Genomic DNA, 56,630 nt, shown 5'->3' with positions numbered 1-56,630 from the left:
AACGGGCACGGCGCCCAGAAGTCGCCCTTCGCCTGGTTCGACTTGCGCATGTCCCACACGACCTTGCGCCCGACCACCTGCGAGATCGAGACGCGATTGCGCAATTCGTCAAGGAAACCGGGTGGGAGACTCATGCCCTCTAATATGGCCCCTGCACGGCCGCTGTCGAGAGGGCGACGCTGCGAATCGCGGTCAAGCGCCCGTGGGCAGCCCCGCGCCGGCTCAGTCGCGAGAACGTTAAGAAATCCCGTAGCCCACCGGCGCCCCGCAAAAGAAACATGGCGGATTGGCGCGAGATCGGAAACCGCCTCCCGTGATCCGGCGCATTCCCCGGCGCCCCTGGACAATCGGGCAGCTTTGCCCGCCGAGTGCCCCAATTCCGCCCCGAAGCGCGCGCATACCCTGCCCTCGGAGCAGAGTCGTCGCCCCCGGCCGCCGCGCCGGGAGAAGCGTGGAGAGAGCAGCATGGTGAGTATCCGGCACAAGAGCAGAACCGCCCGTCGGCTTGCCCATTTCCTGAGCGACGAGGACGGCGCCCTGATCCCGCTGGCGCTGCAGATCTTTCTGGTGATGATGATCTGCACCGGCATCTCGATCGACTTCGTGCGCCAGGAGGAACGCCGCACGAAGATCCAGAACACGCTCGACCGCGCCGCGCTTGCCGCCGCCTCGCTGTCGCAGGAGCTTGACCCGACCCTGGTCGTCGAGGATTACCTGAAGAAGGCCGGGCTCGACTATCTCGACGCGACACCCCACGTCGAGGAAGGCACCCTTGGCGAATGGCGCCGGGTGACGGTGACCGCCACCGACAACATGCACACCATCTTCGGCTCGCTCATCAACATCAACTCGTTGCAGGCGACCGGCGCCAGCACCGCGCAGGAAGAAATCGGCAACGTCGAGATCTCGCTCGTGCTCGATATCTCGGGCTCGATGAATCAGAACATCTATTACCCGACGAACAGCAGCTATGACGGCCGCTACCCGACCCGGATGGACAAGTTGCGCCCGGCCGCCCTGACTTTCGTGGACAAGATGTTCAAAACGGTGCAACCGGCAAGCGCGCCGGCCGGGCGGCTCTCGATCTCGATCGTGCCCTACAACCAGCAGGTCACCCTCGGCCCGCGGACCTCGACCGGGTTCAACCTCTCGACCGATCACACGCAGAACACCTGCGCCGACATCGAGACCCTGCCCGACGGCGACTTCGCCATCTCCACGACCCGTGCGCTGCAGCGCACGATGTTCGGCGACAGCTTCGACTATTGGGGGCAGCCCGCGCTTGGCCAGGGCACCTGGTCGCTGGCAACCCGGACCAATATCGCGAACTGCCCGAACGCGAGCGCGGCCGCGGTTCTGGCCTTCGCCAACAACCAAACGACGATCAATACGGCGATCAACGCCCTCACCCCGGGCGGCGACACCGCAATCGACGTCGGTGCCCGCTGGGGTCTGGCCCTGCTCGACCCGGCTGCGCGTACCGCGCTCGATAAGCTGATCCTCGCGGGCTACGCGAGTTCCGACCTCTCGGGCCGCCCGTTCAACTACAGTGATGGCACGGAATCAGTCAGCGACAGCGCGATGAAGGTGCTGGTGCTGATGACCGACGGGCAGAATACCCGTTCCTATTCGACCAAGGCTGCCTATCGCACCGGCGATTCCGGTTTCGTGTCGACCTATAGCGCCACCGCCTTTGCAGATTCGAGCACGAACAGCACCTGGTGGAACAACCTCTATTACTACGTCCCGGGGCGCAGCCAGCCTTACTACAAGCTGTCGAACGGCTATTGGTACAGCTCGCCCGGCACGAACCGCTATCCGATCAGCTGGGAGACGGTGTGGAGCAAGGGCTACACCCTGCAATATGTGATCAACACCTTCCTCTACAATTCGCTGCGGGCCGCCAACGGCTCTGCCAACAAGACCAGCATTTACAACGACATGGCGGTGCAGTCGGAATTCAGCCAGAAGGACACGGCGCTGCTGAAGCTGTGCGACGTCGCCAAGGACAGCGCACACGGCATCTATGTCTTCACTGTCGCGGTGAACGCCCCGACCGAAGGCAAGACGATCCTGTCGCAATGCGCGACCTCGGCGGGCTATGCCTATGACGTCAACGCCGAGGATCTGACCGACGCCTTCACCTCGATCGCCTCGGCGATCAACGCGCTGCGGCTGACGAACTGAGGGGGCGACAGATGCGCAGGACACACCACCCCGGCCCCCACCTGATGCACCGGCTGCGGCACGAGGATGGCGCCGTCACCATCCCGACACTCTTCTGGCTGCCGCTGTTCTTCATGATCATGCTGGCCGGGGTCGAGATGATGGTAACGAACCTGCGCCAGATCCTGCTCGAACGCGCCGTCGACGTGGCAACCCGCGAGCTGCGGCTTGGCAACCTGGTCAACCTGACACATGACCAGCTGAAGCAGAAGATCTGCGCGGCCATCCGCTATGTGCCCGACTGCACCGAGAACCTCGCGGTCGAGATTTTCCCGGTCGACACCACGACCTGGCAATTCGCCAATACCAACGGCACGATGTGCACCGACTCGAGCAGCACCACGGAGCTGAACCCGACACTCGATTATGGCACATCGAACCAGCTGATGGTGGTGCGCGCCTGTCTGAAGCTGAAGGCGATGTCCGATATGGACCCGCTTGGCGCCGCGCTGGTGAAGGACGCAAGCGGCCGTTTCGCCCTCGTCGCCATGACCGCCTATGTCAACGAGCCGAGGAATTGATGATGCCGCTGCGTTTCCTGCACCGCTTCCTCAGGCAGAACCGTGGCTCGGTGGCGATCGAGGGGTTGTTCGGCGCCGTGCTGCTGCTCGGCTGGTTCATGGTCGCCTATCAGTTCTACGACGCCTTCCGCATGCGCGCCGTGGTGTCCCGCACCACCTATACCGTGGCCGACCTGATCTCGCGCGTGCGCGACCCGATCGGGCCGGCCTATGTCGACGGGGTCAAGAAGATCTTCGATGCCGCCACCCGTTCGAGCGGCGACGGGCAAAGCTGGATCCGGGTCACGCTGATCTCCTGCGAGGCGACCGAAACGGACACGCGCGTTTGCGACGGCACCAACAAGCGGGTCAAGCTGCGCGCGTCGGACAGCACGCCCAGCTCGCCCGCCTCCCATGCCACCGGCGGTCACGAGGCCTATACCCAGTCGATGCTCGATGCCGTGGCCGGGGCGATCCCGATGATGGCGGCAGGGGATTCCGCGACGATCGTCGAGGCCTCCTATCTGTACTGGCCGATCTTCGACATCGGCGAAAAGGGCCTGACCCTCGACGGGCAGAACTCCACCACGATCGGGCTGAATGCGCGGCTGCGCTTCAGCGAGTTCGTCGTCACCCGCCCGCGCGGGCCGCGCACGATGTGGCGCGACACCAATTGACCCCCCCCGCAAGCGAAACGCCGGAGCCGCGGGCCCGGCATTCGACCTTGGGAATCTTACGCAGGACACGCTCAGCGAACCGGGTTGCGGTAGATCATGCGCCGCACCGAGCCGGTCTTCGAACGCATCAGGATCGTCTCCGTCTCGATGTAGGTCGGTTCGCGCTTCACGCCCCGCACGATCGAGCCATTGGTGACGCCGGTCGCAGCAAAGATCACGTCCGACTTCACCAGCTCGTCGCGGGTGTAGATCTTGTCGAGATCGGTGATCCCGGCCTTGGCCGCGCGGCCGCGCTCGTCGTCGTTGCGGAACAGGAGTTTGCCCCACATCTGCCCGCCCATGCATTTCAGCGCCGAAGCCGCCAGAACGCCTTCCGGCGCGCCGCCCGAGCCCATGTAGATGTCGATGCCGGTGAAATCGGGCTCGGCGCAATGGATCACCCCGGCAACGTCCCCGTCGGTGATCAGCCGGATCGCGGCGCCGGTCTCGCGCACTTCGCGGATCAGCTCGACGTGGCGGTCACGCTCGAGGATGCAACAGGTGATATCCTCGGGCCGCCCACCCCGTGCCTTGGCCAGCGCCAGCACCCGCTCGGTCGGCGTCATCTCGAGCGAGACGATGTCGGCCGGATAGCCCGGGCCGATCGCCAGCTTCTCCATATAGACGTCGGGGGCGTGCAGCAGCGTGCCGCGCGGTGCCATCGCCACGACGGTCAGCGCATTCGGCATATCCTTCGCGGTGAGCGTGGTGCCTTCGAGCGGGTCAAGCGCGATATCGACCGCCGGACCGGTGCCGGAGCCCACTTCCTCGCCGATATAGAGCATCGGCGCCTCGTCGCGCTCGCCCTCGCCGATCACCACGACGCCCCGGATGTCGAGGCTGTTGAGCTGCTCGCGCATGGCGTTCACCGCGGCCTGGTCGGCGGCCTTCTCGTCACCGCGGCCGATCAGCCGGGCAGAGGCATGCGCCGCCGCCTCGGAGACGCGGGCAAGGCCCAGCGAGAGCATGCGGTCGTTGAAATCGATGGGGGGAGTCATGGTCTGTCCTGTCTCGAACGCGAAGGGCCAGCAACAGCTAAGCCCGGGCGCATGAGGCTGACAACCCTGAGAACGCTAACGGCCGGCACGTGGGCGGCACCGCGCCGCCCCCTGCCCCGCCGCGGCCGCGCTCAGACCTCTTCGATCCGCATTGCCACCGCCTCGCCTGCGACGACACCGGTCGCCGGGAAGCCGCCGATGGCGCGGTCGATCGCGTCGCGCGTGGTCTTGTGGGTGACGATCAGCACCGGCGCCGTGGTATCGGCATGACCATACTGACGCATCCGCGAGATCGAGATCCCGGCCTCGCCCAGCACCGTCGCCACCTTGGCAAGCGCGCCGGGCTTGTCCATCAGCTCGAGTCGCAGATAGTAGGCGGCCGGCGCCGAGGCCACCGCCGGCACCGGATCGGCGAGTGTCGCCGCAGGCTGGCCGAAGGTCGGCATCCGCAGCCCGCGCGCGAGATCGACCACGTCGCCCATCACCGCCGAGGCCGTCGGCCCCTCGCCCGCACCCGCACCGCGCAGCACGATCTGGCCGATCGAATCGCCTTCCAGCAACACCATGTTGGTGCCGCCCTGCAGCTGCCCGAAGGGCGAGGACGAGGGCACGAGGCAGGGCATCATGCGCTGCTCGAGCCCGCGGCCGGTGATCTGCGCCACGCCCAGCAGCTTGATCTTGTAGCCCATGTCGTCGGCGCGGCGGATGTCGTCGATCGAGATCTTGCCGATGCCCTCGAGCTGCACCGCGTCGAAGCTGACCTTGGTGCCGAAGGCGATGGCGGCGAGGATGGCAAGCTTGTGCCCCGCGTCGATGCCCCCGACATCGAGGGTCGGGTCGGCCTCGAGATAGCCAAGCGCGCGCGCCTCCTCGAACACCGTCTCATAGGGCAGGCCGGCGCTTTCCATCCGGGTCAGGATATAGTTGCAGGTGCCGTTCATCACCCCCATCACGCGGCGGATCGCGTTGCCGGCAAGCCCTTCGGTCAGTGCCTTAATCACCGGGATGCCGCCCGCCACCGCCGCCTCGAAGCGGATCACCCGGCCAAGCGCCTCGGCGCTTTCGGCCAGCGCCTGGCCGTGATGGGCCAGCAGCGCCTTGTTCGCCGTCACCACGTCCTTGCCGGCTTTCAGCGCCGCTTCCATCGCGTTCTTCGCCGCGCCCTCGTGCCCGCCCATCAGCTCGACGAAGACGTCGACGTCGTCGCGCTGCGCCAGCACCACCGGGTCGGTCTCCCAGGCATAGCCCGACAGATCCGCATCACGGTTCTTCGTGCGGTCGCGCGCCGAGACGGCGGTGATCACCACCGGGCGGCCCGAGCGCACGGCCAGCAGATCGGCATGGCGCTGCACGATCTTCACCACGCCGATGCCGACGGTGCCGAGCCCGGCGATGCCGAGGCGGAGCGGGGAAACGTCGGGGGCGGACATGGGAACCTCTTGCGCTGGAATGGTCAGAGCCCTGTTAGCCTGTCGGGCGCGACCTTGCAACGCGTCGAAACCGGCTCAGGGCTGCTCGGCACGGATCGCCGCGGCGCGCGCGCGCAGCGCATCCGCCCGCGCCTCGAGCGCCGGCGCCGGATCGGGCGTCAGCGGGTCATCGGAAAGCAGCGTCTCCATCGGTACCAGCGCGGGATAGTCCGCATCGGAGGCGCCGCAACCGGCAAGCGCAAGAAGACCGAGGGCAAGGGCAAGGCGGGTCATGGCGGCTCCTGTCAACGGCCCGACCATAAGCCCGCCCGCCGGCGCTGACCAGAGCCGCCATGCCGCCCGTGACAGCCGGGGTTTGATACTGAACAAATGTTCAGATAACCTGTGCCGATGGCACGCAAGACAGGCTCCCATTCCGAGATCACCGGCCCGCGCATCCGCGCCGAGGCGCAGCGGCTCTTCGCGCGCCACGGCTTTGCCGCGGTCTCGATGCGGCAGATCGCGGCGGCCGTGGGTGTGCAGGCAGGGGCGCTCTACCTCTACACCCCCGACAAGGAGGCGCTGCTTTTCGACCTGCTGAAGAGCCACATGGAAGAGCTGCTCTCCGCCTGGGCCGAGGTCGCGCCGAGGACCGAGCCACTCGCCGCACTGGAAACCTTCGTGCGCTTTCACATTCGCTTCAACCTGACCCGGGCCGAGGCGGTTTTCCTGAGCTACATGGAGCTGCGCAACCTGAGCCCCGGGAATTTCGCGGTGATCGAGGGGCTGCGCCGCGCCTACGAGACCGAGCTGGAAAAGATCCTGATCGCCGGCCGCGCGGCGGGGGTCTTCGCCCTGCCCGACACCAAGCTTGCCACGCTCGCGATCATCGCCATGCTGACCGGGGTGAACACCTGGTATCGCGAGGGCGGGCGGCTCAGCCTCGACACCGTCGAGGCAACCTACTGGGACATGGTGCGCAAGGCCGTCGGCGCCTGAGCCAATGCTGGCAGGCCGCGCGCCGATCGGCTATGGGAAGGGCATGAGTGCATTCCTCGATGTCGAAGCGTCGCTGACCGGGCGGCGCTGGATCGGCCCCACGGACGAGGCAGACCGCCTTGCCGAGGCGATGGCGCGCGAGACGCGCCTGCCCCTGCCGCTTGCCCGCGTGCTCGTCGCCCGCGGCGTTGCGCCAGAGGAGGCCGCGGGCTTTCTCGAACCCACCCTGCGCGAGCTGCTGCCCGACCCGCGCAGCCTGCGCGACATGGAAAAGGCCGCCGCCCGCTTCCTGCGCGCGCTCGACGGGCGCGAGCGCATCGCCGTCTTTGCCGATTACGACGTCGACGGCGGGTCCTCGGCGGCGCTTCTGCTGACCTGGCTGCGCGCCATCGGCCGCGAGGCGACGCTTTATATCCCCGACCGCATCGACGAGGGCTATGGCCCGAACGTGCCGGCGATGCAGGCGCTCGCCAAGGACCACCCGCTGATCGTCTGCGTGGACTGCGGCACGCTCAGCCACGAGCCGGTGGCCGCGGCGAAACCCGCCGATGTGGTGATCCTCGACCACCACCTCGGCGCCGAGACCCTGCCCGAGGCGCTGGCCGTGGTGAACCCGAACCGGCTCGACGAGGACGGATCGCTCGGCCATCTCTGCGCCGCCTCGGTGGTCTTCCTGATGCTGGTCGAGGCGAACCGGCAGCTGCGCGAGAAGGGCGTGAAGGGCCCAGACCTGATGGGGCTTCTCGACCTCGTGGCGCTGGCGACGGTGGCCGATGTCGCGCCGCTGATCGGGGTGAACCGGGCGCTGGTGCGGCAGGGGCTGAAGGTGATGGCACGGCGCGAGCGGCCGGGGCTGGTCGCGCTCTCCGACGTCGCGCGGCTCGACCAGGCGCCCTCGGCCTATCATCTGGGCTTCGTGCTTGGCCCGCGGGTGAATGCGGGCGGGCGGATCGGCGCGGCCGACCTTGGCGCGCGGCTCCTGTCGACCGCCGATCGCAACGAGGCCGAGGCGCTCGCCGCCCGGCTCGACAAGCTGAATTCCGAGCGGCGCGAGATCGAGAACCGGGTGCGCGACGCCGCCCTTGCCCAGGCCGAGGAGCGCGGGCTCGACGCGCCACTCGTCTGGGCGGCGGGCGAGGGCTGGCATCCGGGCGTGGTCGGCATCGTCGCGGCCCGACTGAAGGAGGCGACGAACCGCCCCGCGGTGGTGATCGGGCTCGAGAATGGCATCGGCAAGGGCTCGGCGCGTTCGGTCGCCGGCGTCGATCTTGGCGCCTCGGTGCAGCGCGTCGCGGCCGAGGGGCTGCTGCTGAAGGGCGGCGGCCACCGGATGGCCGCGGGCCTCACCGTCGCGGCCGAGGCGCTGGAACCCGCCATGGCGCGGCTGAGCGAGCTGCTGGCGCGGCAGGGGGCCGGGGCCGGCGGGCCGCGCGATCTGCGCCTCGACGGGCTCCTGATGCCTGGCGCCGCCACCGCCCAGCTGATCGAGGATCTCGAACGCGCCGGCCCCTTTGGCCAGGGCGCCCCCGCCCCGCGTTTCGCCTTCCCCGACATGGAGGTGACCGGCCCGCGCCGGATCGGCGAAAGCCACCTGCGCTTCTCGCTCGGCGACGGGCTCGGCTCGCGGATCGAGGCGGTGGCCTTCGGCGCCTTCGACGGCCCGCTCGGCCCGGCGCTGAGCGCGGGCGGCGCGGGGCGCTTTCACCTGGCGGGCAAGCTCGAGATCAACACCTGGGGCGGGCGGCGCAAGGTGCAGCTGCGCCTCGACGATGCCGCGCGCGCCTGAGTCCTGCGGCAAACCCTTGAGCACAGGCGTTTTTTCAAGAAAATCGCGCGGCCGTGAAGAAAGTTGCGACAATCTGAAAAAACCCTCTTGCGAGTCACCCGAAGCTCGCCTAAACACCGCTCCACGCCGCGCAGCAACGCGCTGAAGCGGAAACGGTGGCCCGTTCGTCTATCGGTTAGGACGTCAGGTTTTCAACCTGAAAAGAGGGGTTCGACTCCCCTACGGGCTGCCACTTCATCCAGAAAATCGTTTTGGATCAATCGGCTAACGCCGATTCGATGATTGGCCCCCAAGCCAGCCCACAAGTCGCTTCTGGCGCGCTCCCCTCTCATCCTACCCTCATCCGTGAACCGTTCTGTTGGTCACCTTGACATTTTCCCTCATATTGTGTAGTTTTATGTTACGAAATGAAGGAAGCCTTTCACGATGTACGAACGCATGACCATCACGATGAACGACGTCGCTGGCGCGCTGGGCGTCAGCGAAGCGGGCGTGCGCAAGTGGTTCAACCGAATGCCGATGTGCAGCGTCACCATCCGGCGCGTACCGCACTTCCGGGCCGATGAGGCGATTGTTCGGCTCCGGGGCGCGCGTAAGCGTGGTTGCGACAGCGACGAGGCATTCGCGATCCTCAAGATCGACGCCAAGCGGCGGAATGCGGAGCCTTCTTTGCCCCTTGGGGCCGACTGTGAACGCCGCGCAGCCGAGCTGCGGGCCTGCCTGACCGAGCTTGAGCTTTCCCGGTACCTCGCGGTGCGCGGTGCACTGCACGCGGGGCTGATCGGTGCGCTCTGGGCCGAAGCATTCAAAGCCGACGTTGGCGTGCTGCTCGACCTCGCTCTGATCCATCCGAGCGTCATGCTTTACGTCTTCGGCGGCGACCATTCCGAACTGCCGCAATCCGCCGACGCGTGGCGGCATTGGGGCCACGCCTTCGCCGTCCCCCAGCTCGCCACCCTCCGCCACCTCCAGAAAGCCGCCTAAAATGTCCGAATCCATCAAGACCATCGTCGGAGTACTCGGCCCGTCCAGCGTAGCCGCCCTCGTCGAAGCCACGAACAAGATCGCCGTCGTCGCCGCCCACGAACTCGGGCTGAACGACCTCACGCCCGATGAAATTGTGCAGATCGAGTCGGTGAAGCTCCACGTGCTGGCAGACCGTGAGGTCGACCTGAGTGTGGCCGTGAACGAGCTGCGCGCCATCCCCTCGGTCGCGGCGCGGCTCAAGGCCCGCGAGGACGCCCAGCGTGTTGCTCGCGGGCATGAGGATGCAATTCAGTGCCTCCGGCCCAGCGAACGCATGACCTATGCGCGCCAGCACGGCCTGACCGGTTCGCAGGCGGACAAGCTGGTTGCGGCTGATCACGTCAAGGTCCTGTCGACGCTCGAAGGCAAGGCAAAGCTCGACTACGCGCGGAAGCACGGGCTGGCCTGATGCACACTATCGACGCTCTCCGTAAGCTGGCCCTCAGCTCGCATCACGCCTGCCGGGTCCTCGCCCGCGAGAATGACGTCGCTGCCGCGTTGGGCGACGGCGACAAGCTCGTCCGTGCCCTGCGCGCCGCGCGCCTGACCAGCACCGAGGTCCGTGATCTGATCGCGCCGCTCACGACGCCGGATTGCGACCCGACGCCGGTATCGGAGAACGACGTCCAGACGGTACTTTTCCGGGCGGAGTACGGCTGATGGCCCCGCGTGGTGTGGCAGACGGGTACCGGGGCGAAACGCCCCTCCCGAATGAGAAGCACGAAAAGTTCTGTCAGATGATGGCAACCGGCGCTGTGACCCAGTCGCGGGCGATTCAGGCAGCCTACGGCGCGCGCAAATCTGCGGCGCAGATGGCAAATAACCTGCTCCGCCAGCCGCACGTCAAGGCCCGGATCGACTACCTGAAACGGGAGCGGGCCAGTCGGTGGGATGATTTCGAAGACGATGTCTTCGACGGCTTCGAAGAGCTTCTGAATGGCGTGTTGGACAATGTGGCTGAACTTGTCCGCGCCTGTGATGGAAACGGCCTTGCTCGTGAGGCTGCGCAGGCCCGCGATGTGCTGACGACCATCAGCAGCCGCGTGTTGGCCCAACTGCACTCCCTGCGGGCGGCGGACAAGCAGCAGGTCGTCAGAACGGACAACCTGATCCAGACCCTTGAATCGTTGAATGTGGTGACGCCGCGATGAGCAAGAACGTCCTCGAAAGCCGCCCGGCGTTGAAACACCTGATGGCGACGGCGGCACAGTCGTCGCGCGCCTTGAAGCGCCTGATGGCCGAGGCAAGGGCATCTGGCGATCCGGCAAGCGTGCTGCGCACGGCCATTTCTGAAGCCTCGGTGGTGTCGAAGTCTGCCGTGCGACTGGCAATCGAAATTGGCCGCATCCACGAAGAGGCCCCGTCCGAACTGGCGCGGCGCGGCCCTCCTGCCCACGCACCTGCCGACATCCTGCCGAAGATCGAGGCAATCCTCGAATACCCCGCGCGTGTCGTGGACGACGTGATCTGGAACGATCTGGTGGCCCTGTTCGATGCTGCCGCAGCCGATCTGGCGGACCCCCGCGAGGCCTTTGCCGCCGCCGACAGCATCTATCTGCTGGGAGGTCGGCACCCCGTCACCCGGCTGGAGCGGTTGGAACTGCTCGCGCTCGCCACGCCACTGACCCCCGCCGAAGCCGCCGACCTCCGCAATCTCAAGAACTCCGCATGACTATCGAAAAAACCCCGACGCCTGACCAGCTCAACGAACTGCTCTCCAGCCCCGCCGCCTGCACCATCTTCGCGCATCGCGCGCTGATCTCCGCGAAGAAGGGTGACCGCCCGCCGATGGATGTGCTGCTCGGCTGGCTCCGCCGGGCCTCCAAGGTCGATGAGGCGATCCGCGCCGTCGAAGGACTTCGGATGCGTGAGGTCGCGCAGCTTATCGAGGACGAGGTCCGCCTGAATGAGCAGGCAGCGGCTCGGGGCGCGCGTGAGCGCGCTGCACGCGAAGAGGCGGCTGCGCGGCTGCTTGAGGCCGCAGGTGGCGTTCTGCCCGATCTGCGCGAACGCTTCGCCTGACACGTGCTCTGAACACACGAACACGCGGTCGATCTGGGGGCGACTGCGTTGGACCGGCCCGCTTCCGGGTCTTCGGCGGGTCGGTCCACCAGACCCTAGACCACAACCAGCAGTACCCACCATGACTCGTATCGAAGCAGTCCGCCACCTCATCATCAAATACCCCGCCGCGAGCCACTGGATGGCAGTCAGATTTCCCGAGGACCGCGTCCTCAAGGACCGGCTCAACGATATGAACAGCATGTACCGCGCGCTGGTCGAAGGTGCCCGGCTCCGCGCCAGCCGCATCGCCGCCGAGATCGACACCCTCAAGACTCGCGCGGGCTTCAAGTCCGCCACCGACGAGCACGTGAAACTTGTCCGGTCCGCCTGACACAACTTAAAGGAGAAAAAGCCATGTCTGGCTACGTATACAAGGGTGCCGGTCACCCGCGCGGGATGTTCAACAGCCCCGAGATCGAGGCCAAGGCCAACAAGGCCAAGGAGCTGTTTGACGCCGGAATCCCGGTGGTCTCGACCAACGACGGGTTGGACTTCGTCGCGACGAAATCCCGCCCCCGCCCCACCCCTGAAGAACCCGTCGACGATACCCCGCCCGAAGAACCCACCATCGCCTGACCTTCCACCTCCAACCCAACCAGAACAGAGCAGAACTATGACGCTTGACCCTCACACCACCGCCACCATGACGGCGGTCACCGAACAGCAGATCATCAAGGAGCTGACCGCCCTCGTCGGTGACGCCCTCCGCGAAATTCAGAGTCCTACGCGCCGGATCACGGTCAACGTCGATCAGGCCGAGCTGATCGAACTCATCGGGGCGAAGTACGCCCACATCGTTGCCCGCGCGGTTGGGTTCCAGCTTCGCGGCGGTGTATGGACCAAGACTGCACCCTTCCCCGAAGCGGAAGAGGAACTCGATCTCGACCTTCTGGCTGGTGATTTCCGCGCCGCTTTCAAGGCCATCGACCCGCTTGGCCTCCTGCATCCCTTCGTCGCCGGGCGCGTGGGGACGTACTGATGGCCCGCGCTGCGCACCTTATCGAACTGAACAAGCGGACCAAGGAGGCAGCGCTCCAGAAAAAGGAGCGCGACATGGCTCGCCGCCGTGGGGCCGCGATCCGTGAGCTGTACTGGTCCGCCGAAGAAATTGCCGCCGAAGAGGAACTCCTTCGGGCCGAGATCGACCGCCGCATCACGGCTGGTGAGGTGACCGTCTGCCCGCCCTTTGGCCTGAAGGGTGATCGGTCCGATCTGAAATCCGCATCCGATGTAGCCCACGTCATGAAGAACTGGGTCATCACGAACGAAACCGACGCGGCAGCGTAAGCCTTAAAGTCGGCTTGAAGCCGAAAAACTGTTGTTTTTCAATATCTTCTAGACAGAATGCCTGACATCGGCTAGAACAGAAAAACCCCCGACCCGTGGCTAGCGGATCGAGGGTGGCAAGGCAGAAGGAGTACCGCTGACGCGGCCTGATGCCCCAAGAATGTAGCATGAAATACCACCATATGGCAAGCATGAAGGAAGAAATGATGCACGAAGATCACCTGAGCCACCCTGACTGGGGGTCGGCATGAATACGAAGACCGACGACGAACCCAAGGCCACGAAGAAGGCCCTGACGATCTATGGTGGAACCCGCCTGTCGGCGGGCGGACGCAAGATTTTGGCCGAGATTACCCCGGAACAGCGCGAGGCAATTCAGAAGTGCCCCGCCACTTCGTACTCTGAGACCATGCAGAAGCAGTGGAAGTCGGCCCCGCAGACGGCGGAGTTGGCGCTGATGATTGCCGGGCTGCTCAAGAGCGGCGAGGGCGAGGTGACGGTGCGCAACTTCATGACCAACATGAAGACGCGGTGGAACGTCCTCGACATGCCCTATCTGAAGTCCGTGCGTGACGCCGCGCAGAACATTCTCGACGCCGAGAAGCGTGCCTTGGCAAAGGGCGACGATACGAACGTCGTGAACGAAGACGACTTCAAGGCCCAGTGCAACTACGCGATGCACGCCATCGAGGCAGGGAACAGGCCCACGGGTAAGCCTACCCTTTTCCAGCGAAATGGTCAGTGGGTCGAAATCCGCTGGCAGGGCGATCCGCTGCGCGCGGTGATCGTCGAACTCGACCGGAAGACCTTCGGGTCGCGCCTCAACGAGATCACGGACTGGCGCAAGCGCGCCGGTGAAGGCGATCACTTTCGATATGTCAGCGCACCTGATGATGTCGTGCAGCAGGTTTTCGATCACCCGGAAAAGCCCGTGCCGGAGTTGCGTGGCGTCATCTCGGTGCCGATGTATTCCGAAGATGGCAAGCTGATCATGATCCCCGGCTACCACTCCTCGGGGTACTTCTATGCTCCGCCGGATGGGCTTGAGGTCATCCGCCCGTCTCGCTCGCTCACTCCTGCTGATCTGGCGAAGGCGCGCGAAACTCTCGTCGACATCCTCTGCGACTTTGAGATGGACGGCGTCAGTCGTGCTGATCTCGAACGCGCAGTCCTGCGGGGCGAGGGCGAGAAGTGTTGGGCTAAGGGCACTACGGCAGTTCCGCCGTCGTTCTTGTCTGCCGTGGGCTTTCTGCTTGAGCAGCTTGTTCGTCCGATGATCTCGGGGCCGGTTATGCCGCTCCTGATCTCCAAGACGGCGCGGCGCGCCGGGGGCGGTCTTCTGGCGTCGATCCTGCAGGTGATCGTCAGCGGCACCACCGGCATGCGCCCCCTTGCCGCAAGTGAGGAAGAGCGGCGCAAGTCCATCATCGGCGCGCTGCGTTCTGGGGCGTCGGTGATCGCGTGGGATAATCTTCCGTCGTCTCGGGTGATCGACTCCCCGACGCTTGCCACGCTCTTCACCGAGGGCGTGTACGTTGACCGCGAACTGGGCCAGAGCAAGGACATCACGATCAACGTCACGACCTCCTTCATGCTGATCGGGAACCGGCCTCGGATGACGGACGAACTGATCCAGCGCATGACGCTTCTCGAACTGGTGCCGCAGACGGCCAACCCGGAGAAGCGGACGGGCTGGAAGCACGCTGCCCTTCCTGCCCACGTTTCGGAACATCGCGGTGAAATCCTCAGCGCGCTTCTGGTGCTTGTCGAGAACTGGATCGCGAAGGGCATGCCGAAACCGAAGCACGCCCCCATCATCGGTCGCTTTGAGCGGTATCGCCATGTGATCGGCGGAATTCTGGAAGCTGCCTCGCCGCATTGGACGAGCTGGCAGTCGAACCGGGACAAGCTGGCGACGGTGGCAGGTGATGAACAGGAGGATGGCTGGGTTTCCCTGTTCGACACGTGGGTGGAAAAGCACGGGTTGGGAGAGAAAGGGCGTCTTGAAGTCCATGCCTTGACTGACCTTGCCTGTGAGAACGAAATCCTTCTGGACGTTGGTCGGGTTCGTGATGGCGGGCAGTTCGACTACGCCAGCAAGTCGTTCGGCAGTGCACTGTCTGGCATGCAGGATCGCCTCTTCAAGCTCGGGGATGGTCGGACTGTGAAGGTGACCCGGTACAGCAAGCGGGGCAACGGCGGCTACCCTTGGTATCTCGAACAGGTCATCGACCGGGTCGCGGATGCGGTTCCGGCGCACGAGCCTGTCATGGCGGCAGAGAATGTCGTGCCGCTGACGCGGCCCACGCCCACCGGAGAACGTCGCGGTCGTACCGGGCAGGCGAGGCAGCAGAGCGCCCTGCTGCGTGCCGCTGAGACGGCTGCACCTGTGGCGAACCCGTTCAGTCGGTGATTGAGCTGCTGTCTGCTGACTTTCTGATTTGCTATCTTGCCGAGGCCCCGCGTCAGCGGGGCTTTTGCGTTTCCGAGGGGCGACCGACCGGTCGAGGGGCGATTTTACTGTCGAGAGGGGCCGCTGATGGGGTGGAATACGGTGAATACGGTGGGAATACGGTCCTAATACGGTCGCGAAAAGGCCATAAAACCCCTTATTTTATTGGGTTTTCTGTCTTTCGACCGTATTACCGTATTCCAAAAGGCATACCAGACCACAGGAAAAATTCTCTCTGTCCACACACACACGTGTTTTACCTACGCCGTGAGGGGCCGAAAACCGCGCGGAATACGGTAAATGGCACTTTCCATAATGATTACAATAGCTTAACCGACCGTATTCCGACCGTATTCCCCTCCCCACGAATACGGTCCTGTGGTGGCAGGACCGGTCACCTCGTGATCTACGCTCCGCACATCGCGGCCCGAAGCGATCTCGCCGCCCGCCCCATATCCTGTGGATAGGTGCCCGGAATCCACAATCAATGTTGCCAACCGCTGACGGTCGCGGGTAAGACGTCAACAGGGGCACGTCCCGTTCATCACGCCTTAATGTGGAGAACGCAAAGAGAACAAACGCCCGGCGTCAGGGAGCATCATGAATTTCATCCAGTTCGAGTCAGAGCAGAAGCTGCGCGGTGGGTACTACACCCCGGCTGACCTTGCGCATTTTCTGACCCGCTGGGTGAAACCGACAACCGGGACCAAGGTGCTGGAACCGAGCTGTGGCGATGGGGCGTTCTTCGAGGCCTTGATGGGAACCGGCGCGACCGTCACCGCTTTCGAGCTTTCGCACGAAGAAGCCGCCAAAGCCGCAGGGCGCGGGCTGCCCAACTGCACCATCCACAACCGCGACTTCCTCGGCTGGGCGGTCAGCGCGAAAGATGGGCAGTTCGACGCCGTCCTCGGCAATCCCCCGTTCATCCGCTACCAGTACCTGCCTTCCGAATTTCAGGCTAACGCCGAGAAGGTCTTTGCGCGCCTGGACTGCAAGTTCACTAAGCACACGAACGCGTGGGTCCCTTTCATCCTTTCTGCCATCTCGCTGCTCCGTCCGGGCGGCAGGCTGGCAATGGTCGTTCCCTCTGAGATCGTCCACGTGATGCACGCCCAGTCGCTGAGGACCTTCCTCGGGCAACAGTGCCGCCGCATCGTTATCGTGGACCCGCAAGAAATCTGGTTCGAAGGAACCCTGCAGGGCGCTGTCCTGTTGATGGCAGAGAAGAAGGCCACTGCGAAGGCACATGGCGAAGGCCTTGGCATCCACAGAGTCACTGGCAGGGATTTCCTGCGGCAGGACCCCGAGGACATCTTCAACGCCCCTCGCGCGATCAATGGCAAGACCGTGGTGGGGAAGTGGACCCGCGCGCTGGTGGCGACCAACACGCTGGCGATCCTTGATGAGATCGAGAGCCGCAAGGACTTCCATCGCTTTAAGGATGTCGCGACCGTGGACGTCGGGATCGTCACCGGAGCGAACAGCTTCTTTCTTGTGACCGATGACGTTGTCGAGAAACACGGCCTGTCCGAATGGGCACACCCGATGTTTGGGCGCAGCGACCACTGCCCCGGCGTTATCTATGATGATGCCCAGCACGCTCGGAACGCCGCCACGGGCAAGCCGACCAACTTCCTGTGGTTCAAGGACGACAGCGTGGAAGCGGATCGCAAGGCCCGTCGCTACATCTCTCTCGGGGAAGATGAAGGCCTGCATACCCGGTACAAGTGCCGCATCCGCAAGCCATGGTACTCGGTGCCATCGGTCTATTCGACCGAGGTCGGCATGCTCAAGCGCAGCCACGACACCCCGCGCCTCATCCTGAACACGGCAAGCGCATACACGACTGACACCGCCTACCGCATCCGCGCCAAGCGTGGAACAGCCGCCCAGCTTGTCTATGGCTTCATCAACAGCCTGACCGCTCTCAGTGCAGAACTGGAAGGCCGTCACTACGGTGGAGGCGTTCTGGAACTGGTGCCATCCGAGATCGAAAAGCTGTTGGTTCCGTCGCCGGAGAACCTGACCACGGACATCTCAAGCCTCGACCGTCAGATCAGGGAAGAGTCCGTCGCTGACACGCTGGAAGCACAGTCTGAGATCGTGCTGGCAGGTCTGACGAAGGGCGAGCAGATGGACCTTCTGGCGGCGTGGGCGATGCTGCGAAACCGTCGCCAGCGCCTGCCAGACGAGGGATCAGTCGATCTCCAAGGTGAATAGCTTCGGGTTTGCGGTTGCCCGGTAGAGTTTGAGGATACGGTCCAGTAGGTCTTCATGGGCGATCAGCGGACGAGCAGGTCCCCAGTGCAACTGGGTCATACTGTTCCGCTGTTCATAAGACTTCGTGTCGGTCTTCGTGTTGTGCGAAAGCTCAAGGGTGTGAAGCCCATAATCGACGTCTTTGATGATCAGACGAATGCGCACTTCCGCCCTTTCGATGTGCGACGTTTTCGGGGCGGTATCCGCCACCCAATCAAGTGCCGCAAAGACCTCATCGCGGAAGTAGTGCCGTTGGTCGATACCGTCCCATGCACCGACACCCATCAGCATGGACCCGGTCGGGTTCGTGTTATCCCCATCCGGGATGTTCAAATGACGACGTGTCAGACCTTTGCTCTCCCAGACTTGCTCCCAACGCTCTTCGACTGGCGCAGGTAGCGGAGCGGGCGCTGCCGCAACAGGCGCAGCGGGAGCAGGTGCCGCCGGAGCAGGAGCAGGCGGGACAGCCGCTGCCGGTGGCGCTGCAGGCTTGGGCACCGCAATCGGATTCGTCTTGAGCACCATCTTCGGGATCGTGTCGAGATCGCGATTTGCAGACGAACCCGCCGGTTCCGGTGGACGGGTCTTTCGTTCATCGACAAGTCGACCCGATGCTTGAAGCGCTGCAAGCTGGACGTTGTCGACGGCACGGATCACATGTTCAGGGAAATCAACGATCATCGCATCCAGCTTGGCTTCGAGATCATCCATCAACGCCACGCTGGCAGCATCGGCGGCGTCGAACTCCTGCAGCACACTGGCCTCGATGTTCGTTCGCAGCCCGCCCATAGTCAGGTTCGCACTTCCCAGCAGCAATCTCCCCACAGCCGGGCTGCGGGAATAGTAGAGCTTCGGGTGGAAGATACGGTTTCGGCTGCCTGTATCGACCATGTAGGTCTCGCAGCCGATCTCTAACGCCTTCTGGATCGACTGGACGGTTGTAATGCCGTTCCTGATCCCAACGAAAATCTTCGTCTTGCCTGCAATGGGGTCAAGGACCGCCTGCAACAGGGACAAGCCAGAGGCGCTCATGAACGCTGTGCTGATGATCGCCCGGTCGAGATTCGCGAGCTGAAAGACCTCGCGCGCCGGTGCCAAATGGTCGTCGTCCTGAACTGCCTGCAGAATGAACCGCTTCACGCCTAACTCCCTGACAAGTATTGCTGACATGGGTAGCGACCAAAGGGGGGCTTGGGCAAGCCGCTGTGACAATCGGGCGTTGTTTTCGTCATTGTCACTGACCTGTTCCACGCAGGATGACAGGATGCAGAAGACATTGTCAGGCAAGCAGAATCCTCGTTGACAGCTCCTAAGGACGGGCATTACCGTAATTCAAAATGACACGATGATTCGATTCTAAGGAGACCCACATGCCCGTCCACGAAATGCCAACCCCGTTCGGAGACCCGTCCCGTCCTGATACCGCCGTCCTGCTTGAAGTCAGCGTCTACGGCCCTTTGGTCAGTGAAGGCTTCCGTGACGATCTGTGCCAGATTCTGGAGCAAGATGGCTTCAAGCTGACGACTGGAGCCGAGCGCCCACTGGACCAATTCGACGACGGTCCCAGCTTCATGGTCATGATCAAGGTCGACCGCGCCATCGACGCCCTCATGCAAGCCGTCCGAAAGGTTTGCCCGCGTGGCGCGCTGCTCGACTTCAGGCTGATCGTGGAATGGAACCACAATGAAGAGGATGGCAGCATGGATTGGCAGGAGGTTTGCCTCGTGACCGAACCGGTGCCGGGCCTCATCTGACCTCCCAGAACCTCAGCCGACCTCCACCAACCTCACGCTCCCAGCAGCCGCCTCCCTCGGGGCGGCTTCTTTGTGTGCTGCTGCACCATTATTTGACCAAATGGTCAAATTTATGCAAAAGCGCACACATAGGGGACCCACCCGCTTTTCGAACCGGCCCCACACCCTCGCCAGACACATAAGTCATCCTTCCTGACCCATCGCGCTACCAGATGTGACGATTTGCCGGAGCGAGATGTGCCGATTTCAGCACCCAATTTGCTGCATCGCAGCATCGCATTCAACTGCTTGATTCTATTGGCCCGACCGCTGCATTTCGTCACATCCCATGTGACCTATTGCGGAAAATAGCACATCCGGGCCGAGGGACCCTCAGGAAATGAAGACCCCCACCCCTCTTTCCAGCCAATCGAGGGACCCTCTCAGAATTACGACCGGGGTCCCCCTCGGATTCGAGATAGGCCCCCTCGATTCCCCAGAAAATGCCACCTTCAGCCACCCCACATCTAGCCAGATTCACCCCGAATCGCCACCATCCCTAGTGCCGAATTAGGCATTCGCCGCATTCAACGGGATCACTACACACTATCATGTAGTCAGCAGGCCCACATACACACAATCTGGTAGCCCGCTAACGCGGGCCAACACCATCACCCTGCCTGTCCACACAGCCCGTTACCGTCCCACCGGTTCGTCACCTCACCACCAATGTCCCCCTCTCCGCGCGCACCGCCACCGACTTGGTCCGTGCCTGCCTAGCCATCGCAGCCACATGGTCAGTCCGCCCGCGTCAGCGGGGTCATGCCATTCCCGGATCGGCTCCAGCCGCGCACCCGCAGAACAGCCCAGCCAGCCCACCAGCCACCCAACCCGCCTAACGGCGGGCCTCGGGCAAGTCCACCTCACCGCAACACACCCACACGCCAAGATGAGGCTTTCCACGTCACACAGATGCCACTACGGCAGACAGGCCCACAGGCATGCGCCGAGAACGCGCTGGAACGCCCTCAGGAGCGCGCCTCGGACGTCAGGCAGGTGTCGACCCATGTCGATGATAGCGAGGCTGTCTGGCGCGCTCTGGCGCTTTGACCGCAGTGTTGTGCCTAAGGCTAGGCTGGCATCGGCGGCTATGCGGCTGGGTGGCTTGATGGCTTGGTCGTGCCCCGCGTTAGCGGGCTTGTGCCGACCTGCCCCTTGCGGCCTGTCAGCATCATCGCTCACGCGTTCGCCGCGCTCGACCTCGATGCCCGCTCAGGCTCGATCTGGCGCTCAGTCGATTTGGTCTGACGCTCGCTGAATTTTTGATTCTACGATCTCTCATTTTTGATTCTACGCCCGAGCGTTTTCGATTCTACGCGCGAGTGTTTTTGATTCGACGGGAGTCCGTTTTTTTCTATGAGTTCTCATTTTTTGAATCCGCTTTCGGCGATTTCGATTTTGCCCTCGCCGCGAGGTGCCCGGCTGGGCGCGCCCCGGCGAGATCGCCCGCCTCCACCCCTGCCGTCCGACCGTGCGGCGCGCGCCGTCGGGCTGGCTGGAATGCTAGCGCGTTGGCTAGCGTTGAATCCGGCTATCATATTGAATCAAATAGCGAATCGTTCTGTCATTGTGTAGTATCGTGACACGATCAACAGAAGGAGTCGAACATGATCGGTGACATCCAAGCCATGCTGAAAGAGGTGAAGGCGCTGGAACGGCGCGGCATATCCTGCCCGCGCGTCAACATGGCGGCACGCGCGGCAAAGGACGCCTTGCGCCATGCAACGATAGGACAGGACGTTGAAAAGCTGACGGCCCAGCTCATGGACAAGGCGCAAGAGCTTGCCCGTCTGGAACGTCTTCAGGACCTTGCCAGCGCGCGCCGTCGCCTTGCCATTGCCCGCGCGTCTATCTGGTCACCTGCCAGCACCACGGCGGCAATCGACTCCGCCGGGCACGCCTTGCGCGCGGCGCTGGATGACATGAAGGCGCGGCACAATATCCGCCACGTGTTCCCTGCCATGGCCTAGCAAGGCGCGCGCGGGCGGCTCACAACGACTCCGCCCGCGCGACCCTTGACCGATACCGTTGCAAAAATAGCACACAGGGACCCGCGACGAGGGTACCGGGAGGGGCGGGTCGAGCGCGTAGGTACTGGAAATATGGGTTAGAAATCCAAAAGTGAATCTCAACTGCGGCGCGGCAGGACGACGAACAGATGGGGGTCTCCCTTCTGGTACTGTCGCAAGAACTGCTCCACCGCGAAGGTGAACCACCGGCTGAATGCGGAATACTCCGCCAGCGCGAACACCTGCTCGTCCATGGCTGGCGGGAGTGCCAACCGGGGCGTCACGCGGTCGCGATCCCGCTCGCGCGTAACTTCTGCTGGCACTTCTAGGAAGGTCGCCGTCCATTGCCGCTGGAGAGAGATGCGAGCAACCTGCCGCAGCACGAATGCCTCGTTTTCCCCGGCAGCAACAGCAGCATCCACGATGGGCTGCAGGCGCTCGTAAAGGTCCATGGGCAGCGAGACCGTGCGGACCTTCAGCTTTTCATCATCTGCTTTGATCTTTGCCATGGTCCACCTCACGGTGGCACCATAGTGGGCACAACGTACCTTTTTCAACCACCCAGCCACTCGTCCTTGTCCTCAGGACGCGCCCATTCCTCTGCCTCGCGGAGCGTGCGTCCGTCCGCCAGCACGACCTCGTCCAGCCGGTCCAATGCCCGCTGACGCGCGCCCTCCGCCCTTCTCCGATCCACCTCCTTACTGACCACAAACTCCGACCATTCCTCCAGAACCTCGCGGCGATGATCGAGCGCATCCGAACGCAGGTAGGCTTGCTCCGTCTGGCTGCCGAGCGAACCCATGTGCTGCAGGATGTGCTCCGACAGCCTGAAGTCCACTGGCGGCTTTCGGTCGTGCATCCATGTCCGAACCGCGCTGCGCAGCCCGTGCGCCGTCGCCAGTTCACCGTTCTCATCCTTCCACTCATGGTCATGGAGCCAAAGGCGATGGGCGTTGTTGGAGAGATGGCCCGACTTCGAGTCCGCTGATGGGAAGACGAGGCCAGATTTGCCCCAGCGCCGTCCTGCTTCGTTCAGGGTCTCGATCATGGCCCGCGTCAGCGGGACCCGGTAGCGGTACTTCCAGCCTTTCACCCGGCCCGGTGGCACGACCCAGATGTTCTCGGTGAAATCGAACTCTGACCAATCTGCAAGGATCACCGGTCGAACCCGAAGCCCAGTCAGGACCAGCATCTTCATGCTGAGGCCGACCAGCGTCGGAGGCAGCGCGCACCAGAGGTCGGGAATGGCATTCCACTGGATTGCGGCAAGGTTCTCATAGGTGATGTTCTGCGGCCCCAAGGCACCCGCCACACGGTTCATGATCTCGCGATCCACGCGAGGATCATCCGCCGAGACGAAGCCAATCACGGCGTTGATCCACTGGCGGAGCTTTCGCGTCTTTTCCAGCCCCCAGATGGGTTTCATGAACTTGATGATGTCTGGCGGCGAGAGGCTCACAACCGCCTTCTTGCCGATGTGGGGGAAGACGTTGATCTCCATGCCCCTGATCCAGTCGTTTGGCCGCGCGCGGTTCTGGCAGTGCACCCGCCAGTACTCTCGCGCCGCCTCTTCGAACGTGATGCCCAGCCGCTTGGCTGCTTCACGCTCCCGGATCGGGTCCTTGCCTTCCGCACGCAAAGCACGCGCCTTCCCCGCCAGTTCACGCGCCTTGGTCAGGCCGATCTCTGGGTATTTGCCCAACCCCATCTCGCGGGCCTGTCCGTGCAGCGTAAACTTGTATATCCATGAAGCGCCGCGCACCTTCTTGTCGAAGTAGAGGCCGTCGCCGTCGTGGTGCTTCTTGCCCTGAGGGAGGGCGTCGAGTTCGGACGCTTTCAACGTACCCATGGAATGCCTCTGCCGGAAAACTGGCCCCCAAACTAACCCACAACTACATCTTGATCCAGCGCCCCGGCAGAATCTGTAAGTGATTGATTTATATGAATAACGGAAACGGTATGTTCTACATTTACCCCCGCATGACAGCCCTACGGGCTGCCACTTCTTCCCCAAGACATCGAAACCGAGACGCGCTCCACCCGCGCCTTCTCCGTGTTTTTCTCCCCTCCCCGTCGCTGCATTGCCCCCATACGAAAACGACCGGGACGATGCCCGGCCGTTTCGTCATGTCTTTCCGTGCAGCCTGCCGCTCAGACCCCGAGCTGCGCGATCAGCGCCGCGCGCGGCGCCTCGAGCCCCGCCCAGTCGGCCATGCGCGAGGCGAAGAGCGTCGCCTGCGAACTGTGAATGAGCCCGTCCGACAGGATCTTGAGATGGTTCGCCCGCAGCGTCTCGCCCGACGAGGTGATGTCGGCGATCGCCTCCGCGGTCAGGTTCTTCACCGTGCCCTCGGTCGCGCCCTGACTGTCGACAAGCTGCCAGTCGGCAATCCCCTCGCGGGTCAGGAACTCGCGCACCAGCCGGTGATACTTCGTCGCGATCCGCAGCCGGTGGCCATGCGCCGCGCGGAAGGCATGCGCGGCGGCGTCCAGATCCTCAAGCGTGTCGACATCGGCCCAGCAGGCCGGCACCGCGATGATCAGATCGGCATGGCCGAAGCCCATCGGCGCCAGCTCCTCGACCAGCGTCGGCCAATCGGCGAGCTTGTCGCGCACGAGATCGGACCCCGTCACCCCCAGATGGATGCGCCCGGCGGCCAGCTCGCGCGGGATCTCGCCCGCCGAGAGCAGCACCAGTTCGACTTTCTCGACGCCATCGACGGCGCCCGCATATTCGCGCTCCGACCCGGTGCGGCGCAGGCGGATGCCCCGCTCGGCAAACCAGTCGAAGGTCTTCTCCATCAGCCGCCCCTTCGAGGGCACGCCCAGCTTGATCGCGCTCATGCCTGCGCCTCCAGATCGGCCACCAGCCCCGGGCGGATCACCCCGCCCACGGCCGGAATCTCGCGCCCCTGCCCGAGGAACCGGGTCAGCGCATCATAGCGCCCGCCCGAGGCCACCGGCGGCAGCGCCGGATCGGCGGCAGTGAAGGTGAAGACGAAGCCGTCGTAATATTCCATCGTGGTGCGGCCGTGGCTCGCCTCGAAGCGCAGCGCCGAGGTGTCGATGCCGCGCGCGGCCATGGCAGCAAGGCGCCGCTCGAGCCGGGCGATCGCCGGCGGCAGCGCGGCGATGCCAAGCGCCGACAGCCGCGCGGGGGCCTCCTCGGCCGGGCAGCTCAGCGCGAAAAGTGCGTCGAGCTGCGCGACGACCTCGGTCGGGATCGGCGCGGCGGCGGCATCGGCGCGCAGCACGGCGATACGCGCCGCCATCTCCTCGGGGCTGCGCAGCCCGATCCAGGGCGCACCCTCGGGCGCCCCGGCGGACAGCAGCGCGGCCCGCCCGCCCGGCACCGGGGTGATCCCCGCATAGCGCTGCAGCAGGCCGTGGAAGCGGCGCGGCCGCCAGATGTGACGCGCGAGCGCCGCCTTGCGCGGCGCGATGGTGTCGATGCCCTCGACCGCGGCGCGCAGGATGCCGATGTCGCCGATCGTGCTGGTCAGCCGCAGATGCGCCAGCAGCCGGGCGAAGAGCGCGAAGACCTCGGCATCGGCGGCCTCGGGGTCCTCGCGGTCGAAGACCTCGTAGCCCGCCTGCAGGTATTCGTTCGCCCGCGCCGCGCCGCGGTGATCCTGACGGCGGAAGACCTCGCCCATGTAGCAATAGCGCGCAGGCTCGGCGCCGCCCGCCATGTGCGCCTCGACCACCGGCACGGTGAAGTCGGGGCGCAGCATCATCTCGCCGCGCAGCGGGTCCGAGGTGACATAGGCGCGGGCGCGGATATCCTCGCCGTAAAGGTCGAGCAGGGTCTCGGCCGGCTGCAGGATGTCGGGCGTGACCTCGGCGGCGCCGGCACGCAGGAAGGCGCCCAGAAGGCGCTCGCCGATCTCGCTGGAACGGGGTTTCGACGCCATCACAGGCCCAGCCCCAGCATGCGTTTCACCGTGGCGACCATCTCGTCGCGCGGCACTTCGACCTGCGCGGGCTGGTTCTTCCACTCCTCGAGGCTGGCCGAGGCGGCGATCTTCGCGCCGAGCACCAGGTCCTTGATCTGCACGACGCCGCGGGCGGCCTCGTCGGTGCCCTGGATGACCGCGACCGGGCTCTCGCGCTTGTCGGCGTATTTGAGCTGATTGCCGAAGTTCTTCGGATTGCCCAGATAGACCTCGGCGCGCAGTCCGGCGCGGCGCAGCTCGGAGGCCATGGCGAGGTAATCGCCCATCCGGTTGCGGTCCATCACCGTCACGACGACGGGGCCCTGCGCCGTGCCGCCGATCCGCCCCTTGGCGCGCAGTGCGGCCAGCAGCCGGTCGACACCGATCGAGACGCCGGTCGCCGGCACGGTCTGGCCGGTGAAGCGCTTGACGAGGTCGTCATAACGCCCGCCGCCCGCAACCGACCCGAAGGAGCGCTTGCGCCCCTTCTCGTCGAGGATCTCGAAGGTCAGTTCGGCCTCGAACACCGGGCCGGTGTAATAGCCAAGCCCGCGCACCACCGAGGGGTCGATGACGATGCGGTCCGGGCCATAGCCCTGCCCGTCGAGGAGCGCGGCGATCAGTTCAAGCTCGTCCACCCCCTCGGCGCCAAGGGCCGAGCCCGCGACCAGCTCGCGCAGCCGCGCGACGGTGGCGGCGCCGGTGTCGCGCTTGGCCTCCATGAAGCCCATCACCACGTCGGCCTGTGCGTCGGTCAGCCCGGCGCCCTTGGTGAAGTCGCCCGACTCGTCAAGCCGCCCCTTGCCGATCAGCGCGCGCACGCCCGTCTCGCCGAACTTGTCGAACTTGTCGATCGCGCGCAGCACGATGCCGCGTTCCTCGGCGAATTTCTCGGGGTCGGTGGGGTCGAGCACGCCCGCCACTTCCATCACCCCGTTCAGCACCTTGCGGTTGTTCACCCGCACCACATAGTCGCCGCGCGGAATGCCCACCGCCTCCAGCGCGTCGGCCAGCATGCCGCAGATCTCGGCATCGGCCGCGACCGAGGGCGCGCCCACGGTGTCGGCGTCGCATTGATAGAACTGGCGGAAGCGGCCGGGGCCGGGCTTTTCGTTGCGCCAGACCGGGCCCATCGTATAGCGCCGGTAGGGGCTGGGCAGGTCGTTGCGGAACTGCGCCGCGACGCGGGCGAGCGGCGCCGTCATGTCATAGCGCAGCGCCAGCCAGTCGCCGCCCTCATCCTGCCAGGCGAAAACGCCCTCGTTCGGCCGGTCGACATCGGGCAGGAACTTGCCCAGTGCCTCGACCGTCTCGACCGCCGAGGTTTCCAGCGGGTCGAAGCCATGCGCGCGATAGACGTCCGCGATGGTGGCGAGCATTTCGGTCCGCTCGGTCACTTCCGAGCCGAAATAGTCGCGAAACCCCTTCGGCGTTTCCGCGCGCGGACGGCGCGGTTTCTTCTCGCTGGACATGGTCTTGCACCCGATCGTTTCTCGGGCGAGGGTGTAGCGGATGGGCTGCCGCGCGGCAAGCGCCGGAGGGAAAATGACGGACCGGATCGAGCGGCTCGAGGAACAGATGGCGTTTCTCGTGAAGACGGTGGATGAGCTGAGCGACGTCGTCGCCCGGCAGGAGCGCGAGATTGCGCGTCTGTCGCGCGGTCTCGGGATGCTGATGGAGCGCGAGGCCGAGCGCGAATTTTCGGACGGCGGGCAGATCCCGCTCGCCGACCAGAAGCCGCCGCATTACTGATGCACGGCCGGCCGGGCCCCGGGCCCGGCCCGCACCGGGCTCAAATCTCCTCGACCAGCGCCACGCCGCGCAGCGAGCGGATCGCGCCCTTCACCTTCGGGTTCACCGGGAATTCCTTGCCCGCGCACAGCTCATAGCGGCAATTGCGCTCGCTGTCGTAGACGGTGAAATGCACCGGCCCGCGCGAGCGGACCTTGCCCTCGCCGCCGATCCGCTCGAGCAGCGACGCGATCGAGCCCACCGCCTCGGGCGTCTCGACATGGATCATCAGCCCGGTGCTGCCGGCATCGGCGGTGACCTGGTCGATCGGCTGCGCGCCCTGCGCGAGCATCTTCACCGTCTCGCCCTCGACATCGACCTTGACCGTCAGCACCACCGCCTGCCCGGGTTCGAGGTATTGCCGCGTGGCCTCGAGCGTGTCGGAAAACACCGTCACCTCGAAGGGGCCGGTCGGGTCCGACATCGAGACGAAGGCGAAACGGTTGCCCTTCGCCGACTTGCGCTCCTGCCGCACGGCAACCTGCCCCGCGATCTTGCCGATGAACGGCCCGCCTTGCGCCTTGGCCGCGATCTCGGCCAGGGTCATCACGTTTTTGCGTTTCAGTGCAGGCAGATAGTCGTCAAGCGGGTGGCCCGACAGATAGAAACCGATGGCCTTGTGCTCTTCCGCCAGCCGCTCGGAGGGCAGCCAGTCGTCGACATCGGCGATCCGCGGCGGCGGCAGGTCGTCGCCCGCATCGCCAAAGAGCGACACCTGCGCCGAGGCCTTGGCCTCGGCCACCGCGGCCGACCAGGCCATGAGCCCCTCGAGGCTTTCGAACACCCGCCGCCGGTTCGGGTCGAGCTGGTCGAAGGCACCGGCGCGGGCCAGCATCTCGAGCGGCCGCTTGCCGATCCGCTTCATGTCGCAGCGCCGGGCGAAGTCGAACAGGTCGCGGAACGGCGCATCGTCACGCGCCTCGACGATCAGCTTCATCGCCTCGACACCGACGTTCTTCAGCGCGCCGAGCGCATAGACAAGCTGCTGGTTCACCACGTCGAAGGTGGCGAGCGAGCGGTTCACGCAGGGCGGCACCACGGTGATGCCAAGGGCGCGCCGCACCTCGCCCATGTAGGTCGAGAGCTTGTCGGTCAGATGGATATCGCAGTTCATCACGCCGGCCATGAACTCGACCGGGTGGTTCGCCTTCAGCCAGGCGGTCTGATAGGAGACCAGCGCATAGGCCGCGGCGTGCGACTTGTTGAAGCCGTAGTTCGCGAATTTCTCGAGCAGGTCGAAGACCTCGCCGGCCTTCTTCGCGTCGATGTTGTGAGTCTTCTTCGCACCCTCGATGAACTTCGGACGCTCCTTCGCCATCTCCTCGGCGATCTTCTTGCCCATGGCGCGGCGCAAAAGGTCGGCGCCACCCAGCGAATAGCCCGCCATCACCTGGGCGATCTGCATCACCTGTTCCTGATAGACGATGATGCCCTGCGTTTCCTTCAGGATCGGGTCGATCGTCGGATGCAGCGATTCGAGCGGCCGCAGCCCGTGCTTGACCTCGCAATAGACCGGGATGTTCTCCATCGGGCCCGGACGATAGAGCGCCACGAGCGCCACGATATCCTCGATGCAGGTGGGTTTCATGCGCCGCAGCGCGTCCATCATCCCCGTCGATTCCACCTGGAACACGGCGACGGTATGGGCGCGGGCGTAAAGATCATAGGTCTTCGCGTCGTCGATCGGGATCGCGTTGATCTGGTTCTCGGCCCCCTCGGCGGGCTCGTAAAGCGTGTTGCCCGCGGCATCGACATGCAGCGGCCGGCCCGACTTGCGGATCAGATTCACCGCGTTCTGGATCACGGTGAGCGTCTTCAGCCCGAGGAAGTCGAACTTCACCAGACCGGCCTTTTCCACCCATTTCATGTTGAACTGGCTGGCCGGCATGTCCGAGCGCGGATCCTGGTACAGCGGCACCAGCTCGTCGAGCGGCCGGTCGCCGATCACCACACCCGCGGCGTGGGTCGAGGCGTTGCGCAACAGCCCCTCGATCTGCTGGGCATAGTTCAGAAGGCGGCCGACGACCTCTTCCTTCGCCGCCTCGCGCAGGCGCGGCTCGTCGGCCAGCGCCTTCTCGATCGAGACCGGCTTCACGCCCTCGACCGGGATCATCTTCGACAGCTTGTCGACCTGGCCATAGGACATCTGCAGCACGCGCCCGACGTCGCGCACCGCGGCCTTCGACAGCAGCGCACCGAAGGCGGCGATCTGGCCCACCTTGTTGCGCCCGTATTTCTGCTGCACGTATCTGATCACCTCTTCGCGGCGATCCATGCAGAAGTCGACGTCGAAGTCGGGCATCGAGACGCGTTCCGGGTTCAGGAAGCGTTCGAACAGCAGCGCATAGCGCATCGGGTCGAGGTCGGTGATCGTCAGCGCATAGGCGACAAGCGAGCCCGCACCCGAGCCACGCCCCGGCCCCACCGGGATGTCATGCGCCTTGCCCCATTTGATGAAGTCGGCCACGATCAGGAAGTAGCCGGGGAAGCCCATCTGCTCGATGATGCCGAGCTCGAATTTCAGCCGCTCCTCGTATTCCTCGACCGGGCAGGCATGCGGGATCACCGCAAGCCGGTTCTTCAGCCCTTCCCAGGCCTGGCGGCGCAGCTCCTCGACCTCGTTATCGGCGAATTTCGGCAGCAGCGGCGGGCGCTTGTAGACGGCAAAGGCACAGCGTTTCGCGATCTCGACGGTGTTCTCCACAGCCTCGGGCAGGTCGGCGAACAGCGCGACCATCTCCGCCTCGGACTTGAAGTAATGCTGCGGCGTCAGGCGCCGGCGCGGCTCGATCTGGTCAACATAGGTGCCCTCGGCGATGCACAGCATCGCGTCATGCGCCTCGAACATCTCGGTCTTCGGGAAGAACACCTCGTTCGTCGCGACGATCGGCAGCCCCATCTCGTAGGCCATCTCGAGGAAGGGCCGCTCGGTCGCCCGCTCGCCCTCCATCAGCCGCCCGCCCTCGCCCGGATGGCGCTGCAGCTCGACATAGAGCCGGTCGGGATAGATCGCGGCGAGCCGTTCGAGGAAGTCGCGCGCCTTCGGCAGCTGTCCGGACTGGATGAGCTTGCCCACCGGCCCTTCGGCGCCGCCGGTCAGGCAGATGATCCCCTCGGAATGCGCCTGCAGATCGCCCAGCGACACCTGCGGCAGCATCCCGTTCTTGTCGATGTAAAGACAGGTCGAGAGCTTCATCAGGTTCATGTAGCCCGCCTCGGTCTGCGCCAGCAGAACGACGGGCGCGGGCAGCCGCGGCTTCTCGCCCGGCCGGCTCTCCTCGAAGGTCACATCGGTCTGACAGCCCATGATCGGCTGCAACCCGTACTCCTTCGCGGTGGTGCAGAATTCGAGCGCCGAGAACATGACATTGGTGTCGGTGACGGCGACGGCGGGGATCTTCGCCGCGTCGCACATCTTGATCAGCTTCTTCACCGGCATCGCGCCCTCGAGCAGCGAATATTCGGTGTGCACGCGCAGGTGGATGAATCGGGGATCGGCCATAGCGACAGGATAAGCGGCGGCGGCGACGGGCGGAAGGGGGCGTGCGGCCCCTTCGGGCAGCTCAAAATTTAATCAATAGGTCAAAATTTTCGCAGCATTCTGCACCCCCACCCTTGCCAAGACCCGGCGCTTGGGTTCTGCTGGTCAGATGGGAGAGCCCCCCGCTCTATGCCGCATCGGGCGCGGGGTCGAAAACATCGGTATCGCGGCGGACATGACCATGGAAATCTCGTTTCTTCTGAACGGAGAAACCCGGGTGGCGCGGTTCGACGACCCCACTCTCAGCGTGCTCGACTGGCTGCGCGCCGAGGGGCTGACCGGCACCAAGGAAGGCTGCAACGAGGGCGATTGCGGCGCCTGCACGGTGATGGTGAGCGACGCGGCGGGTGCGCGCGCGGTGAATGCCTGCCTGATGATGATGCCGCAGATCGCCGGCAAGGCGCTGCGCACGGTCGAGGGCATCGCCGCCCCCGACGGCACGCTGCATCCGGTGCAGAAGGCGATGGTCGAGTGCCACGGCAGCCAGTGCGGCTTCTGCACCCCGGGCTTCGTCGTCTCGATGGCGACCGCGCATCTCAATCACCGCACCGATCACGACGACATCCTTGCCGGCAACCTGTGCCGCTGCACCGGCTACGCACCGATCATCCGCGCCGCCGAAGCGGCAAAGGATGCGCCTGCCGCCGACTGGCTCGCCGCTGACCGCTCCTTCACCTTGCCGGAAGTACCTTCGGGGGTGCGGGGGCAGACAGCCCCCGCCTTCCTGCCCCGCTCCGCCGACGAGCTCGCCGCCTGGTATCCCGCCCATCCCGAGGCGGTGCTGATCGCCGGCGCGACCGATGTCGGGCTGTGGGTGACGAAACAGCTCCGCACCCTGCCCGAGGTTGCCCTCCTCGGCGGCTGCACCGATCTTGCCGAGATCACCGAGACCGAGACCGGCTTCATCATCGGCGCCGGCGTCACCATCGCCGCCCTGCGGGCCTGGGCCGCAGGGCCGCACCCGGCGCTCGCGGGGCTGCTGCGCCGCTTCGCCTCCGAACAGGTGCGCCAGGCCGCGACGATCGGCGGCAATATCGCCAACGGCTCGCCGATCGGGGATGGCCCGCCGGCGCTGATCGCCATGGGTGCCACCCTGACCCTGCGCCTTGGCGACACCCGCCGCAGCTTGCCGCTCGAGGAGTTCTTCCTCGATTACCGCAAGCAGGACCGCCGCCCGGGTGAGTTCGTCGAAAGCGTCAGCCTGCCGAAATCGGCGCCGGGGCTTGTCTGCTACAAACTGTCGAAAAGGTTCGATCAGGACATTTCCGCTGTCTGCGGCTGCTTCAATCTGACCGTGGAAGGTTCGAAAATTGCAAGTGCGCGGATCGCCTTCGGCGGCATGGCCGGGGTGCCGAAACGCGCCTTAGCGCTCGAGGCGGCGCTGACCGGCGCGCCCTTCACCGAAGAGGCGGTCACCGCCGCCCTGCCCAGCTTGGCCGAGGATTTCGCGCCGATGAGCGACATGCGCGCCTCGGCCGCCTACCGGATGCAGGCGGCGCAGGCGATGGCGCTGCGCTATCTCCGCGAGCGCTCGGGCGAGCCTGTCTCGGTGCTGGAGGTGCAGGCATGAGCGTCGGCGCCCCCCTGCCCCATGACTCGGCCGAGCTGCACGTCACCGGCCGCGCGCGCTATGTCGACGACATCCCCTGCCCGGCGGGCACGCTGCATCTGGCCTTCGGCCTCTCGACCGAGGCGAGCGCCGTGATCGAGGAGATGGACCTGACCGCCGTGCGGCAAAGCCCCGGCGTGGTCGCGGTGCTGACCGCAGCCGACATGCCCTTTGCCAACGATGCCTCGCCCGCGCCGCTGCCCGAACCCGTTCTGGCCGAGGGCGAGGTGCATTACATCGGCCAGCCGATGTTCCTCGTCGTCGCCGAAAGCCACCGCGCCGCCCGCATCGCGGCGCGCAAGGGCCGCATCCGCTATGCGCCCCGCACACCGATCCTGACGCTCGACGCTGCGCTTGCCACCAACAGCCGGTTCGAGGGCGGGCCGGTGGTGTGGTCGCGCGGCGAGGTCGCCCCGGCGCTGGCCCGCGCCACCCACCTTGCCGAAGGCACGGTCGAGATCGGCGGGCAGGAGCATTTCTACCTGGAAGGTCAGGCGGCGCTCGCCCTGCCCGAGGACGTGGGCGTCACCATCCGCTGTTCCTCGCAGCACCCGACCGAGGTGCAGCACAAGGTGGCCGAGGCGCTCGGCCTGCACATGCACGACGTGCGGGTCGAGATGCGACGGATGGGCGGCGGCTTTGGCGGCAAGGAGAGCCAGGGCAATCACCTCGCCATCGCCTGCGCGGTGGCGGCGCGGCTGACCGGGCGGGCGTGCAAGATGCGCTACGACCGCGACGACGACATGGTCATCACCGGCAAGCGCCACGATTTCCGCATCCACTACCGGATCAGCGCCGACGCCGAGGGCAAGCTTCTGGGGGCCGAGTTCATCCAGCTGGCCCGATGTGGCTGGTCGCCCGACCTCAGCCTGCCGGTCTGCGACCGGGCGATGCTGCACGCCGACAATGCCTATTTCATCCCGGCACTGCGGGTCGAGAGCCACCGGCTGCGCACCAACACCCAGTCGAACACCGCCTATCGCGGCTTCGGCGGGCCGCAGGGGATGCTGGGCGTCGAGCGCGCGATGGAGCATCTGGCGCATGTGATCGGCATCGAGCCGGCCGAGCTGCGCCGTCGCAACTTCTATGACGAGGCCGCGCCCCTGTCGCCGGCGGGTGGGCCGTCTGCCCCCCCGAGCCCCCCCGAGAGCAGTTCGGCCAGGAAAAAGCAGACAACCCATTACGGTCAGGAGGTGGAGGATTTCATCCTGCACGGGCTGCTGGCAGAGCTGGAGAAATCAAGCGATTACGCCGCCCGCAAGGCCGAGATCGCCGTCTGGAACAGCCAAAATCGAACCTTGAAGCGCGGCATCGCACTGAGCCCGGTGAAATTCGGCATCTCCTTCACGCTCACCCATCTGAACCAGGCCGGCGCTCTGGTGCATGTCTATTCCGACGGTTCGGTCCTGCTCAATCACGGCGGCACCGAGATGGGACAGGGGCTGCACCGCAAGGTCTGTCAGGTCGCGGCGCGGGTCTTCGGCATCGACAGTGACGCCGTGCGGATCACCGCGAGCGATACCGCGAAGGTGCCCAACACCTCGGCCACGGCGGCCTCGTCGGGGGCCGACATGAACGGCATGGCGGTGCAGGCCGCCTGCGAGACGGTGCGCGAGCGGCTGGCGGGGTTCGTGGCCGCGCGCGAGGGCTGCGCGTTGGGCGAGGTGGTCTTTGCCGAGGGGCGCGTCGCGGTGCCGGGCAAGGACTGGTCCTTTGCCGAGGTGGCGCTCGCCGCCTATGGCGCGCGGGTGTCGCTGTCCTCGACGGGCTTCTATGCCACGCCGAAGATCAGCTGGGACCGCGTCGCCGGGCGCGGCCGGCCGTTCTATTACTTCGCCTATGGCGCGGCGGTGACCGAGGTGGTGATCGACACGCTCACCGGCGAGAACCGTATCCTGCGCGCCGATATCGTGCATGACGCGGGATCGTCGCTGAACCCGGCGCTCGACATCGGGCAGGTCGAGGGCGCCTATGTGCAGGGCGCGGGCTGGCTGACCACCGAGGAGCTGGTGTGGAACGCGAAGGGGCAGCTGACGACGCACGCCCCCTCGACCTACAAGATCCCGGCCTGTTCCGACCGGCCGCGGGTGTTCAACGTGCGGCTCTGGGATGCGCCGAACCGCGAGGAGACGGTGTTCCGCTCGAAGGCCGTGGGCGAGCCGCCCTTCATGCTGGGGATTTCGGCTTTCCTCGCGCTGAATGCGGCCTGCGCGGCCTGTGGCCCGGCCTGGCCCGATCTGCAGGCACCGGCGACGGCCGAGGCGGTACTGGCCGCCGTCGCCAGGGCCCGGGGCGTGGCAGCATGAGCCTCGATCCGGACGCGCTGATCCGGGCCGCCGCACGCGGCCCTTTCGTGCGCATCACCGTGGCCGAGGTGCGCGGTTCTGCCCCGCGCGAGCCGGGCGCGGCGATGCTGGTCTGGCCCGACCGGACCGAGGGCACGATCGGCGGCGGGCGGCTGGAATTCGAGGCGATCGCCCGCGCCCGTGCGACGCTTGCGCCGCATCTCGAACGCATCGCGCTTGGGCCGGCGATGGGGCAGTGCTGCGGCGGCGCGGTGGTGCTGGCCTATGAGCCGATGACGGCCGCGACGGTCGCCACCCTTGCCCCGGGCTGGCATGCGCGCCCGGTGGGCGGGCCGGCCGAGATGCCGCTCGCGCTGCGCCGGGCCCTTGCCCGCGCCCGCGACCGCGGCGAGGCCCCTGCCCTGCTGATCGAGGGCTGGCTGGTCGAGGAGGTCGCGCCGCGCGCGACCGAGCTCTGGATCTGGGGCGCGGGCCATGTCGGGCGGGCGCTCGCCGGCGTGCTGGCCCCGCTGCCCGGGCTGCGGCTTCGCTGGGCCGACACCGGGGCCGAGCGTTTTCCCGAGGTGATCCCCGAGGGCGTCGAGACGCTGATCGCCGAGAACCCCGCCGATCTTGTTCCCCTTGCCCCCCTGACCGCGCGCCATCTGATCCTGACCTATTCCCATGCCCTCGATTTCGAGCTGTGCCACCGCCTGCTCGACCACGGCTTTGCCGCCTGCGGGCTGATCGGCTCGGCGACGAAATGGGCAAGGTTCCGGTCGCGGCTGGCAGATCTGGGCCATTCCGAAGCCCAAATTTCCCGCATTGCCTGTCCGATAGGCGATCCGACCTTCGGGAAGGCACCGCAGGCCATTGCGATTTCGGTCGCCGCCGCGCTACTGAGAGAGCTGAGCGCCACAAGAGCCGGAACGGCCAGCAGATTGGAAGGACGCGCCGGGTGATGGGGACAACACTTCTGAAGATCGAGGGCCTGACCAAGGCCTATCCCGGGGTCGTGGCCAATGACGGCGTCGGCTTCGAGGTCGGCCGGGGCGAGGTGCACGCGCTTTTGGGCGAGAACGGCGCCGGCAAATCGACGCTGGTGAAGATGATCTATGGCCTCGTGAAACCCGATTCGGGCACGATGACCTTCAACGGCGCCCCCTACACCCCGGCCGAACCGCGCGCGGCGCGGCTTTCGGGCGTGGCGATGGTATTTCAGCACTTTTCCCTCTTCGAGGCGCTGAACGTCGCCGAGAATGTCGCCCTCGGCATGGAAAACCCGCCGCCGATGCGCGACCTTGCGCGCCGCATCCGCGAGATCTCCGCTGCCTACGGGCTGCCGCTCGACCCCGAGCGGCTGGTGGGCGATCTGTCGGCGGGCGAGCGTCAGCGCGTCGAGATCATCCGCTGCCTGCTGCAGGACCCGAAGCTGCTCATCATGGACGAACCGACCTCGGTCTTGACGCCGCAGGAGGTCGACATCCTCTTTCACACCCTGCGCAAACTGTCGTCCGAGGGCACGGCGATCCTCTACATCAGCCACAAGCTCGAGGAGATCCGCAGCCTGTGCGACGGCGCGACGATCCTGCGCGGCGGCAAGGTGGTGGGGTCTTGCGTGCCGCGCGAGAAGACGGCGCGCGAGCTGGCCGAGATGATGGTGGGCGGCGAGTTCACCACCACCGACCGCAGCGGCCGCGCGCTTGGCGCGACGATCTTCGAGGTGAAGGCGCTCTCCCTGCCCTCGATGTCGCAATTCGGCCCGTCGCTGCGCGAGGTGTCGCTGTCGCTGCGCGCGGGCGAGGTGCTGGGCATCGGCGGCGTCGCCGGCAACGGCCAGGAGGAACTGCTGGCCACGCTCTCGGGCGAGGTGCCCTCGGCCCCCGGCACGGTGAAACTGCACGGGCAGGACATTTCCGACCTCGGGCCGAACGACCGGCGCCGGCTGGGCCTGCAGGGGGCGCCGGAAGAGCGGCTCGGCCATGCCGCGGTGCCGAACATGAGCCTGACCGACAATGCGTTGCTGACCGGCACCGTGCGCCGGCCGCTGACCCGCAAGGGCTTCCTCGACATGACCGCGGCGCGGCTCTTCGCCGAGGAGATCATCCAGGCCTTCGACGTGCGCACGCCCGGCCCGCATGTGGCGGCGCGCGCACTTTCGGGCGGCAACCTGCAGAAGTTCGTGATCGGCCGCGAGGTGCTGCAGGCGCCCGAGGTGCTGATCGTGAACCAGCCGACCTGGGGCGTCGATGCGGCCGCGGCCGCGGCGATCCGGCAGGCGCTTCTGGACCTTGCCGCGAAGGGCGCGGCGGTGATCGTGATCTCGCAAGACCTTGACGAACTGATGGAAATCGCCGACCGCTTCTGCGCATTGAACGAGGGGCGGCTGTCCGCCCCGCGCCCGACCGAGGGGCTGACGATCGACGAGATCGGGCTGATGCTGGGCGGGGCCCACGGAATGGCGGAGGCGGCGCAATGATCCGGCTGGTGAAACGGCCCGTGCCCTCGAAGGCATGGTCCTGGGCGACGCCCCTGATCGCGGTGCTGGCGACGATGATCGCCGGCGGCATCCTGTTCGCGGTGCTTGGCAAGAACCCGGTCGAGGCGATCCGGGTGATCTTCTGGGATCCGCTCTTCGGCCCGAACGCCGGCTATTTCCGCGGCCAGCTGCTGGTGAAGGCGGCGCCCTTGATCCTGATCGCCTCGGGGCTTGCCGTGGGCTTCAAGGCCGGGATCTGGAACATCGGTGCGGAAGGCCAATACATCATCGGCGCGATCTGCGGCGCGGCGCTGGCGCTGGCCGTCTATCCCACCGAAAGTGCGTGGCTGTTCCCGGCGATGGTGATCCTCGGCGCGCTTGGCGGGTTTCTCTGGGGGCTGATCCCCGCCCTTCTGAAGGTGATCTTCGGCACCAACGAGATCCTCGTCTCGCTGATGCTGGTCTATGTCGCGCAGAACCTGCTTGCCTACATGGCCTTCGGGCCGCTGAAGAACCCCGAGGGCTATGGCTTTCCGGGCTCGCGCAACCTGCAGCAATACGCCTCGGCGCATAACCCCGAGCTGATCGCGGGCACCGGCGCGCATTGGGGCGTGCTCGCGGCGCTGATCGCGGTGATCGGCGCCTATATCCTGATGCACCGCCACATCGCGGGCTTCCGCATCCGGGTCGCGGGCGAGGCACCGCGGGCGGCGCGCTTTGCCGGCGTGGTGCCGGCGCGGCTGGTGGTGTTCTGCCTCGGCCTCTCGGGCGCGCTCGCGGGTCTTGCCGGGCTCTTCGAGGTTGCGGGCCCCTCGGGGCAGATCACCGACAGCTTCAACGCGGGCTATGGCTTCACCGCGATCATCGTCGCCTTCCTCGGCCGGCTGCACCCGATCGGCATCCTTCTGGCCGGGCTGCTGATGGCGCTGACCTATATCGGCGGCGACATGGCGCAGCTGATGCTGTCGCTGCCCTCGGCGGCGATCCAGGTGTTCCAGGGGATGCTTCTGTTCTTCCTGCTGGGCTTCGACCTGCTCACCAATTACCGTGTCCGCATCGGGAGGGCCCGCGCATGATCCTCGGCGGCATCGACATCGTCACGCTGATCGCCACGCTGATGGCGGCCTCGACCCCGGTGCTGCTGGCGGCAACGGGCGAGCTCGTCGCCGAGAAATCGGGCGTGCTGAACCTCGGCGTCGAGGGAATGATGATCATCGGCGCCGTCGCGGGCTTTGCCACGGCCGTCGGCACCGGCAGCCCGGTTCTGGGCTTTCTGGGCGGCGCCATCGCCGGCGCGCTGCTGGCCACCCTCTTTGCCGTGCTGACCCAGGTGTTCCTGTCCAACCAGACCGCAACCGGCCTTGCCCTGACGATGTTCGGGCTTGGCCTGTCGGCGCTCTTCGGCAAGGGCTTTGAGGGGGTGCGCCCGCCCGCCACCGGCAAGGTGCCCTTCGGCCCGCTGAGCGAGATCCCGGGGCTTGGCCGCATCCTCTTTTCGCATGACTGGGTGGTCTATCTGTCGCTCGCCCTCGTCGTCGCGGTCTGGGCCTTTCTCAGGTTCACCCGCGCCGGGCTGATCCTGCGCGCCGTGGGCGAGAATGCCGAGGCGGCGCATGCGCTTGGCTACCGGGTGATTGCGGTGCGACTGATGGCGCTCGCCTTCGGCGGCGCGCTCGCCGGGATGGGCGGCGCCTATCTCAGCCTCGTGCGCGTGCCGCAATGGACCGAGGGGATGACCGCCGGCGCCGGCTGGATCGCGCTCGCCATCGTCGTCTTCGCCTCCTGGCGTGCCGGGCGGGTGCTGATCGGCGCCTATCTCTTCGGCGGCATCACCGCGCTGCAGCTGCAGCTGCAGGCCGCGGGCTATGCGATCCCGGTGCACCTGCTGTCGATGGCACCCTATGTGCTGACCATCGTCGTGCTGGTCGTCCTCTCCGCCATCCACCGCCGCGGGGTGCAGGCCGCGCCTGCCGCTCTCGGCCGGTCGTTCCATGCCTCGACCTGAGGCAGCCATCCGGGCCTTCGGGCCTCAACCACGGGGAGTTCCCATGAACCGCAGAACCTTCCTTCAGACCACCGCCGCGACCGCCGTCGCCGCTGCCGCGGGCCTGCCCGCCCGCGCCGCCGATCCGCTGAAAGTGGGCTTCATCTATGTCGGCCCGATCGGCGACATGGGCTGGTCCTATCAGCACGATCAGGCCCGCCAGGCGATCGCGAAGGAATTCGGCGACAAGATCGTCACCACCTATGTCGAGAACGTGCCCGAGGGTCCGGACGCCGAGCGCGCCCTGACCCAGCTCGCCCTCGAGGGCAACCAGCTGATCTTCGCGACCTCCTTCGGCTTCATGGATGCCACCGTGAACGTGGCGAAGAAGTTCCCGAACGTGAAGTTCGAGCACGCCACCGGCTACAAGCGCGCCGACAACCTCGCCACCTATGACGCGCGCTTCTACGAGGGCCGCGCGATCCAGGGCACCATCGCCGGCCGGATGACGAAGAGCAACAAGATCGGCTACATCGGCTCCTTCCCGATCCCGGAAGTGGTGCAGGGCATCAACTCGGCCTTCATCCACGCCAAGAAGGTGAACCCGGATGTCGAGATCAAGGTGGTCTGGGCCTACACCTGGTTCGACCCCGCGAAGGAGGCCGACGCCGCCGCCGCGCTGATCGCCGAGGGCTGCGACGTCATCATGCAGCACACCGACTCGACCGCACCGCAGGCCAAGGCCCAGGAAGCCGGCAACGTCATCACCTTCGGCCAGGCCTCGGACATGGCGGCCTTCGCACCGATGCCGCGCGTCACCTCGACGATCGACAACTGGGAGCCCTATTACAAGAAGCGCGTCGCGGCGATGCTCGACGGCAGCTGGACCTCGGAATCGACCTGGGGCGGGATCGGCACCGGCATGGTGAAGATCGGCGAGATCAGCTCGGCCGTGCCGGCCGAGGTGAAGGCCGAGGTCGAGGCGCTCGAATCCAAGCTCGCCTCGGGCGAGTATCACCCCTTCACCGGCCCGCTGAACAAGCAGGACGGTTCGGCCTGGCTCGCCGCGGGCGAGACCCCGGACGACGGCACCCTCGCCGGGATGAACTTCTTCGTCGAAGGCATCAAGGCCGAACTGCCGAAGTGATCTGCAGCCCCGGTTGCACGGAAGGCGGGCCCCCGGGCCCGCCTTTTTTCGTTGGTCCGCGCGGGAATTGACCTGCATCATTGCGCTTGACAGAAGATTTCCGTCACATTCAGGTATGTGAATGCATACTGCCGCGTACCGTCGCGGCACTTCAGGGAGAGAGGGAAGAGGAATGGCACATATCGTGGTTCTCGGAGCCGGGCTTGGCGGCGCCATCATGGCCTACGAGCTGCGCGACAATGTCCGCAAGGAAGACAAGATCACGGTCATCACCAAAGACCCGCAATACCATTTCGTGCCCTCGAACCCCTGGGTCGCCGTCGGCTGGCGCGACCGCAAGGACATCTCGATCGACCTGGCGCCGACGATGGCGCGCAAGGACATCGACTTCGTCCCCGTCGCCGCGGCCCGGCTGCACCCCGAGGAGAACCGCGTCGAACTCGAGGATGGCCGCTCGATCTCCTACGACTACATCGTCATCGCCACCGGCCCCGAACTGGCCTTCGACGAGATCGAGGGCTTCGGCCCCGAGGGCTTCACCCAGTCGATCTGCCACGTCGATCATGCCGAGAAGGCCCGCACCGCCTTCGAGCGTTTTTGCGAAAATCCCGCGCCGATCATCATCGGCGCGGTGCAGGGCGCGAGCTGCTATGGCCCGGCCTATGAGTTCTGCTTCATCCTCGACACCGCGCTGCGCAAGATGAAGATCCGCGACCAGGTGCCGATGACCTTCATCACCTCGGAACCCTATGTCGGCCATCTCGGCCTCGACGGAGTGGGCGACACCAAGGGGCTGATGGAATCGAACCTGCGTGACAAGCACATCAAGTGGATGACCTCGTGCAAGGTGCAGAAGGTCGAGGACGGCAAGATGACCGTCGAGGAGATCGCCGACGACGGCTCCTCGAAGGGCGTGAAGGAGATGCCCTTCGGCTATGCGATGATGCTGCCCGCCTTCCGCGGCATCCCGGCGCTGATCGGGCTCGAGGGGCTGGTGAACCCGCGCGGCTTCGTGATCGTCGACAAGTATCAGCGCAACCCGAAATACCGCAACGTCTTCGGCGTCGGCGTCTGCGTCGCGATCCCGCCGGTCGGCCCGACCCCGGTGCCGGTCGGCGTGCCGAAAACGGGCTTCATGATCGAGTCGATGGTCACCGCCACCGCGCATAACATCGGCAATCTCGTGCGCGGCAGCGAGCCCGACGAGGTCGGCACCTGGAACGCGGTCTGTCTGGCCGATTTCGGCGATCAGGGCATCGCCTTCGTGGCGCAGCCGCAGATCCCGCCGCGCAACGTGAACTGGTCGGCGCAGGGCAAGTGGGTGCACTGGGCGAAGGAGGGCTTCGAGCGCTATTTCATGCACAAGCTGCGCAAGGGCACCTCGGAAACCTTCTACGAGAAGGCCGCGATGAAGATGCTCGGCATCGACAAGCTGAAGGCGACGAAAAAAGGGTAAGCTCCGGAGGAGACGGGCCGGCCACTCGGGCCCGGTTCGGAGCAGGCCCGCCGAGGCGGGCAAGGAAGGCGGGCCGCAAGGCCCGCCTTTTCCGTCTCACTCCTGGGCGACGTCGAGCAGCCCGGTGATCCGGCGCACCACGGTGCGGCGGTTCGCGGGCTCTGCGCCAGAGGCCGGCACCAGCAGCTCTTCCTCGCCATAGCCCTGCACGACCATGTTTTCCGACGGCACGCCGTAATAGTCGCTCAATGCAAGGGCGAGCGATTCCGCCCGCCGGTCGCTCAGCGCGAGGTTATAGGCCGGATCGCCCACCGCATCGGTGTGACCCTCGACGAGGAAGACCTCTTCGGGGTTCGCCGCGATCATGTCCTGCATCGTCCGGCCCAGCTCGGACAGGGCCGGCGCCTGGTCCGGCCCGATCGCCGCCGAGCCCGAGGGGAAGATGACGTTCTGCACCGTCACCGCGGGGGCAAGCGCCCGCACCTGCTCGATCTGGCGGATCTGCGCCAGGCTGAAGGCCCGGTTCGCCGGGTTCTGCGCCGCGAGCGCCTCGCGCAGCGCCGCCTCGTTGTTGCTCGAGGAGTAATAGCCCGTCGGCGCAGGCAGTGTCGCGTAATCGACCGGCGCGAGGTCGCGCGAATCGTCGATCAGCACATAGCGGCGCCCGTCGGGGTCGATCCTCACCCGTTTCACGATCCGCCGCATCGGGTCGTAGAGGGTGACGATCTGCGTGCCGTCGGGCTTCGTCGCTACCGTGCGCAGCGACCCGTCAGGATAGCTCTCCGAGCTCATCGTCGTGCCGGGCTGGCGCATCAGCACGTCATCGTCCTTGAGCACCGAGTAGCTGCCATCGGGGTTGCGCACCACGACCCGGTCGTCCGAGTTCGCCGCGACCCGGCTGCCGTTGTTCAGCAGCGCCCCCACCGCGAGCGCGCCGAGGCCGAGGATGGCGAGCTTCTCGAGGTCGGACAGACCGCTGTCCTTCTTATGCGCACGCGGCTGGCCGTACAGGTTGGTGTGGAAGTCCTGCCCCGGCCGACGGGTGTTTTCGCGGGTGAAGACCTGGCGCTGGATCCGCACGCCGGGGGGCGGCGGCGCCTTCGGGTCGATCCCGGCCGAAAGTGCCTCGTTGCGCGGCGGCTTCACCGGCAGCACGGGCACCGGCCTGGGCGGCCGGCGGTTTTGCGAATCGAGCGCGTCGCGCAGGTTCGGCGGCAGGCGCTGCGGCTGCGGCGGCTGTAGCCCGGGCCGGGCCTGCTGCTGCCCGGGGAGCAGCGGAACGACCTGCGGCGGGGGCGGATTGCCCGGCTGCTGTCCCGGCACTGGCCGGACCCCCGGCTTCGGTTTGGCGGGTTTCGGCTGCATCTGTGCCGGAAGCTGCCCGCCCGGCTGCGGCTTTGCCGGCTTCGGCTGCCGTGGCACCGGCGGATTGTCCGACGGCTGAGCGACGACAGGCGGCAGCCCCCCCGCTTGTGGCTTCGCCGGCTGCGGAGTGCGCGGCGACAACACCTCTCCCGGAGGCTTTTGCCAAAACGGCGTGGTCGGACCCGGAGTGCGCTCGGGGCGGGCTTGCTGGCCCGGCAGCTGCACGCGGTTCTGGTTCTGGTTCTGGTTCTGATTCCGGTTCGGCCACACCGCATCCGCACCTTGCGAGGGCTGCGGCTTCGCAGGTTTTGGCTGCAACGGCTGCGGCTTTGCCGGCTGCGGCTGCAGCGGCGTGGGCTGCGCCGTCTTCGGCGGCCTGGCCGGTTGCGCCGGGCGCAGCCCGGGCGTTGCCGGAACCGCGCGGCGCTGCTGCAGCGGCATGTCAAAGGGCTCGTGCGTATTCTTCCGCTGTTTCGGCGGTTTCACCGCATTGCCGCCGCCACCGCCCTGCCCCGCGCAGATCCTGCGCGCCTCGTTCGCGGACTTGCCGTCAGCGATCTGCGCCGCGACACAGCTCGACCCCGCGTTGCCCTGCGCCTCGATTACCGTCGGCTGCAGGATCGAAAGACCGGCGACCAACGCCGTGGTCATCCTGAGGATCTTCATGTCTCAACTCCCGTCACGACGGACACAGCCGTCGATCCCGGTCATATAAGCATGCTTGCGGAAGAAAGTTCCTGCGTGGCCTGGTCTGTGGCAAAAATGCTCGTGATCGGCACGAGATCGGCCAAACTCAGCCGTTCGCCGCGACCTTGTAGATGAAACCGTAGGTCGGATAGACGCTGCCCGGCGTGTTCGGCAGCGTTTCCACCCGCACGCGCGACCAGTCGTTCGCCGGCGAGACATCCACCACCGCCATGTCGAGCGACACCTTGTTGCGGTGCCAGTTCGCGTGATCGACGAGAATCCGGCGTTCGGAGACGATGCGCGAGACGACCGCGACATGGCCCATCGGCATGCCGCGGGTGGCGCGGAAGTTCAGCACCGCCCCGACCACCGGGCGCTGCCCCTTCGGGTAAAGATTCGTCGCCTTCTGCCACCAGGTCTTGGCATTGCCCTGGATGTTGATGCCGCTCACCTCGCGGGCGAAGGGCACGCACCAGATCCGGCCCCGCCGGGTCTGCATCGCCGAGGATTGCGCAACGGCCTGCTTCAGCTCTTCGGGCGCCACCGAGGCGACGCGCACCACCTGTTCTTCCTGCCGCTGGTGTCGGGATTCCGCCTGCACCGGCATCCCGCCGGAGAGGAACATCGCACAGCCCAGAACGGCGGTCGCAACAAGCGTCTTCAAAGCCATCAGTTCGCCTTCGCAGATCGGTCGACAGGAACGGCCTGCCGCATCGCGACGAAACCGTGCGCACAGCAATTCCAGATCGGGGGCCGCAAGCAAAGCCAAGAAGCCCTGCCGGCCGGAAAGCGGGCGGGAAACGGCCGAAACCGTTTTCAGAGATGCGCGGTTTCCCGCTCACGCCGGCCTCAGATAACGGATTGTTGACATCCCTCGCCCGGGTTGCCCCGGCAGCGCCAGAATCTCCCGTCCGCAGCCCCGGCGGGCCGTGGGAAAAGAGATTCGGCCCGGCGCCCGGCAGAGAATCGTGACAATCGCCGCAGCCGCTCAACCGGCAGCACTGCTTCCGGTCAGGCGCCGGTCGGCGCGCTCCATCCGCAGATCGAGCATTGCGGCGCGCAGCCGCGCGACATGGGCGCGGCCCTCGACCGTCTGCGCAAGGTCGCGGGTCTCGGCCGGGTCGGCCTCACGGTCGAACAGCAGCGGCGGCAACCCGCCGTTGAAATGCACGAGCGTATGCGTCGCATCGCGCAGGATCGCGGCGTTACAGCGGGTCTCCGGCAAGCCGAAAGCTCGCTCGAAGCGGGTCGGTCGACCGGGCTCGGCCAGATCGATCTCGGTCAGCGCAACCCCGCGCCAATCATCCGGCCGTTCGCCGCGCAGGAAAGGCGTCAGCGGCGCCCCGTCCATCACCGCGGGGGGCACCCCGCCCAACAGGTCAAGCAGCGTCGGCGTGACATCGACGGTCGAGACCACATCCGCGACCACCCGCCCGGCCTGTACCCCGGGGGCGCGGATCACCAGCGGCACGTGATGCGCCGCGGCCAGAACATTGTCCTTGCCCCAATAGCCCTGATCGCCCAGCATCTCGCCGTGATCGGCCATCAGCACCAGCACGGTGCGCCCGGCCTGCCCGGTCGTGTCGAGCCAGTCGAGAATGCGGCCGAGATGCGCATCGACCTCGGCGACAAGGCCAAGATAGACGGCGCGCAGATCGGCCACCGCCGCGGGGTCGAGCGTCTCGCAACGGCCATCGAAGCCCCAGTAAAGCCCCTGTTGCGACGGCGCCGAGAACCAGGCATCGCGAAACGGATGCGCCGCGCCCCCGGCCGGCACCGGCGCCGGGATGCGCGCGGTCTCGGCGAGCCGGTTCCACGGCGCGGGCGCGACCAGCGGCGGGTGCGGGCGGATATAGGTCAGATGCGCGCTCCACACCCCGTCGCGCCGCGCCTCGAGCGCCTCGAGCGTGCGGTCGGTCAGAAAGGCGGTGTCGCTGTCCTCGGCGCGGTAGAAGGCGGGGGCGCGCAGCCCCTCGCCCGCCGGGCGATAGAGGTCGAACCAGCGCGCCGGCAGCGGCTCGGGCAGGTCATAGCCGCGCCGGCGCAGGTGCCCGATCCAGGCCAGCGGCGCCTCGAAGCGCATCTCAACGATTTCGCGAAAGCCGCGGGCGGGCAGCTCGTAGGTGGCAAGGTCCGGGTCGCGCGGGTCGCGCTCGGCCGGGTCGGCGGCCATGTCGCAATAGCCAAACAGCAGCGGCTCGCGGCCGAGGCGGCGCAGCTCGGTCGCGAGCGTGGCGTGATGGCGCGCCACCGGCGCCCCGTTACGGATACCGCGGTGGTTGAAGGCGTAAAGCCCGGTCAGCAACGAGGCGCGCGACGGCCCGCAGGGCACCGCGGCGGTGAAGCAATTGGCAAAGCTCACCCCCTCGGCCCGCAGCCGGTCGAGCGCCGGCGTCAGCACGATCCCCGCCAGCGCGCCCGACAGAACATCGGCGCGCAGCTGATCGAGGGTGACAAGCAGCAGGTTCAGGGCCTCAGGCTTCGGCATCGAGACGCTCCAGAAGGGCGGGCAGATCCGCCACCGTGTCGATCACATGATCGGCGCCCGCCGCGGTCAGCAGCGCCGTGGCCCCGGCGCGCAGACGCGCACGCTCGGCCGCAGACGTGGCGGCAAGCGCCTCGGGCGTCAGCCCGACGGCATTGCCCGAAAGCGCCACCCCCACCGTCAGGCAGCCCGCCGCCACCCCCTCGGCAATGCCCGGCGCGGTGTCGTCGACCTTGACCACCGCAGCGGGCGGATAGACCTGCAGGTCGATGAAGCAGCGATACATGCCAAGCGGGCCGGGCCGCCCCTCGGGCAGATCGTCGGCGCAGACGAGGCAGTCGGGGGCATAGCCCTGCGCCGCCGCCACCGGCAGCACCCGCTCCATGATCGAGCGCACATAGCCGGTGGTGGAGCCGATCTTCAGCCCCGCCGCGCGCAGCTGCGCCACCGCCTCGCGGCAGCCCGGCACCAATGTCGCATAGCGCGCGACCACTTCCTCGTTCATCGGCACGAAAACCTCGTAGACCCTGTCGACATCGGCATCTTCGGGCAGCCGGCCGTGAATGTCACGCCATTGCACCGCGATCTCCGGCAGGTCCATCATCGCCCGGATATGGTCCCATTTCGGCTTGCCCATCGGGCCGCGCGCCTGCGCCACACTCACCGTGACGCCGAAGCGCGCGAAGGCCTCGATGAAAACCCCCATCGGCGCGAAGGAGCCGAAGTCGATCGTCGTGCCGGCCCAGTCGAAGACCACCGCCTTGAACCGGTTCATGCCGCCACCTCCGCCAGGAACCGCGCCCGTTCCCCGAGCGCCGCACCAGAGGGCGCGGCACCGCGCACCCCGGTCTCGGCCAGGGTGTCGCGCACGGCAGCCAGGACCGCGTCGATCACCCCGGTGTCGAGCCGACCGATCGTGCCGATGCGGAAGCTGTCGACCTGCGTCAGCTTGCCCGGATAGAGGATGAACCCCTTCGCCTTCATCCGGTCGTAGAAATCGGCAAAGACGAAGGCCGGATCGGCGGGGCAGAAGAAGGTGGTGATGACCGGGCTGAGCCAGGCATCGCTCAGCAGTGTCTCGAACCCCATCTGCCGCATCCCCGCCACCAGCCGGTCGCGGTTGGCCGCATAGCGCGCGCCGCGCGCGGCAACGCCGCCCTCCGCCTCGTGCTCGCGCAGCGCCTGCAGGAAGGCCGCGACGGCATGGGTGGGCGGGGTGAAGCGCCATTGCCCCGAGCGCTCGAACTCGGCCGATTGCGCGGCGATGTCGAGGCAAAGCGCATGAGCATTGCCTGTGGCCTCGGCCAGCGCGGCGCGGCGCACCAGCACGAAGCCGAAGCCCGGCACCCCCTCGATGCATTTGTTGGCCGAGCTGACCAGCGCGTCGAAGGCGATCTCGGCGGGCAGCACCGGCACCGCGCCGAAGGCGGACATGCTGTCGATCAGCAGCCGGCGCCCGGCCCCGGCCACCGCTGCGGCGATCTCGGGAAGCGGGTTGAGGATGCCCGAGGAGGTCTCGCAATGGATCGCCACGACATGGCTGATCGCCGGGTCCTGCGCCAGGATCGCCGCCACCTCGGCGCCGCGCGGCGGCAGGTAGTCGCCCTTGTCGAGCACCACCACCGCGCGCCCCATCACCCGCAGCATCTGCGCCGCGCGCGCGCCATACGCGCCGTTCGCCAGCACCAGCGCCCGCCCGGCGCGCGGCACCAGCGTGCCGAGCATCGCCTCGACGCAATAGCTGCCCGAGCCCTGCATCGGCACGCAGGTATAGGCCTCTCCCCCCTCCCCGAGCAGCGCGACAAGCCGCGCGCGGACCTCGGCGGTCATCGCCCGGAAGTCGCTGTCCCAGCTGCCGAGATCGGTCAACATCGCGGACTTGACCGCAAAGGAGGTGGACAGCGGTCCGGGGGTCAGAAGCCAGGGTTCGCCCATGCGCGGCGGTTCGATGAGGAGGTCGGTCACGTCTGTCTCCGAAAGCAGGAAGGAAAGGCGGCCGCAGGTCTGCGGCCACCGGAAAAAGGGGGAAGCGCGGCTCAGGGTCTGGCGCGCGCCAGGTCGAGTTCTTCGGCGAAATGGCAGGCGACGAAATGCTCGGGGGCGATCTCGCGCCAGGCCGGGACCACATCGCGGCAGGCGGCGCGCGCGAAGCGGCAGCGCGAATGGAAGCGGCAGCCCGGGGACGGCTCGGACGGGTCCGGGATCTCGCCCTCGAGCCGATCCGGGTGGAAGCCCAGATCGGGGTCGGGCTGCGGCACGGCCGACAGCAGCGCATGGGTGTAGGGATGGCGCGGCGCGAAGAACAGCGCCTCGGTCGGCGCATATTCGACGAAGCGGCCGACATACATCACCGCAACGCGCCGGCTGATCTGCGCCACCACCGAAAGGTCATGCGCGATGAACAGGAAGCTGACCCCGGTCTCCTGTTGCAACTCGTGCAGCAGGTTGACGATCTCGGCCTGGATCGAGACGTCGAGCGCCGAGACGCTCTCGTCGCAGACGACGAAATCGGGGCGCGCGACGAGGGCGCGGGCGATGCAGATGCGCTGCCGCTGGCCGCCGGAGAAGGCATGGGGGAAACGGCGCAGATGCTCGAGGTCGAGCTTGCAGCGCGCCGCGATCTCGCGCACCCGCGCGTCGATTTCGGCGCGGTCCCGCAACAGCCCGGTCGCCACCAGCGGCTCGGCGATGATGTCGCGCACCGTCATCCGCGGATTCAGGCTGGAATAGGGGTCCTGAAAGACCAGGCTCATCCGCGGCCGGACCGCGCGCAATGCCGCCTCCGCAAGCGCGGAAAGCTCGATCGTACCCTCGGGACCGTGCAGCAGCACCTGCCCCGCCGTCGGGTCGAGCGCGCGCAGGAGCGCGCGGCCGACCGTGGTCTTGCCCGAGCCGCTTTCGCCGACAAGCCCGACGGTCTCGCCGCGGCGGATGTCGAAGCTGACCCCGTCGACCGCGCGCAGCGGCGCGCGACGGCGGTCGAAAAGCCCCCGGCCTCCGGTCTCGAAAGTGACCTCGAGATCCCTCACCTCGATCAGCGGGCCGTTCATGCGACACTCCTTTCGCCGGTGTGCAGGTGGCAGCGCACCACGCGCCCGCCGCCAAGATCGACCGGCTCCGGCACCCGCGTGGCGCAGATCCCGGCAAGCGCCTCGGCGCAGCGCGGATGGAACGGGCAGCCCGCGGGCCGCGCCGAGGGGCTCGGGATCTCGCCCGGCACCGGATGCAGGCGCCCCTCGAGCCGGTCGAGCCGCGGGATCGCCGCGATCAGCCCGCGGGTGTAGGGATGCGCCGGCGCCTGCAACAGCGCGCGCACCGGACCGCGCTCGACGATCGTGCCGAGATACATCACCGCCACCTCCTGCGCGACCTGGGCGATCACCCCGAGGTCATGGCTGATGAAGATCATCGCCATGCCGAGATCGCACTGCAGGCCCCGCATCAGATCAAGCACCTGCGCCTGGATCGTCACATCAAGCGCGGTCGTCGGCTCGTCGGCGATCAGCAGTCGCGGCCCGGCCGAAAGCGCGAGCGCGATCATCGCGCGCTGCCGCATCCCCCCGGACAGCGTATGCGGATACTGGTCGATGCGCCGCTCCGGGCTGGCGATGCCGACCTTCGCCAGCATCTCGATCGCCAGCGCCCGCGCCGCGCGCCCCTTCAGCCCGCGGTGCAGCGCGATCGCCTCGGTGATCTGGTTGCCGATCGTGTAGACCGGGCTGAACGAGGCCATCGGCTCCTGGAAGATCATCCCGATCTCGCCCCCGCGCAGCCGGCGCAGGGCGCGCGCGCGCGGCGACAATCGCTCGATCCCGATTGCCTGCCCGGCCTTGTCGACATAGCGCATCCGGCTGTGCGCGCCGAGCGTGGCGGTGCCCGGCAGCAGCCGCATCAGCGCCTTCGCGGTGACCGACTTGCCCGAGCCGCTCTCGCCGACAAGGCCAAGGGTACGGCCCTCGGCCAGGGCGAAGGAGACATCCGCAACCGGGGTCACGATGCCCTCGTCGGTGCGGAAGGTGACGGAAAGATTCTCGACGGAAAGCATGGATCACCCGTTCTGGCCATAGGGGTCGGCGGCGTCGCGCAGCCCGTCGCCCAGCAGCGTGAAGGCGAGCACGGCAAGCACCACGAAACCCGCAGGAATGAAAAGCCACGGCGCCTGTTCGATCACCTGCACCGACTGCGCCTGTTGCAGCATCACCCCCCAGGACACCGCGGGCGGCCGCAGCCCGAGGCCGACGAAGCTCAGCGCCGTTTCCGACAGGATCATGTAGGGAAAGGAGATCACCAGATCGACGATGATGAAGCTGGTGAAGGAGGGCAGCATATGGCCGGCGATGATCCGCGCCGGGCGTGCCCCCGCCAGCCGGGCCGCCAGCACATAATCCTCGCCCCGGATCGACAGCAGCTGCGAACGGATCCGCCGCGCAAGCGTGGGCCAGCCGAACAGGCCGAGGATCAGCGTCATCGCGAAATAGACCTGCGTCGAGGACCATTCCTTCGGCATCGCCGCGGCAAGCCCCATGTAGAGCGGGATCACCGGGATCACCCGCACCACCTCGGTCACGCGCTGGATCGCGGCATCGACAAGCCCGCCCGCATAGCCCGCGATGCCACCGATCGCCAGCGCCAGAGTGAACGAGATCAGCACCCCGAGCACGCCGATCGACAGCGAGGTGCGGGTCGCATGAAGGGTGCGCGAGAACACGTCGCGGCCAAGCGGATCGGTGCCCCACAGATGCAGCGGCGCGCCGCTCTCGAGCCCGAAAAGCCGCACCGACAACGGGATCGCCCCCAGCAGCCGCACCGTCGGCCCCGGCACGAAGAAGATGACCGGGTCGCGTTTCTCCGGGTCGGGCACCGCCCGCAGGCGCAGTGTCACCGGGTCGCGCTCGGTGCGCGAGCCATGCACGAAGGGGCGCAGCGAACAGCCCTTCGCATCGCAAAAGACCGGGAACTGCGGCGGCCCGGCAAGATAGGCGCGGTCACGCTCGGTCGGTGCGCAGGGGGCAACGACATCGGCGAACAGCCCGGCAAGAACCATCGCCCCGAGCAGCAGCGCCGCCAACAGCGCGCCGCGGTGGCGCCGGAAGCGCCACCAGACAAGGCGCCACTGACCGGCGGAATAATACCGCTCGCGGCGCGCCCGTGCACGGCGCTCGGCCGCGGTCTCGGGCGGGGTCGCGGGGGAGGTGGCAGGCGGGGTCGCGGGCAACGCCCCGGCCTCGGACAGGCGGCTCATGTCGTTCATCTCAGCCCCCCAGCCGGATCCGCGGATCGAGCCAGGCCAGCAGCAGATCCGAGACGAAGTTCATCCCGACGATGACCACGGTCAGCAGCAGCAGGATTGCGCCAGCGACGTTCATGTCGAGATCGAGGAAGGATTTCAGCAGCAGGTCGCCCAGCTCGGTCAGCCCCAGCACAGCGGCGACGATCGGCAGCTCGGAAAAGATCCGGTTCACGTCGAAGCCGATGGTCGAGACCACGGGATTGAGCGCCAGCCGCGCCGGGTATTTCAGCAACAGCCGCATCTCGGGCAGGCCGCGCGCCCGCGCCGCGATGACCGAGAGCTTGCCAAGCTCGTCCGACATCGTCGCCCGCACCGTCTGGATCTGGTAGGCCATCGCCGACCAGGCCAGCACCAGCGCCGGCAGCCACAGGTGCTTGACCAGATCCCACAGCTTGGCCGCCGACCAGGGCGCCTTCTCGTAGGCCTGGCCGAACAGCCCGCCCACCGAGGCGCCGAACCAGCGGTTGGCGAAATAGAGCAGCACCAGCGCCAGCAGGAAATTCGGCAGCGCAAGGCCGAGATAGGACAGCACCGTCAGTCCGTAATCGGTGGCGGTGCCGCGCCGCACGGCGGCATAGATCCCGATCGGGATCGAGACCGCATAGGTGAGCACCAGCGTGACGAACAGCAACCCGAGCGTCAGCCAGACCTTCTGCCCGATGATCGCGTTGACCGAGGTCTCGAAGGCATAGGCCTTGCCGAAGTCGCCGTGCAGCACGATCCCGCCGACCCAGTCGAGGTAGCGCAGCGGTGCCGGCCGGTCGAGACCGAGCGTGTGCCGGATCGCCGCCACATCCGCCTCGGTGATGGTGACGCCGGTGCCGGAGTATTTCCGGAACGCATAGCGATCGGCGTAATCGCCCGGCGGCAGCTCCATGATCGCGAAGACCATGACCGATACCAGCACCAGCGTCACCGCCATGCCGACGGCCCGCCCGGCCAAGAACCGCAGCATCGCGGCCTCCCCTTTTTCGTGACAAGTTCAGGATCGCCACCCCCGGAGGCATCCCCGGAGGCGGCACGCTCCTCGCGCGTCTCAGTCGCGGAAGAACCACTGCTGCGGACGATAGGAATAGGTCCAGTAGAAGTCGTAGGTCTTCGCCGTCTGCGGCCGGAAGTTGGCCAGACGCGCGTCATAGACATAGGGCGAGGGGATATCGGCCACGACGCCGATCTTCAGCAGGTTGTCGAGATGGATCCGGATGATCTCGGCGCCGATCTCGTTGCTGCGCGCGCTGCCGAGCGGCTGCGAGACGAACTCGGCCCCGAGCGGCCACAGCCGGGCGATGTCGGCGGGCGGCGCGCTGCCCTCGGCGCCATTCGTCTCGTGCCACTTCACCCAGTCGAAGCCACCGCCCGGGTTGAAGAAATCGCCGAAGGGCGGCATCAGCATCGTCGCGTCCTGGCTGATGAACGGGCCGGTGATGCCGTCGTTCTTCCAGATGAAGACGTCGACGTCGTTGTTGTTGGCGCTGGCGCGGTATTCGTCGGTGGTGACCTCGCGGATATCGACCTGCAGCCCGAGCTTTGCCCATTGGCCGCGCACCAGTTCGTGCAGCTGCACCGGCGAGCCCTGCGAGGCGAAGACGAGGCGCAGCGTCAGCGGCGCTCCGTCCGGACGCCGGCGCAGCCCGTCGGGCCCCGCCTTCAGCCCCATCTCGTCAAGCAGCCGGTTCGCCGTCTCGGGATCGAAGGCGGTAAAGGCGGTCTTGTCGGCCTCGGTGATGAAATCGACGGTGCGCGTCTCGGCAGGCAGGGCCTGCTGGATGTTGCCCTGACCGAGATAGACGATCTCGCGAATCTCCTCTCGGTCCATGCCAAGCGACAGCGCCTGGCTGAAGCGGGGGTCGCTGAAGATCGCGCGCAGCACCGGGTCCTTGTCGTTGCGGTTGAAGCTGTAGAAGACGTTCTCGCCGAAGGTCGGCGCCAGCACCGCCCTGTAATGGCCCTTCGCCTCGTTCTCCTTGAGCAGCGGAAAGTCGTTCAGCTCGAGCGCCTGCTCCTTCCAGGTGACATCACCGTTCAGGATGCGCAGGTTGACCACCTCGCGCTCGGGCACGAAGGCCTCGTGGATCTCGGGGATGTAGGGCAGCTGGTTGCCGGCGGTGTCGACCATGTGGAAATACGGGTTGGCGACCAGCCTGCGGCCCTCGGCACTCTCCTCGACGACGATGTGCGACTCGAGCGTCGGCACCGCATTCTTGCCGATCCGGGCGGCAAGAGCCGGGTCCTTCATCATCGCCGAAGGCACATCCTTCCAGTCGGAGTTGCCATAGTAGAAGTTCACCGCGTCGCCCTCGGTCGCAAAGCCATACTCGGCGCGCAGCGCGGCGGCATCGGGATTGTACTTGTCCATGAACCGCGCCAGCCAGTGCCGCGGCTGGAAGGTCTGGCCATAGTCGACCGCCCAGCGGTTGAGCAGGTTCGGCTGCGGCGTCGGGAAGGTGAAGCGGACATGCTCGGCATCGAGCGCCTCGACCGTCGCCGGCTTGCCGTCGAAAAGCCAGCGGTCGGGCACCTTCGCCGTCACCGCCGGGTTCAGCAGCAGGTCGTTATACCAGAAGACGATGTCATCGGCGGTGAAGGGCGCGCCATCCGACCACTTGTGCCCCTTGCGCAGGGTGAAGGTCAGCTGGGTGAAATCGGCGTTCCAGTCCCAGGATTTCGCGACATTGGGCACGATCGTCTTCAGGTCGTCGGCATAGCGCACCAGGTTCACATGCCGCACCGACAGCATGTCCGAGGTGCCCGACTCGGTCGCGCGCGAGACACCGTTGATGACCCCGCCATAGCTGCCGATCGCCTCGTAGGGCGCAACCACCAGCGGCTCGGCCGGCAGCCGTTCGGCCAGCGGCGGCAGCGCGGGATTGCCGAGGATGCGCGCGTTCAGCGCTGCGCTCCCGGGGTTCGCGGCAAAGCCCAGCGTGCACCCTGCCGCCGCCTGGAAGGCGTCGAGCTCAAACTGCTCGGGATAAGCCGGCTCGAGGCCCTGCATGTCGGCGACGGTCACGGCGGGACAGCCCGCGGCAAGGGCCGCGGTGCCGGACAGGCCAAGGACGGTGCTGCAGGCCAGAACGGCAAGACGGTTCATTCGCATCGGTTTCCCTCCAGGATGAGCGATGCGCCGTGCCTAGGCCCTCCATGTGACATTCAAATGACTGATAGAAAAGTATAGTTTAACCAAATGATCCTTTCGGAAGCCCTATGCCGCGGGCTCTGCCGCAAGGGCGTACAGCGCCGAGACCTGTGCGGTCTGGCGCAGCTCCGGCAGCGCCACCAGATAATGGCCAAGCTCGAGCTGCGGCGGGCCGATCCGCACCGCCGCGACGCGGGTGTCATCGGGTTCGATCTCGCCACGCATCGCGATGCCGAGGCCAAGCCCCTGCGCCACCGCCTCGCGCATCGATTCCCATGAGCCGAGATCGAGCCCGCGCGCCGGCGCCACGCCAAGCCGCGTCACCATCGCGTCGAAGGCCCGGCGCGTGCCCGATCCCTCCTCGCGCCGGATCAGCGTCAGCGCGCCGATCTCCTCCCAGCCGATGCTGCCGCGCCGGGCCAGATCCGAGCCGCGCCGCGCCATCAGCACCACTTCCTCGCGCCGCATCTCGAGCGCGTCGAGCCCCGGCTCGGGCGTGCCGAGGGTGATGAAGGCAGCCTCGATGTCGCCGCGGCGCAGCGAGGCGAGCAGTTCGTAGGATCCCGCCGAGCGGGCCTCGATCCGCACCGCCGGGTGGTGGGCGATGAACCGGCCAAGCACCCCCATCACGAACTGATGGGTAGAATAGCCGATCCGCAGGAAGCCCCCGGTCAGCTCCTCGTGGCCGCGCAGATGGGCGTCGACCTCGTCCGAGAGCGCCAGGAGCGCCTGGATCTTCGGCAGCAGCACCGCAAGCCGCGCATTCGCGACGAAGCGGTTGCCCTGGCGATCGAACAGACGGGTGCGCAGCCGCCCCTCGATCTGCGAGACATGGTTCGACACCGAAGGCTGCGACAGGCCGATCGCCTGCGCCGCCGTGCCGATGCCGCCATGCCGGGCCACCGCTTCGAGCACGGCGAGCTGGACAAGGGAGAGTTCCGGTTTGCGCATCGCGTCCTCGGTTGTCGCGGGTCCTGCTCCCGTTCAAGCATCGCGGGGCCCGCAGCGCAATCCCGCACCGCGGGTGCGGACCGCCGGCGCGGTGCGCCCCCGGGGAGGCCCCCTGTCCGACCTGCGCAGGGGGCGCTGGCCCCTCGGCCTTCGGCCTCACCCCCGGGGTATTTTGGGCGATTGGAGGCCGGGGAGGGACAGGGGGCCGGGGGGCCGAATGCAAAGGCCCCGCGGGTGGGCGGGGCCTTGCGGGTCGGTGTGCAGCGGACGCGTCAGTCGACGATCGTCGCCTCGGTCGCGGCGCGCAGCTGCTCCTCGCTCACGCCCTCGGCGAGCTCGACGATGTGCAGCCCCTTGTGTGTCACATCGAGCACGCCGAGGTTGGTGATGATCCGGTCGACCACGCCCTGACCCGTCAGCGGCAGGGTGCAGGCCTTCAGCACCTTCGACTCGCCGTGCTTGTTGGTGTGGTCCATCACCACCACGACGCGCTTGACGCCGGCGACGAGGTCCATCGCCCCGCCCATGCCCTTGACCAGCTTGCCCGGGATCATCCAGTTCGCCAGATCGCCCCTTTCCGACACTTCCATCGCGCCGAGGATCGCCATCGCGATCTTGCCGCCGCGGATCATCCCGAAGCTGGTGGCAGAGTCGAAATAGGCGGTCTGCGGCAGTTCGGTGATCGTCTGCTTGCCGGCATTGATGAGGTCGGGATCCTCGTCGCCCTCATAGGGGAAGGGGCCCATGCCGAGCATGCCGTTCTCCGACTGCAGCGTGACATTCACCCCCGCGGGGATGAAGTTCGGCACCAGCGTCGGGATGCCGATGCCGAGGTTCACATAGGTGCCGTCGTGCAGTTCGAGCGCGGCGCGTGCGGCCATCTGGTTGCGGTCCCAGCCCTTCACCACTTCGGCCATCACGCTTCCTCCCGCTTGCGCACGGTGCGCTGTTCGATGCGTTTCTCG

Annotated in this window: 51 protein-coding genes and 1 tRNA gene (1 of these 52 running past the window's edge); 29 read left to right on the top strand and 23 right to left on the bottom strand. The window is 66.6% G+C overall.

Annotated elements, in window-relative coordinates:
* Nucleotides 1-134 carry the start of a DNA primase gene (dnaG, locus tag EOW65_RS15880; RefSeq protein WP_128151089.1) on the bottom strand. The gene continues 1,861 nt to the left of window position 1, outside the view, so only the first 134 of its 1,995 coding nucleotides appear in the window; the start codon lies at nt 132-134; its stop codon lies off the left edge, out of view.
* Between the two features lie 331 nt (nt 135-465).
* Here dnaG and EOW65_RS15875 point away from each other — a divergent pair, with 331 nt between their 5' ends.
* From EOW65_RS15875 to EOW65_RS15865, 3 genes are read left to right on the top strand one after another with little or no spacing between them, the layout of a single operon-like run.
* Nucleotides 466-2,187, top strand: coding sequence for a TadE/TadG family type IV pilus assembly protein (locus EOW65_RS15875; protein WP_164880125.1), 1,722 nt, complete (start codon nt 466-468; stop codon nt 2,185-2,187).
* Between the two features lie 11 nt (nt 2,188-2,198).
* Entirely contained in the window at nt 2,199-2,747 is a 549-nt protein-coding gene (locus tag EOW65_RS15870; RefSeq protein ID WP_128151085.1) for a TadE/TadG family type IV pilus assembly protein, read from the top strand.
* 2 nt (nt 2,748-2,749) lie between these two features.
* On the top strand, nt 2,750-3,403 hold the full coding sequence (locus EOW65_RS15865) for a TadE/TadG family type IV pilus assembly protein (protein ID WP_128151083.1): 654 nt from the start codon (nt 2,750-2,752) through the stop codon (nt 3,401-3,403).
* 71 nt (nt 3,404-3,474) lie between these two features.
* Here EOW65_RS15865 and glpX read toward each other — a convergent pair whose 3' ends face one another.
* The 3 genes from glpX to EOW65_RS15850 all read right to left on the bottom strand — a co-directional run bounded on the left by glpX (nt 3,475) and on the right by EOW65_RS15850 (nt 6,143).
* Nucleotides 3,475-4,440, bottom strand: a complete 966-nt coding sequence (gene glpX, locus EOW65_RS15860; RefSeq protein WP_128151081.1) for a class II fructose-bisphosphatase — start codon at nt 4,438-4,440, stop codon at nt 3,475-3,477.
* 131 nt (nt 4,441-4,571) lie between these two features.
* On the bottom strand, nt 4,572-5,870 hold the full coding sequence (locus EOW65_RS15855; RefSeq protein WP_128151079.1) for a homoserine dehydrogenase: 1,299 nt from the start codon (nt 5,868-5,870) through the stop codon (nt 4,572-4,574).
* A gap of 75 nt (nt 5,871-5,945) precedes the next feature.
* Nucleotides 5,946-6,143 (bottom strand): hypothetical protein, encoded by a 198-nt coding sequence (locus EOW65_RS15850; protein WP_128151077.1) that lies wholly within the window; start codon nt 6,141-6,143, stop codon nt 5,946-5,948.
* 117 nt (nt 6,144-6,260) lie between these two features.
* Between EOW65_RS15850 and EOW65_RS15845 the strand changes: the two genes are divergently transcribed.
* The 15 genes from EOW65_RS15845 (at nt 6,261) to EOW65_RS15775 (ending at nt 17,683) form a co-directional block, all read left to right on the top strand.
* Nucleotides 6,261-6,848, top strand: a complete 588-nt coding sequence (locus tag EOW65_RS15845; RefSeq protein ID WP_128151075.1) for a TetR family transcriptional regulator — start codon at nt 6,261-6,263, stop codon at nt 6,846-6,848.
* A 43-nt stretch (nt 6,849-6,891) separates the two neighbouring features.
* Nucleotides 6,892-8,634 (top strand): single-stranded-DNA-specific exonuclease RecJ, encoded by a 1,743-nt coding sequence (gene recJ, locus EOW65_RS15840; protein WP_128151073.1) that lies wholly within the window; start codon nt 6,892-6,894, stop codon nt 8,632-8,634.
* A 157-nt stretch (nt 8,635-8,791) separates the two neighbouring features.
* A tRNA-Glu gene (locus EOW65_RS15835) sits at nt 8,792-8,866 on the top strand.
* A 206-nt stretch (nt 8,867-9,072) separates the two neighbouring features.
* Entirely contained in the window at nt 9,073-9,618 is a 546-nt protein-coding gene (locus EOW65_RS15830) for a hypothetical protein (protein ID WP_128151071.1), read from the top strand.
* A gap of 1 nt (nt 9,619) precedes the next feature.
* Nucleotides 9,620-10,069 (top strand): hypothetical protein, encoded by a 450-nt coding sequence (locus EOW65_RS15825; protein WP_128151069.1) that lies wholly within the window; start codon nt 9,620-9,622, stop codon nt 10,067-10,069.
* A complete protein-coding gene (locus EOW65_RS15820) occupies nt 10,069-10,320 on the top strand; it encodes a hypothetical protein (protein WP_128151067.1) in 252 nt (83 codons plus the stop codon). Before EOW65_RS15825 ends, EOW65_RS15820 begins: the two co-directional genes overlap by 1 nt.
* Nucleotides 10,320-10,811: a terminase small subunit gene (locus tag EOW65_RS15815; RefSeq protein WP_128151065.1), complete on the top strand. Its 492-nt coding sequence runs from the start codon at nt 10,320-10,322 to the stop codon at nt 10,809-10,811. Before EOW65_RS15820 ends, EOW65_RS15815 begins: the two co-directional genes overlap by 1 nt.
* Complete coding sequence (locus tag EOW65_RS15810) at nt 10,808-11,332, top strand: hypothetical protein (RefSeq protein WP_128151063.1); 525 nt, start codon at nt 10,808-10,810, stop codon at nt 11,330-11,332. Before EOW65_RS15815 ends, EOW65_RS15810 begins: the two co-directional genes overlap by 4 nt.
* Nucleotides 11,329-11,682 (top strand): hypothetical protein, encoded by a 354-nt coding sequence (locus tag EOW65_RS15805; RefSeq protein ID WP_128151061.1) that lies wholly within the window; start codon nt 11,329-11,331, stop codon nt 11,680-11,682. Before EOW65_RS15810 ends, EOW65_RS15805 begins: the two co-directional genes overlap by 4 nt.
* Nucleotides 11,683-11,803: 121 nt before the next feature.
* Nucleotides 11,804-12,055 carry a hypothetical protein gene (locus tag EOW65_RS15800; protein WP_128151059.1) on the top strand — a complete coding sequence of 84 codons (252 nt, stop codon included), beginning with the start codon at nt 11,804-11,806 and terminating at the stop codon, nt 12,053-12,055.
* A 23-nt stretch (nt 12,056-12,078) separates the two neighbouring features.
* On the top strand, nt 12,079-12,300 hold the full coding sequence (locus tag EOW65_RS15795; RefSeq protein ID WP_128151057.1) for a hypothetical protein: 222 nt from the start codon (nt 12,079-12,081) through the stop codon (nt 12,298-12,300).
* 37 nt (nt 12,301-12,337) lie between these two features.
* Complete coding sequence (locus EOW65_RS15790) at nt 12,338-12,703, top strand: hypothetical protein (RefSeq protein WP_128151055.1); 366 nt, start codon at nt 12,338-12,340, stop codon at nt 12,701-12,703.
* The gene (locus EOW65_RS15785; protein WP_128151053.1) at nt 12,703-13,011 is read left to right on the top strand and encodes a hypothetical protein; all 309 of its coding nucleotides are present in this window, start codon (nt 12,703-12,705) and stop codon (nt 13,009-13,011) included. Before EOW65_RS15790 ends, EOW65_RS15785 begins: the two co-directional genes overlap by 1 nt.
* Before the next feature lie 247 nt (nt 13,012-13,258).
* On the top strand, nt 13,259-15,424 hold the full coding sequence (locus tag EOW65_RS15780) for a hypothetical protein (protein WP_128151051.1): 2,166 nt from the start codon (nt 13,259-13,261) through the stop codon (nt 15,422-15,424).
* A gap of 639 nt (nt 15,425-16,063) precedes the next feature.
* Nucleotides 16,064-17,683: an N-6 DNA methylase gene (locus EOW65_RS15775; protein WP_128151049.1), complete on the top strand. Its 1,620-nt coding sequence runs from the start codon at nt 16,064-16,066 to the stop codon at nt 17,681-17,683.
* On the opposite strand, the gene EOW65_RS15770 is transcribed toward EOW65_RS15775, so the two are convergent.
* Entirely contained in the window at nt 17,660-18,862 is a 1,203-nt protein-coding gene (locus EOW65_RS15770; protein ID WP_128151047.1) for a phospholipase D family protein, read from the bottom strand. The two genes, EOW65_RS15775 and EOW65_RS15770, sit on opposite strands and share 24 nt — an antisense overlap.
* A gap of 230 nt (nt 18,863-19,092) precedes the next feature.
* Here EOW65_RS15770 and EOW65_RS15765 point away from each other — a divergent pair, with 230 nt between their 5' ends.
* Entirely contained in the window at nt 19,093-19,476 is a 384-nt protein-coding gene (locus EOW65_RS15765; protein ID WP_071165590.1) for a hypothetical protein, read from the top strand.
* 1,646 nt (nt 19,477-21,122) lie between these two features.
* Nucleotides 21,123-21,485: a hypothetical protein gene (locus EOW65_RS15760; RefSeq protein ID WP_128151045.1), complete on the top strand. Its 363-nt coding sequence runs from the start codon at nt 21,123-21,125 to the stop codon at nt 21,483-21,485.
* Nucleotides 21,486-21,643: 158 nt separating this feature from the next.
* Here EOW65_RS15760 and EOW65_RS15755 read toward each other — a convergent pair whose 3' ends face one another.
* The 5 genes from EOW65_RS15755 to hisS all read right to left on the bottom strand — a co-directional run bounded on the left by EOW65_RS15755 (nt 21,644) and on the right by hisS (nt 26,931).
* Nucleotides 21,644-22,033: a hypothetical protein gene (locus EOW65_RS15755; protein WP_128151043.1), complete on the bottom strand. Its 390-nt coding sequence runs from the start codon at nt 22,031-22,033 to the stop codon at nt 21,644-21,646.
* 44 nt (nt 22,034-22,077) lie between these two features.
* Entirely contained in the window at nt 22,078-23,373 is a 1,296-nt protein-coding gene (locus tag EOW65_RS15750; protein WP_128151041.1) for a tyrosine-type recombinase/integrase, read from the bottom strand.
* Nucleotides 23,374-23,675: 302 nt separating this feature from the next.
* Nucleotides 23,676-24,368, bottom strand: a complete 693-nt coding sequence (hisG, locus tag EOW65_RS15745) for an ATP phosphoribosyltransferase (RefSeq protein WP_128151039.1) — start codon at nt 24,366-24,368, stop codon at nt 23,676-23,678.
* Nucleotides 24,365-25,438, bottom strand: a complete 1,074-nt coding sequence (locus EOW65_RS15740) for an ATP phosphoribosyltransferase regulatory subunit (RefSeq protein WP_128151037.1) — start codon at nt 25,436-25,438, stop codon at nt 24,365-24,367. Before EOW65_RS15740 ends, hisG begins: the two co-directional genes overlap by 4 nt.
* Complete coding sequence (gene hisS, locus EOW65_RS15735; RefSeq protein WP_128151035.1) at nt 25,438-26,931, bottom strand: histidine--tRNA ligase; 1,494 nt, start codon at nt 26,929-26,931, stop codon at nt 25,438-25,440. Before hisS ends, EOW65_RS15740 begins: the two co-directional genes overlap by 1 nt.
* 73 nt (nt 26,932-27,004) lie before the next feature.
* On the opposite strand from hisS, the gene EOW65_RS15730 reads away from it, so the two are divergent.
* The gene (locus tag EOW65_RS15730; protein WP_121532571.1) at nt 27,005-27,211 is read left to right on the top strand and encodes a SlyX family protein; all 207 of its coding nucleotides are present in this window, start codon (nt 27,005-27,007) and stop codon (nt 27,209-27,211) included.
* 40 nt (nt 27,212-27,251) lie between these two features.
* On the opposite strand, the gene dnaE is transcribed toward EOW65_RS15730, so the two are convergent.
* Entirely contained in the window at nt 27,252-30,752 is a 3,501-nt protein-coding gene (gene dnaE / locus EOW65_RS15725) for a DNA polymerase III subunit alpha (RefSeq protein WP_128151033.1), read from the bottom strand.
* A 220-nt stretch (nt 30,753-30,972) separates the two neighbouring features.
* On the opposite strand from dnaE, the gene xdhA reads away from it, so the two are divergent.
* The 8 genes from xdhA (at nt 30,973) to EOW65_RS15685 (ending at nt 41,751) form a co-directional block, all read left to right on the top strand.
* The gene (gene xdhA / locus EOW65_RS15720) at nt 30,973-32,361 is read left to right on the top strand and encodes a xanthine dehydrogenase small subunit (protein WP_128151031.1); all 1,389 of its coding nucleotides are present in this window, start codon (nt 30,973-30,975) and stop codon (nt 32,359-32,361) included.
* On the top strand, nt 32,358-34,706 hold the full coding sequence (gene xdhB, locus EOW65_RS15715) for a xanthine dehydrogenase molybdopterin binding subunit (RefSeq protein WP_128151029.1): 2,349 nt from the start codon (nt 32,358-32,360) through the stop codon (nt 34,704-34,706). The genes xdhA and xdhB overlap by 4 nt, the downstream gene beginning before the upstream one ends.
* A complete protein-coding gene (xdhC, locus tag EOW65_RS15710) occupies nt 34,703-35,647 on the top strand; it encodes a xanthine dehydrogenase accessory protein XdhC (protein WP_128151027.1) in 945 nt (314 codons plus the stop codon). The genes xdhB and xdhC overlap by 4 nt, the downstream gene beginning before the upstream one ends.
* Nucleotides 35,647-37,164 carry an ABC transporter ATP-binding protein gene (locus EOW65_RS15705; RefSeq protein ID WP_128151025.1) on the top strand — a complete coding sequence of 506 codons (1,518 nt, stop codon included), beginning with the start codon at nt 35,647-35,649 and terminating at the stop codon, nt 37,162-37,164. The genes xdhC and EOW65_RS15705 overlap by 1 nt, the downstream gene beginning before the upstream one ends.
* Nucleotides 37,161-38,240, top strand: a complete 1,080-nt coding sequence (locus EOW65_RS15700; RefSeq protein ID WP_128151023.1) for an ABC transporter permease — start codon at nt 37,161-37,163, stop codon at nt 38,238-38,240. The genes EOW65_RS15705 and EOW65_RS15700 overlap by 4 nt, the downstream gene beginning before the upstream one ends.
* Complete coding sequence (locus EOW65_RS15695; protein ID WP_128151021.1) at nt 38,237-39,169, top strand: ABC transporter permease; 933 nt, start codon at nt 38,237-38,239, stop codon at nt 39,167-39,169. The genes EOW65_RS15700 and EOW65_RS15695 overlap by 4 nt, the downstream gene beginning before the upstream one ends.
* Before the next feature lie 43 nt (nt 39,170-39,212).
* Nucleotides 39,213-40,295 carry a BMP family ABC transporter substrate-binding protein gene (locus EOW65_RS15690; RefSeq protein WP_128151019.1) on the top strand — a complete coding sequence of 361 codons (1,083 nt, stop codon included), beginning with the start codon at nt 39,213-39,215 and terminating at the stop codon, nt 40,293-40,295.
* Nucleotides 40,296-40,467: 172 nt separating this feature from the next.
* Nucleotides 40,468-41,751, top strand: a complete 1,284-nt coding sequence (locus tag EOW65_RS15685) for an NAD(P)/FAD-dependent oxidoreductase (protein ID WP_128151016.1) — start codon at nt 40,468-40,470, stop codon at nt 41,749-41,751.
* Nucleotides 41,752-41,847: 96 nt separating this feature from the next.
* Here EOW65_RS15685 and EOW65_RS15680 read toward each other — a convergent pair whose 3' ends face one another.
* The 12 genes from EOW65_RS15680 to EOW65_RS15625 form a co-directional block, all read right to left on the bottom strand.
* Entirely contained in the window at nt 41,848-43,782 is a 1,935-nt protein-coding gene (locus EOW65_RS15680) for an OmpA family protein (RefSeq protein WP_128151014.1), read from the bottom strand.
* A gap of 127 nt (nt 43,783-43,909) precedes the next feature.
* Nucleotides 43,910-44,473, bottom strand: coding sequence for a CHAP domain-containing protein (locus tag EOW65_RS15675; RefSeq protein WP_240664735.1), 564 nt, complete (start codon nt 44,471-44,473; stop codon nt 43,910-43,912).
* 318 nt (nt 44,474-44,791) lie between these two features.
* A complete protein-coding gene (locus EOW65_RS15670; RefSeq protein ID WP_128151012.1) occupies nt 44,792-46,291 on the bottom strand; it encodes a sulfatase-like hydrolase/transferase in 1,500 nt (499 codons plus the stop codon).
* Nucleotides 46,278-47,063 (bottom strand): phosphonoacetaldehyde hydrolase, encoded by a 786-nt coding sequence (phnX, locus tag EOW65_RS15665; RefSeq protein WP_128151010.1) that lies wholly within the window; start codon nt 47,061-47,063, stop codon nt 46,278-46,280. The genes EOW65_RS15670 and phnX overlap by 14 nt, the downstream gene beginning before the upstream one ends.
* Nucleotides 47,060-48,253, bottom strand: coding sequence for a 2-aminoethylphosphonate--pyruvate transaminase (locus EOW65_RS15660; protein WP_240664732.1), 1,194 nt, complete (start codon nt 48,251-48,253; stop codon nt 47,060-47,062). Before EOW65_RS15660 ends, phnX begins: the two co-directional genes overlap by 4 nt.
* 71 nt (nt 48,254-48,324) lie before the next feature.
* Nucleotides 48,325-49,338, bottom strand: coding sequence for an ABC transporter ATP-binding protein (locus tag EOW65_RS15655; protein WP_128151008.1), 1,014 nt, complete (start codon nt 49,336-49,338; stop codon nt 48,325-48,327).
* Nucleotides 49,335-50,333: an ABC transporter ATP-binding protein gene (locus tag EOW65_RS15650; protein WP_128151006.1), complete on the bottom strand. Its 999-nt coding sequence runs from the start codon at nt 50,331-50,333 to the stop codon at nt 49,335-49,337. Before EOW65_RS15650 ends, EOW65_RS15655 begins: the two co-directional genes overlap by 4 nt.
* Before the next feature lie 3 nt (nt 50,334-50,336).
* Nucleotides 50,337-51,539: an ABC transporter permease gene (locus tag EOW65_RS15645; protein ID WP_240664730.1), complete on the bottom strand. Its 1,203-nt coding sequence runs from the start codon at nt 51,537-51,539 to the stop codon at nt 50,337-50,339.
* A 1-nt stretch (nt 51,540) separates the two neighbouring features.
* Nucleotides 51,541-52,533 (bottom strand): ABC transporter permease, encoded by a 993-nt coding sequence (locus EOW65_RS15640; RefSeq protein ID WP_240664729.1) that lies wholly within the window; start codon nt 52,531-52,533, stop codon nt 51,541-51,543.
* 81 nt (nt 52,534-52,614) lie between these two features.
* Complete coding sequence (locus EOW65_RS15635) at nt 52,615-54,669, bottom strand: ABC transporter substrate-binding protein (protein WP_128151004.1); 2,055 nt, start codon at nt 54,667-54,669, stop codon at nt 52,615-52,617.
* A gap of 111 nt (nt 54,670-54,780) precedes the next feature.
* Complete coding sequence (locus EOW65_RS15630) at nt 54,781-55,665, bottom strand: LysR family transcriptional regulator (RefSeq protein ID WP_128151002.1); 885 nt, start codon at nt 55,663-55,665, stop codon at nt 54,781-54,783.
* Nucleotides 55,666-55,937: 272 nt separating this feature from the next.
* Nucleotides 55,938-56,582, bottom strand: a complete 645-nt coding sequence (locus EOW65_RS15625; RefSeq protein WP_128151000.1) for a 3-oxoacid CoA-transferase subunit B — start codon at nt 56,580-56,582, stop codon at nt 55,938-55,940.
* Between the last annotated feature and the right edge of the window lie 48 nt (nt 56,583-56,630).

Source organism: Paenirhodobacter ferrireducens (assembly GCF_004022265.1).
GTDB lineage: Bacteria > Pseudomonadota > Alphaproteobacteria > Rhodobacterales > Rhodobacteraceae > Rhodobacter > Rhodobacter ferrireducens.
The sequence above is the reverse complement of the archived record's forward strand: the minus strand, read 5'-3'. Positions and strand labels throughout refer to the sequence as shown.

Excerpts from the sequence above, each read along its gene's own strand:
- EOW65_RS15730 (WP_121532571.1), top strand. The coding sequence starts at position 27,005 with ATGACGGACCGGATCGAGCGGCTCGAGGAACAGATGGCGTTTCTCGTG.
- EOW65_RS15645 (WP_240664730.1), bottom strand. The coding sequence starts at position 51,539 with ATGAACGACATGAGCCGCCTGTCCGAGGCCGGGGCGTTGCCCGCGACC.
- EOW65_RS15830 (WP_128151071.1), top strand. The coding sequence starts at position 9,073 with ATGACCATCACGATGAACGACGTCGCTGGCGCGCTGGGCGTCAGCGAA.
- EOW65_RS15690 (WP_128151019.1), top strand. The coding sequence starts at position 39,213 with ATGAACCGCAGAACCTTCCTTCAGACCACCGCCGCGACCGCCGTCGCC.
- xdhA (WP_128151031.1), top strand. The coding sequence starts at position 30,973 with ATGGAAATCTCGTTTCTTCTGAACGGAGAAACCCGGGTGGCGCGGTTC.
- EOW65_RS15695 (WP_128151021.1), top strand. The coding sequence starts at position 38,237 with ATGATCCTCGGCGGCATCGACATCGTCACGCTGATCGCCACGCTGATG.
- EOW65_RS15875 (WP_164880125.1), top strand. The coding sequence starts at position 466 with ATGGTGAGTATCCGGCACAAGAGCAGAACCGCCCGTCGGCTTGCCCAT.
- EOW65_RS15685 (WP_128151016.1), top strand. The coding sequence starts at position 40,468 with ATGGCACATATCGTGGTTCTCGGAGCCGGGCTTGGCGGCGCCATCATG.
- EOW65_RS15650 (WP_128151006.1), bottom strand. The coding sequence starts at position 50,333 with ATGCTTTCCGTCGAGAATCTTTCCGTCACCTTCCGCACCGACGAGGGC.
- dnaE (WP_128151033.1), bottom strand. The coding sequence starts at position 30,752 with ATGGCCGATCCCCGATTCATCCACCTGCGCGTGCACACCGAATATTCG.
- EOW65_RS15825 (WP_128151069.1), top strand. The coding sequence starts at position 9,620 with ATGTCCGAATCCATCAAGACCATCGTCGGAGTACTCGGCCCGTCCAGC.
- EOW65_RS15755 (WP_128151043.1), bottom strand. The coding sequence starts at position 22,033 with ATGGCAAAGATCAAAGCAGATGATGAAAAGCTGAAGGTCCGCACGGTC.
- EOW65_RS15670 (WP_128151012.1), bottom strand. The coding sequence starts at position 46,291 with ATGCCGAAGCCTGAGGCCCTGAACCTGCTGCTTGTCACCCTCGATCAG.
- phnX (WP_128151010.1), bottom strand. The coding sequence starts at position 47,063 with ATGAACCGGTTCAAGGCGGTGGTCTTCGACTGGGCCGGCACGACGATC.
- EOW65_RS15810 (WP_128151063.1), top strand. The coding sequence starts at position 10,808 with ATGAGCAAGAACGTCCTCGAAAGCCGCCCGGCGTTGAAACACCTGATG.
- xdhC (WP_128151027.1), top strand. The coding sequence starts at position 34,703 with ATGAGCCTCGATCCGGACGCGCTGATCCGGGCCGCCGCACGCGGCCCT.
- EOW65_RS15800 (WP_128151059.1), top strand. The coding sequence starts at position 11,804 with ATGACTCGTATCGAAGCAGTCCGCCACCTCATCATCAAATACCCCGCC.
- EOW65_RS15855 (WP_128151079.1), bottom strand. The coding sequence starts at position 5,870 with ATGTCCGCCCCCGACGTTTCCCCGCTCCGCCTCGGCATCGCCGGGCTC.
- EOW65_RS15700 (WP_128151023.1), top strand. The coding sequence starts at position 37,161 with ATGATCCGGCTGGTGAAACGGCCCGTGCCCTCGAAGGCATGGTCCTGG.
- EOW65_RS15820 (WP_128151067.1), top strand. The coding sequence starts at position 10,069 with ATGCACACTATCGACGCTCTCCGTAAGCTGGCCCTCAGCTCGCATCAC.
- EOW65_RS15740 (WP_128151037.1), bottom strand. The coding sequence starts at position 25,438 with ATGGCGTCGAAACCCCGTTCCAGCGAGATCGGCGAGCGCCTTCTGGGC.
- EOW65_RS15780 (WP_128151051.1), top strand. The coding sequence starts at position 13,259 with ATGAATACGAAGACCGACGACGAACCCAAGGCCACGAAGAAGGCCCTG.
- EOW65_RS15750 (WP_128151041.1), bottom strand. The coding sequence starts at position 23,373 with ATGGGTACGTTGAAAGCGTCCGAACTCGACGCCCTCCCTCAGGGCAAG.
- glpX (WP_128151081.1), bottom strand. The coding sequence starts at position 4,440 with ATGACTCCCCCCATCGATTTCAACGACCGCATGCTCTCGCTGGGCCTT.
- EOW65_RS15625 (WP_128151000.1), bottom strand. The coding sequence starts at position 56,582 with ATGGCCGAAGTGGTGAAGGGCTGGGACCGCAACCAGATGGCCGCACGC.
- EOW65_RS15795 (WP_128151057.1), top strand. The coding sequence starts at position 12,079 with ATGTCTGGCTACGTATACAAGGGTGCCGGTCACCCGCGCGGGATGTTC.
- EOW65_RS15805 (WP_128151061.1), top strand. The coding sequence starts at position 11,329 with ATGACTATCGAAAAAACCCCGACGCCTGACCAGCTCAACGAACTGCTC.
- EOW65_RS15785 (WP_128151053.1), top strand. The coding sequence starts at position 12,703 with ATGGCCCGCGCTGCGCACCTTATCGAACTGAACAAGCGGACCAAGGAG.
- EOW65_RS15680 (WP_128151014.1), bottom strand. The coding sequence starts at position 43,782 with ATGAAGATCCTCAGGATGACCACGGCGTTGGTCGCCGGTCTTTCGATC.
- EOW65_RS15845 (WP_128151075.1), top strand. The coding sequence starts at position 6,261 with ATGGCACGCAAGACAGGCTCCCATTCCGAGATCACCGGCCCGCGCATC.
- EOW65_RS15870 (WP_128151085.1), top strand. The coding sequence starts at position 2,199 with ATGCGCAGGACACACCACCCCGGCCCCCACCTGATGCACCGGCTGCGG.
- EOW65_RS15865 (WP_128151083.1), top strand. The coding sequence starts at position 2,750 with ATGCCGCTGCGTTTCCTGCACCGCTTCCTCAGGCAGAACCGTGGCTCG.
- EOW65_RS15705 (WP_128151025.1), top strand. The coding sequence starts at position 35,647 with ATGGGGACAACACTTCTGAAGATCGAGGGCCTGACCAAGGCCTATCCC.
- EOW65_RS15630 (WP_128151002.1), bottom strand. The coding sequence starts at position 55,665 with ATGCGCAAACCGGAACTCTCCCTTGTCCAGCTCGCCGTGCTCGAAGCG.
- hisG (WP_128151039.1), bottom strand. The coding sequence starts at position 24,368 with ATGAGCGCGATCAAGCTGGGCGTGCCCTCGAAGGGGCGGCTGATGGAG.
- xdhB (WP_128151029.1), top strand. The coding sequence starts at position 32,358 with ATGAGCGTCGGCGCCCCCCTGCCCCATGACTCGGCCGAGCTGCACGTC.
- EOW65_RS15655 (WP_128151008.1), bottom strand. The coding sequence starts at position 49,338 with ATGAACGGCCCGCTGATCGAGGTGAGGGATCTCGAGGTCACTTTCGAG.
- EOW65_RS15675 (WP_240664735.1), bottom strand. The coding sequence starts at position 44,473 with ATGGCTTTGAAGACGCTTGTTGCGACCGCCGTTCTGGGCTGTGCGATG.
- EOW65_RS15640 (WP_240664729.1), bottom strand. The coding sequence starts at position 52,533 with ATGCTGCGGTTCTTGGCCGGGCGGGCCGTCGGCATGGCGGTGACGCTG.
- hisS (WP_128151035.1), bottom strand. The coding sequence starts at position 26,931 with ATGTCCAGCGAGAAGAAACCGCGCCGTCCGCGCGCGGAAACGCCGAAG.
- EOW65_RS15775 (WP_128151049.1), top strand. The coding sequence starts at position 16,064 with ATGAATTTCATCCAGTTCGAGTCAGAGCAGAAGCTGCGCGGTGGGTAC.
- EOW65_RS15760 (WP_128151045.1), top strand. The coding sequence starts at position 21,123 with ATGATCGGTGACATCCAAGCCATGCTGAAAGAGGTGAAGGCGCTGGAA.
- recJ (WP_128151073.1), top strand. The coding sequence starts at position 6,892 with ATGAGTGCATTCCTCGATGTCGAAGCGTCGCTGACCGGGCGGCGCTGG.
- EOW65_RS15635 (WP_128151004.1), bottom strand. The coding sequence starts at position 54,669 with ATGAACCGTCTTGCCGTTCTGGCCTGCAGCACCGTCCTTGGCCTGTCC.
- EOW65_RS15850 (WP_128151077.1), bottom strand. The coding sequence starts at position 6,143 with ATGACCCGCCTTGCCCTTGCCCTCGGTCTTCTTGCGCTTGCCGGTTGC.
- EOW65_RS15765 (WP_071165590.1), top strand. The coding sequence starts at position 19,093 with ATGCCCGTCCACGAAATGCCAACCCCGTTCGGAGACCCGTCCCGTCCT.
- EOW65_RS15815 (WP_128151065.1), top strand. The coding sequence starts at position 10,320 with ATGGCCCCGCGTGGTGTGGCAGACGGGTACCGGGGCGAAACGCCCCTC.
- EOW65_RS15790 (WP_128151055.1), top strand. The coding sequence starts at position 12,338 with ATGACGCTTGACCCTCACACCACCGCCACCATGACGGCGGTCACCGAA.